Below are 55,312 nucleotides of genomic sequence, written 5' to 3' on the forward strand. Positions count from 1 at the left end.
AGGGACGGCCCGGTGCGTTCGCGCGGCGCCGGCTTGCGCGCGGCCACGGGCGGGGCGAGGACGGTGCTGGCGTGGATCACACCTGAGCACCCTGCAAGGGCTCGGCCGCCGATGCGAGCAGGTGACGGCCGAGCGGGGGGCGGTTTCACCTGTGTCGCGTACACCGGCGAGGTGCCCCCGAGGGCTGCGAACGGCGCGTCACATCGCCCGCAGCCGCTCCGCCGCCTCCCTCAGCACGTCCTCCCGCTTGCAGAACGCGAACCGTACGAACGGCGCCCCCGCCTCCCGGTCGTCGTAGAACACGGCGTTGGGGATCGCCACGACGCCGGCGCGTTCGGGCAGGGCGCGGCAGAAGGCGAAGCCGTCCTTCTCGCCGAGGGGGCGGATGTCGGTCGTGACGAAGTAGGTGCCGGCCGGCCGGAAGACCTCGAAGCCCGCCTCCGCCAGCCCCTGCGCGAGGATGTCCCGGCGGGTCTGCATGGACCGGCGGAACTCCTCGAAGTAGGTGTCGGGCAGGGCGAGTGCCTCCGCGACCGCGTACTGGAAGGGGCCCGAGGAGACGTAGGTCAGGAACTGCTTCACCGAGCGGACCGCGGTGACCAGCTCGGGCGCGGCCGTCACCCAGCCGACCTTCCAGCCGGTGAAGGAGAACGTCTTGCCGGCCGAGCCGATCGTCACCGTGCGCTCGCCCATTCCGGGAAACGTGGCGAGCGGCAGATGCCCGGCGTCGTCGAAGACCAGGTGCTCGTAGACCTCGTCGGTGACCACCAGCAGGTCCCGCTCGACCGCCAGCTCGGCGATCGCGGTCAGCTCCGCGCGGGTGAGGACCGTACCGGTCGGATTGTGCGGGGTGTTGATCAGCATCAGCCGGGTGCGGTCGGTGACGGCGGCGCGCAGCTCGTCCAGGTCCAGGCGGAAGCCGCCCTCGTGCGGCCTGAGGGTCACCGGCACCCGCCTGCCGCCCGCCATCGCGATGCTCGCCGCGTAGGAGTCGTAGTACGGCTCCAGGGCGACGACCTCGTCACCCGGCTCCACCAGCGCCAGCAGCGCGGCCGCGATCGCCTCCGTCGCGCCAGCGGTCACCAGCACCTCGGTGTCGGGGTCGTACGACAAGCCGTAGCGGCGCTGCTGGTGCGCGGCGATCGCGACGCGCAGCTCCGGGATGCCCGGCCCCGGCGGGTACTGGTTGCCGCGTCCCTCGCGCAGCGCCCGGACCGCCGCCTCCCGGACCTGCTCGGGTCCATCGGTGTCGGGGAAGCCCTGCCCGAGGTTGATCGACCCGGTCGACAGGGCGAGCGCGGACATCTCGGCGAAGATCGTCGTCCCGAACTCGGCGAGCCGGCGATTGAGGTGGGGGCGGCGTGCGCTGGAGGTCATGCCGGCCATCCTGCGCCCAAGCTCTGGAGTTCCTCAACTCTGCTTTGAGTCCGCGGGCGGCCGGGCATCCCCCGCTCACCGCGGTCCACGGGGGGCCGTCTCGGGGGAACGGAAGGACGGTGACGCCATGGTCGCCGGCATCATCTTCATCCTGATCGTGGCCGCGTTCGTGGCCCTCACGGCGCTGGCCGGGCGGACCAGGAACCGACAGCGCACGGTGTCGCTCGGCAAGGGTCGCCGCGGCTCGTACCGCTCGTCGTCCTCCTCGTCCTCGTCGTCCGACGGCGGCGGCAGCTGGTGGGCGGGCACCGCCGACTCGGGCTCGTCGGGCGGGCACCACGGTGGTCATCACGGCGGGCACTCCTGCGGCGGAGGTCATTCCTGCGGGGGCCACTCCTCCTGCGGCGGTTCCTCGTGCGGCGGGGGGTCGTCGTGCGGCGGCGGATGCGGGGGAAGCAACTGACAGGGGGCGTGGGAAGCACCACCTGAGCGCCCGCCGGGCCAAGGCGCCGGCGGGCGCTCGCCCGTTCCTCTCCCGCGCCCGGCGTGCGCCATGGTTGAACAATTGAACTGTGTAGCCCTCTGAGGGATGGAAACCCGACGAAGTTGGGTAAAAACGCTGTGGCGGCGCCACTGTTCATGATTCCCTCTAAATCGCCAACAGCCCCTCGGACGTCCCTGCGACTCCCCATCCGGCCGAGCCGGTTGGGCTGACATGGCCGATCTCCCTCCTCATCGCGTGTTAGCGGAGCCGATCCATGCTCACGACCCTGAACACCTCCTACACCGATACGCGCGCCGCCGACCTAGCCTGGGCCCTGGGACGCGAGCCGCTGCCCGCCCTGGCCACCCTCGATCTGGAACTCACCGGGGCCAAACTCCAGTTGAGACTGCTCGGCGCCTCCCACCAGGTGCTGCTGGAGGAGGAGCGCGGCGGCTGCTCGGAGACGGTCGCCTGCATCCCCGGTTCCAGCACCCCGTTGCCGCTGGGCGTCGCCAAGCGGGTCGGCGACTGGGAGTACGAGTTCGCCGCGCGCGTCGAGCTGCTCACGCCCGGCTCGTTCGCCGGCCGCGCCCAGGAGTTGCTGGCTCTCGTCTCCGACCATCCGCACGGCCTCGCGGGTGTCTTCCCCGGCAGCCCGCACGCCTTCACCGCGATGCTGGCCCAGCGCCACGAGGGCCAGGTGCACTGGCGCACCTGGCACGCCTACCCGCAGGACGGCCAGCTGGTGGCCACCCGCACCCGGGTCGGGGCACGGAGGCCGGTGGCACGGACGGACTGAGCACGCCCCGCCGGCATAAACCCGCCGGACGTCAACGGCCCGCACTTCCACACGTGTGGGTGACGAAGCGTACCGAGCATGTGACGTAACGTCGCAACGTGATCGAACCGCACGCACCCGCGCGCCCGGGCGCCCCGGCCTCCTGGGCGGGTCCCGCCCCGCTGCCCGTCCGGCCCGGTACCGGGCGGTTTCTGGTCCTCGTGTGCGGCTTCGTCTGCGCGGCCTGCGGACTGGTCTACGAGCTCGAACTCGTCGCCTTCGCCTCCTATCTGATCGGCGACTCGGTCACCCAGTCCTCCGTCGTGCTGTCCGTCATGGTGTTCGCGATGGGCATCGGTTCCCTCGGCGCGAAGCGGCTGCGCTGGCACGCGGCCGCCGGCTTCGGCGCGATCGAGACCGTCCTCGCGCTGGTCGGCGGCTGCAGCGCGATGGCGCTGTACGCCGTCTTCGCCTGGACCGGCGGCTGGGGCGGGCTGTGGGCCGAGGGCCCGCGCTGCCTCCTGGTCGCCTTCTCCCTCGCCATCGGCCTGCTCATCGGCGCCGAAGTCCCGCTGCTGATGGAGCTGATCCAGCGCATCCGCCACCAGGACGCGGGCGGCGCGGTGGCCGACCTGTTCGCGGCGGACTACGTGGGCGCGCTCGTCGGGGGCCTCGCCTTCCCGTTCCTTCTCCTTCCGTTTCTGGGCCAGTTGACCGGCGCGCTGCTCACCGGCACGGTCAACGTGGTGGCGGGCGGCGCCCTGGTCCTCGGCCTCTTCCGGCGCGACCTGACCCGCCGCGCCCGCTGGACCCTCCTTCTCGTCGGCCTCACCGTCCTCGGCGTCCTCGCCTCCGCCGCAGCGCTCGCCGACGACTTCGAACGCGCCGCCCGGCGCGCCGTCTACGGCAAGGACGTCCGGGTCGCCGAACAGACCGACGTCCAGGAGGTCGTGCTCGCCGGCGGCACCGACGGCAGGCCCCTCGACCTCTTCCTGGACGGCCGGCTCCGCGTCGGCGGCCGCGACGAACACCGCTACCACGAGGCCCTCGTCCACCCCGCCCTCTCCGGCGGCCCCCACGCGCGCGTCCTGATCCTCGGCGGCGGCGACGGTCTCGCCGCCCGCGAGGTGCTGCGCCGGCCCGGTGTGCGCCGCGTCGACATCGTCGAGCTCGACCCCACCCTGGTCCGCCTGGCCCGGCACGACCCCGGTCTGTCCGCGGCCAACCGCCACGCCTACGACGACGCCCGCGTCCACACCACCACGGCCGACGCCCTGGGCTGGCTGCGCGGGGCGCCCGCCGCCGCGTACGACGTCGTGATCGCCGACCTCCCCGACCCCGGCATCACCGCCAGCACCAAGCTGTACTCCCAGGAGTTCTACGGCCTGGCCCGCCGCGTCCTCGCCCCTGGCGGCCGGCTCGTCGTCCACGCCGGGTCCGTCACCGCCCGCCCCCGTGCCTTCTGGACGGTCGCCGCGACCCTGCGTGCCGCGGGTTTCGCCGACACCCCCTACCGCGTCCTCGGCCACGACTCCGGCTTACCGGCCGGCCCCGACCGCTCGGCGGAGGCGTCCGGGGCGCTCCACGACTGGGGATTCCTGCTGGCGGTGCGCGGCTGGACCCCGCCACCGCTGCGGCTGGGCGCCTGGCGCCCGCGCACCCTGACGCAGAGCGAGCTGACGGCGGACGCGAGGGCGGCGGCACGGACCCGGATCGGCGGCTTGCCGCCGTCCACGCTGGTGCATCCGCGGTACTGACGGCCGACGCGGGCGGGGGACTGCGGGCGGGGCCTGACGGGCCGGTCGGGTGAGGGTAGTTTCCGGTCACACCTGGGTAGGCTCACCGGACATGGAGCACCAGGTTTTCGTCCCGGTTCCACTCGAGCCGCTCAGAGCCGCCCTGGCCGACCCCGCGCGTGTCGCCCGCGCGATCCCCGGCCTGCACCAGGACGCCGGTGCCGAACCCGTCGCCGGGCGCCTGAAGCTGCGCGTCGGCGGACACTCCGTCACCTACCGCGGCACGGCCCGGGTGATCGCCCGGGAGGACGGCACCTATGCGGTCGAGGCCGACGCCATCGAGTCCCGCGGCACCGGTGCCGTGAAACTCGCCCTCACCCTGCGCCTCGCGGACGCCGAGGGTGGTACGACGGTCACGGTCGAGGGCACGACGGACGCGGACGGCCGCATCGCGGAGCTTCCGCCGGACGCGGTGGACGCGGCGATGACCCGCCTGCTGAACCGTTTCGCGGAAAACCTGGCAGCGCCCCCGCAGACACCTGCGGCGCAGGAGGAGCAGGAACCGGCCTCCGCAGAGAAGGAGCCGGACGCGGAGGTGCCGGAGGCGAAGGTGCCGGAGACGGACGTGCCGGACGCGGATGAGCAGGAGCCGGCGGACGAGGCACCGGAGGCCGCAACGCAGTTGCCGGGAGCCGGGCACCCCTCCGTCTTCGACACCGAGGTCCCCCCGCCCTCCCTGGCCCCCGCGGCCGACGCGGACGAGAGCGAGGGCGCCGGTGCACCGGATGCCGACCGCCTCGCGGAGGACTTCGCCGACACCGGCGAGCCCCCCGCCGAGGCCGCGCACGCCCGCCGCACGATGATCGGCCGCAGCGCCGAGGAGGTCGACCACGCACCGCCGCGCGGCCGCTACGCCCCCGTCCCGGCACCGCAGACGGTCTCGGCGGCGTCGGCTCTGCGCTGGGCCGCGCCGGCGGCGGCACTGGCCGTGGCCTCGGCGATCGTGGTGAGCCGGGCCCTGCGCAGGCGCCGCTGAGCCAAAGCGCCCCGAGGGGCGCGGGGAACCGCGCGAGCGCCCCTCCACGCAGCCACAGCCGCCCACGACCGGACCCGTCCCCCCAGTAGCCTCTTCCCGTGAGTAACGAAGACATCACGTTGACCGCAGGCGATGCGGAGGTACGTGTCAGCCCCGCCAACGGTGGCCGTATCGCCGGGCTCAAGATCGGCAGCCTCGAACTGCTGAGGCAAGGCCCACGCTACGGCTGCTTCCCGATGGTGCCCTGGTGCGGCCGGATCCGGGAGGGCCGCTTCCTGGACGGCGGCACCGTCCGCCGGATGCCGCTGAACTCCCCGCCCCACGCCATCCACGGCACCGCCCGCGACGGAGCCTGGCGCACCGCGCGCGTCGCGGAGAACGAGGCGGTGATCACGTACGAGCTGGCCGACCCCTGGCCGCACTCCGGGCGCGTCACCCAGAGCATCGCGCTCGCCGACGACGCCCTGACGCTGACGATGTCCGTGGAGACGTACGACGACTCCTTCCCGGCGCAGATCGGCTGGCACCCGTGGTTCAACCGGAACCTCGGCGGTGAGGACGTGACGGTCGGCTTCGAGCCCGCCTGGCAGGAGGAGCGCGGTGACGACCATCTGCCGACCGGCAACCGGATCGACCCCCGGCCCGGCCCCTGGGACGACTGCTTCGGCATGCCCGGCGGCGTCGACGTCACGCTCACCTGGCCCGGTCAGCTGGAGCTGAAGGTCGGCAGCCGGGAGGAGTGGGTGGTCGTCTACGACGAGCAGGCCGAGGCCGTCTGCGTGGAGCCTCAGACCGGCCCGCCCAACGGCCTGAACACCCTCCCGCGCCTGGTCACCCCGATCGAGCCGCTGGAGGCGACGACGACCTGGAGCTGGCGGCGCCCTTAAGCTGGTCGCCATGACGGACGTACGCGGCGCGCTGCTGCAGCAGATCAAGGACAAGGCCGTGGTGCACGGCAAGGTGACCTTGTCGTCGGGCAAGGAAGCCGACTACTACATCGACCTTCGCCGCATCACCCTGGACGGCGAGGCCGCGCCGATGGTCGGTCAGGTCATGCTCGACCTGACCGCCGAGCTGGACTACGAGGCAGTCGGCGGGCTCACCCTGGGCGCCGACCCGGTGGCCACCGCGATGCTGCACGCCTCGGCCGCGCGCGGGCAGGTCCTCGACGCGTTCGTCGTCCGCAAGCAGGGCAAGGCACACGGTCTGCAGCGCCGTATCGAGGGCACCGAGGTCAAGGGCCGCCGGGTGCTGGCCGTCGAGGACACCTCGACCACCGGCGGCTCCGTGCTGACGGCCGTGGAGGCGCTGCGCGAGGCCGGCGCGGAGGTCGTCGCCGTCGCCACGATCGTCGACCGGGCCACGGGCGCGGCCGAGGCGATCGCCGAGCAGGCGGGCGTGCCGTACGTCTTCGCCTTCTCGAAGGATGAACTGGGTCTGGACTGACGACGCGGATTGACCTGGACTTGACCGGCGCATGGACCAGCGGTCCATGTCTGGAAAGATGGGGCCGACGATGACGTCGCCCCCCAGGTCTAGGTCAGGGCCATAACGCACCAAGCCAACCCGCAACTCAAGGAGCGGACAGATGCCCATCGCAACCCCCGAGGTCTACAACGAGATGCTCGACCGGGCGAAGGCAGGCAAGTTCGCCTACCCGGCCATCAACGTCACCTCGAGCCAGACCCTGAACGCGGCGCTGCGCGGGTTCGCTGAGGCCGAGAGCGACGGCATCGTCCAGATCTCGACCGGTGGCGCCGAGTTCCTCGGCGGCCAGTACAGCAAGGACATGGTGACCGGCGCGGTCGCGCTCGCCGAGTACGCGCACATCCTCGCCGAGAAGTACCCGGTCAACATCGCGCTGCACACCGACCACTGCCCGAAGGACAAGCTCGACGGGTACGTACGTCCGCTGATCGCGGTCTCCGAGGAGCGCGTCAAGGCCGGCAAGAACCCGCTGTTCCAGTCCCACATGTGGGACGGCTCCGCGGAGACCCTCGCCGACAACCTCGCCATCGCCCAGGAGCTGCTGGAGCGCACCCGCGCCGCCCACATCATCCTCGAGGTGGAGATCACCCCCACCGGCGGCGAGGAGGACGGCGTCTCGCACGAGATCAACGACTCCCTGTACACGACGGTCGAGGACGCGATCCGCACCGCCGAGGCCCTGGGCCTGGGCGAGAAGGGCCGCTACCTGCTGGCCGCCTCCTTCGGCAACGTGCACGGCGTGTACAAGCCGGGCAACGTCGTGCTCCGCCCGGACCTGCTGAAGGAGCTGAACGACGGCGTCGCCGCCAAGTTCGGCAAGGCCTCCCCGTTCGACTTCGTCTTCCACGGCGGCTCCGGCTCCACCGAGCAGGAGATCCTGACCGCGCTGGAGAACGGCGTGGTGAAGATGAACCTCGACACGGACACCCAGTACGCGTTCACCCGTCCGGTCGCCGCCCACATGTTCCAGAACTACGACGGCGTCCTGAAGGTCGACGGCGAGGTCGGCAACAAGAAGGCCTACGACCCGCGCACCTGGGGCAAGCTGGCCGAGGCGTCCATGGCCGCGCGTGTCGTCGAGGCCACGAAGAACCTGCGCTCGGCGGGCAACAAGATCAAGTAGACGGTACGTCCGTTCTCTTCCGGTGGGCCCGGTGGCTGTCTGTGCCGCCGGGCCCGCTGTATACCTGGGTGCATGCCCGACGTCCGGCTGGCCTCGTCCCAGGGCAAGTGGATCCTGCTGACCACGGTCCTCGGCTCCAGCATGGCCCTGCTGGACTCGACCGTCGTCAACGTGGCACTGCCCACGATCGGCCGCGACCTCGACGCGAGCCTCGCCGCCCTGCAGTGGACGGTCAACGCCTACATGGTCACGCTGGCCGGCCTGATCCTCCTCGGCGGCTCCCTCGGCGACCGCTACGGCCGCCGGAGGATCTTCGTCCTCGGTGTGGTCTGGTTCGCGACCGCCTCCCTGCTGTGCGGTCTGTCCCCCAGCGCCGTGCTGCTCGTCGTGGCGCGAGCCCTGCAGGGCGTCGGCGGTGCGCTGCTCACCCCCGGCTCCCTGGCGCTGATCCAGGCCTCCTTCCACCGGGACGACCGCAGCCGGGCCGTAGGCCTCTGGTCCGGCTTCGGCGGGATCGGCGCGGCGGTCGGCCCGTTCCTCGGCGGCTGGCTGGTGTCCGGTCCCGGCTGGCGCTGGGTGTTCCTGCTGAACGTGCCGCTCGCCCTGCTCTGCGTGCCGGTGGCCCTGCGGCACGTGCCGGAATCGGCCGACGAGGGCGAACACGGCCGGTTCGACGTCCTCGGCGCGGTCCTCGGCGCCCTCGCCCTCGCGCTGCTCACCTACGCGCTGATCGAGGCCCGGGGCGGCACCGCGGTGGTGGTTCTGACCGGGGTGGCGGGCCTGGCGGCGGCCGTGGCCTTCGTCCACGTCGAAAGACACCGCCCGGACCCGATGCTCCCGCCCGACATCTTCGCCTCGCGCCAGTTCACGGCGGTCAACCTCGTCACCCTGTGCGTGTACGCGGCGTTCGGCGGCTACTTCTTCCTCACCGCCCTCCAGCTGCAGGTCGTGGCAGGCTACTCGCCCCTGGCCGCGGGTACGGCCCTGCTCCCCACCACGGCCCTGATGCTGCTGTTCTCCTCCCGCTCGGGCGCCCTCGCCGACCACACCGGGCCCCGGCTGCCGCTCACCGTCGGCCCGCTGCTGTGCGCGGCGGCGATGCTGCTGATGCTCCGGGTGGGGCCGGGCGCCGACTACGTCACGGACGTCCTGCCCGCCGTGCTGGTCATGGGCACCGGGCTGGTCACCCTCGTCGCCCCGCTGACCGCCACGGTCCTGGCCTCCGTGGACAGCGCCCGGGCGGGCCTGGCCAGCGGCATCAACAACGCGGCGGCCCGGGCGGCGGGGCTGGTGGCGGTCGCGACCCTGCCGCTGGTGGCGGGGATGGGGCCGAAGGCGTACCGGTCGTCCACGGCGTTCGACGCGGCGTTCGAACGGGCGATGCCGGTCTGTGCGGGGGTGCTGGTGGTCGGCTCGCTGCTGGCCTTCTGCCTGGTCCGCCGCCCGGCCCCGGACTGCCGCCGCCCGGAGTGCCGGACCCACGGCAGTGTGACCGCTCCGCCGCTGGAAGGGGAGCGGCGGGGGTAGCCGGGCACCCCGCACCCCGAGCCCGCATATGCCCGGGGTGCGAGAAACTGAACCCATGACGATTCACGAGAACCTCCTGGGCGGCCCGCCTCCGACCCATCTCCCCGACGACCCGGAGCCCCGCGAACTCCTCGCGGGCGGCACCGCCCCCGCGGACGTCGCCGCCAAGTACCCGACCTCCTCCCTCGCCTGGGCCCAGCTGGCCGACGACGCGTTCGAGCGCGGCGCGGTCGTGGAGTCGTACGCCTACGCCCGTACGGGCTACCACCGGGGCCTCGACGCCCTGCGCCGCAACGGCTGGAAGGGTCACGGCCCGGTTCCCTGGGAGCACGAGCCGAACCGCGGCTTCCTGCGCGCCCTGCACGCCCTCGCCCGCGCGGCACAGGCGATCGGCGAGCAGGAGGAGTACGAGCGCTGCTCGCAGTTCCTGAAGGACTCCTCCCCGACGGCGGCGCAGACCCTCGGCTGATCCGACCCGTCTCCGGTGTGGCCCGTCTGGCAACGGACGGGCCTTGCCGTACCCGGAGTGATTGCGGAGGATGCGGTGGGGACCGGGGCCCCCGTGCCGGATTCGGCAGGGGCGGACCGCTACCCGGAGCAACAACAGGAGACAGCGATGTCCCAAAAGGCTCGCCCCCTTTCCGAGGCCGCTGAGCCCGAGACCCCGCATCTCGACCCGAACCTCGACTTCGCGGGTACGACGCCGTACGAGGACTACGTCAAGGCGGATGTGCTCACCCACCTGCAGCACACCCTCTCCGACGACCCCGGAGAGATGGTGTTCCTGGTGACGACCCAGGTCATGGAGCTGTGGTTCACCGTCATCGTGCACGAGTGGGAGACCGCGGCGGCCGCCCTGCGCCGCGACGACGTACCGACCGCGCTCGCCGCGCTGAAGCGTTCGGTACGGGAGCTGGAGGCGCTGAACGCCTCCTGGACGCCCCTCGGCCAGTTGACCCCCGTGCAGTTCAACTCCTACCGCGGCGCCCTCGGCGAGGGCTCCGGCTTCCAGTCGGCGATGTACCGCCGCATGGAGTTCCTGCTCGGCGAGAAGTCCGCGTCCATGCTCGTACCGCACCGCGGCGCCCCCCGCGTCCACGCGGAGCTGGAGAAGGCGCTGCACGAGCCCAGCCTCTACGACGAGGTGCTGCGGCTGCTGGCCCGGCGCGGCCACGCGATACCCGGGGACGTCCTGCACCGGGACGTGTCCCGGCGCTACGAGCCCCACGACGGGGTCGAGCAGGCCTGGGCGGCCGTCTACTCCGGCGACCAGGACGCGGAACTCACCCGGCTGGGTGAGGCGTTGACCGACGTGGCCGAACTGGTCTGGCGCTGGCGCAACGACCACCTGGTCGCCACCCGCCGCGCGATGGGCGCCAAGGCTGGCACCGGCGGCTCGGCCGGCGTGGCCTGGCTGGAGAAGCGCGCCCGCAAGAACGTCTTCCCGGAGCTGTGGACGGCGAGGTCCCATGTCTGAACTGGCCCTGGAGGCAGAGAAGCTGGACGCGGCGGACGAGCTCGCGCCGCTCAGGGACCGCTTCGTCCTCGACGACGTGGTGTACCTGGACGGCAACTCGCTCGGCGCGCTCCCCGCGGGCGTCCCCGGCCGGGTCGCCGACGTGGTCCGGCGCCAGTGGGGCGAACTGCGCATCCGCTCCTGGGAGGAGAGCGGCTGGTGGACCGCGCCCGAGCGGATCGGCGACCGGATCGCGCCGCTGGTCGGCGCCGCGGCCGGGCAGATCGTCGTCGGTGACTCGACGAGCGTCAACGTCTTCAAGGCGCTGGTCGCGGCGGTCCGGATGGCGGGCGAGGACCGCACCGAGATCCTGGTGGACGCCACGACCTTCCCCACGGACGGCTACATCGCCGAGTCGGCGGCCCGCATGACCGGCCGCACCCTGCGCGCGGTGACCCCGGCCGAGGTGCCCGCCGCCCTCACCGACCGCACGGCCGCGGTGCTGCTCAACCACGTCGACTACCGCACCGGCCGGCTGCACGACCTGCCCTCCCTCACGTCGGCGATCCACGCCGGTGGCGCCCTCGCGGTCTGGGACCTGTGCCACAGCGCGGGCGCGCTGCCGGTGGGCCTGGACGAGCACGGGGCCGACCTCGCGGTCGGCTGCACCTACAAGTACCTGAACGGCGGCCCGGGTTCACCGGCGTACCTGTACGTCCGCAAGGAGCTCCAGCCCCGCTTCGACTCCCCGCTGCCCGGCTGGAACTCCCACGCCGAACCCTTCGGCATGAGTCCGGCCTACCGCCCGGCACCGGGCGCCCTGCGCGGTCGCGTGGGCACCCCGGACATCCTGTCGATGCTGGCCCTGGAGGCGGCCCTGGACGTCTGGGACGGCGTCGGCGTCGCCGCCGTGCGCGCCAAGTCCCTCGCCCTGACGGACTTCTTCCTGCGCTGCGTGCGGGCGTACACCGAGCCGGGCCGCGTCGAGTCCGTGACTCCGGAAAGGCACGGGGAACGCGGCAGCCAGGTCGCCCTGCGCTGCCCGGACGCCGGCGAGGTGATGCAGCGCCTGATCGCCCGGGGCGTCGTGGGCGACTTCCGCCACCCCGACGTCCTCCGCTTCGGCTTCACACCGCTGTACGTGGGCTTCGGCGAGACCGAGCGGGCGGCCAGGATCCTGGGGGAGGAACTGGCGTAGGGGGAGGGGCCCGGAGGCGCGAGTGCACCTCCGGGCCCCGTACAGAACCGTTTGGCCTCACCCTGCGTGACATCCCCATGTCCCCGCACGTCACCGGCCTGGTACCGTCCCCGCCAACAGCGAACGACAATTCCCCGTCCGGTGTCCGCCGGACGCCGGACCCGTTCCATCGCTGAGAGGTTGGAGCATGCCGGACGACGCCGCAGCAGCCCGGGCCACCGCCGAGGAGGAGTCGCTCTTCTCGCACCCCCCGGTCGAGCCCGACGTCTCCTGCGCGTACGGCAGCCATCCCGACCAGGTGATCGACTTCTACGCCCCCCGGACCGGCCGGGACTCGGTCGTCCCGCTCGTCGTGGTCCTGCACGGCGGTGCGTGGCGCGCCCGCTACGACCGCCGCCACATCACCCCCTTCGCGGACTACCTGGCACGCAGGGGCTTCGCGGTGGCCAACGTCGAGTACCGGCGCGGCGGCGATCCGCTGATCCCCGCGCAGAACGCGGGGGACGCCACCCCGCCGGCCGGCCGTTGGCCCGACACCTTCGACGACGTCGCGGCCGCCCTGGACGCGCTGCCCGCCCTCGTCCGCGAGGCGCTTTTGCAGGCCGACCCGGGCCGCACCGTCCTCACCGGCCACTCGGCCGGCGGCCACCTCGCCCTGTGGGCAGCCGCCCGTCACGTCCTGCCCGCGGACGCCCCCTGGCGCACCGGCCGGCCGGCTCCGCTGCGCGGTGTCGTCTCCCTCGCCCCGATCGCGGACTTCGAGGTGGCGGAGAAGCTGGACGTCTGCGAGCACGCCTCGCTGCAACTCCTCGGCGGCCACGACGTCTTCGCCGACCGCCGCCGCTGCGCGGACCCCGTGCTGCTGCTTCCGACGGGCATCGCGACGACGCTCGTCCAGGGGCGTACGGACCTGGTGGTGCCCGAGGCGGTGGCCGAGTCCTACGCGGACGCGGCGGCCAAGGCCGGGGAGGTGGTGGGCCTGACGCTGCTGGAGGACGTCGGTCACTTCCCGCTGATCGACCCGGCGGCGGACGCGTGCGCGGTGGTGGCGGAGGAGATCGCCCAACTGGCCTGGTGACAGGCCGGTCCGGTACGTGGTGAACGTCCGGGGCGCGACCCGTGCGGGCCGGTCCCGGTGATACCCGTAGTACCTGAGAGCTACCCCGCAGGACAGCTCCCTGGCGGGACGCCGACGACACGCCCCGATCCGTAACTTCCTTGCCGGACAAGCCCGATGGCCGGGCGATCCGGAAGGAAGCCCGACCATGGGGCACACCCACCACACGACCGACCCGCAACCACCGACGGCACTCTCGGCCCCCGGGGCCACGGATGTCCCCGGTGAGGTGCATCGGAGCCGGGGGGCCGGGGATCCGCAGGCGGGGAGGGTGAATCGGGTCCCCGAGGCCGCGGACCCGCAGTCGCGGACGGCGTCCGCGCCCCGGGAAAGCCTGCCGCATCCGGCGACCGAACCGTCTCGGGCGGTGGGGGCGGGAGACGGATCCCGGCGGAGGGCCGGGCCCTGGCGCCGCGCACTCCTCGCCGGCCTCCTCACCGCAGCCGTAGCCGCTCCCCTCTCCGGCGCCGCCCGCCCCCGGATCCCCGCCCCCGCCCCCGCCGCCCTCCCCCCGATCACGGCGACGACCCTCCGGACGGCCTACGCCGCCAACCGAGCCGACGCCGCCCGCGCCGCCGACATGGCCGCAGCGCACGGCGACCCCCACCGTGCCGCGGCGGACCGCGCGCTGGCCGCCCCGTCCCGCCGGCTCCTCGCCTTCGACGGCCGGGGCGCCGGCCAGGCCACGGAGGTCCTCGGCGACCTCGCCCGCGCCGACCGCACCGCCGTCCTCGTCCCCGGCTCGGACACCTCCCTGGACACCTACGCCCGCTTCCACGAGGCGGCCGCGGCCCTGTACACGGACCTCGCCCACCGCGCCCCGCGAGGCACCCGCACCGCGGTCGTCGCCTGGCTCGGCTACCGGACACCGGCCACCGTCAGCACCGCGGTGACCACGACCACCCGGGCCGAGCAAGCCGCTCCCCGCCTGCGCGCCTTCGTACGCCACCTGCGTGCCGCCACCCCGCCCCAGGCACACATCTCCCTGCTCTGCCACTCCTACGGCACGGTCGTCTGCGGCCGGGCCGCAGCCGCTCCCGGCCTGGACGCCGACGACATCGCCCTCGTCGGCAGCCCCGGCACCGGTGCGGACTGCGTCGCGGGCCTGCACACCCGCGCCCGGATCTGGGCGGCCCGCGGCAGCGACGACTGGATCGCACATGTGCCGCACGCCGCCGCCGATCTCTTCGGCACGACCATCGGCTTCGGCACCGACCCGGTCTCCCGCGCCTTCGGCGCCCGGGTCTTCGACGCGGCCGACGCCGGCCACAGCGGCTACTTCACCCCGGGTTCGGTCTCCCTCGCCAACCTGGCCCGGATCACCCTCGGCGAGACCCCGGAGGTGACCCGTGCCTGAACCGGCCGCAAGCGTTCACCGCACCGCCCCGCACGACACCCGGCCCGCCACGCCCGCCGCCACACCCCCTCCTCCTCGCCCCGGCGCCCGCCGCACCCGTACGTTCCTCAGCCCCGCCACCGCCCTCCTCGCCCTGCGCCACTGCGTCCACCGCGTCGACGACGCCACCCCCGCTTCCCGGGACCGAGCCGTCGACGCCCTTCGCGCGTGCGCGATCCTCGGCGTGGTCCTGGGGCACTGGCTGGTGACGGCACTGGTGGCCGGGGACGGCGGTCTGCACACCACGAGCCCGCTGCAGCACATGCCCCGGCTCGCGCCGATCTCCTGGCTGTTCCAGACCCTCGCCGTGTTCTTCCTGGTCGGCGGCCATGTGGCGACCCGGAGCCTGGCCGGCGCCCGCACCAGGGGCGAGACCTACGGCTGCTGGTTGCGCACCCGTCTGGCCCGCCTCCTGCGCCCGGTGGCCGCCCTGCTGTGCCTGTGGTCGGTGGCCGCGACGGCCCTCCTCCTCACCGGCGCCCCCCTGGCCACCGTGGAGGCCCTGCTCAAACTGGCCCTGTCGCCCCTGTGGTTCCTGCTGGTCCTCACCGGGCTGACGGCCGCCACCCCGCTCCTCACCCGCCTCAACCCGCTCTGGCCCCTGGCCGTCGTGCTGCACGTGGACCTCCTCCGCTTCGGCCTGCACATCGGCCCGTCCTGGCTCGGCTGGCTGAACGTGGCGGCGGGCTGGCTGGTCCCGTACACCCTGGGTGCGGCCTGGACCCGGGGCGAGCTGGACAGCAGCCGCGCGGCCCTCGTCCTGTTCCTCGGTGGCACGGCGGCCACGGCCGTCCTCGTCGGCTTCGCCGGCTACCCGGCATCCATGGTCGGCGTCCCGGGCACCACGATCTCCAACCTCGACCCCCCGACCCTGGCGGCCGTCACGTTCGGCCTGGCCCAGTGCGGGCTCGCCCTCCTCCTGTGCGACCGGCTGCGCCGCGCCATGGCCCGCCCGTTGCTCCGGGCGGCGGCGGCCCTGGTCAATCTGTCCGCGATGACCATCTATCTCTGGCACCAGACCGCCATGATGGCGACGACGGCCACAGGTCTCCTGGCCGGCCGGCTGCCCGGCCTGCACACCTCACCCGACTCCCTGGGCTGGGTGGCGTACCGTCTCGCCTGGCTCCCCGTCTTCGGCGTGGTCCTCGCCCTGTGCCGGACGGCCTTCCGGCACCACGAACAAGGCCCGCGACGCCCCCGAAACCGCCGGTCTCCCGTGGTCCGCCGACACCTGCCCCCAGCGAAGTCCACGCGCAATGCCTAGGGTTGACTCCGTGAAGCCCGCGGCAGCCGACGGTGAGAACACCCCCCAGGAGCCACCCGTATCCGACCACGCGCCCCCGGCCGCCGGTGCACCCGCTGCTCCCAGGACCGCCCGGCTGCGCCGCTGGTTCGGCGAGAACCCCTCGCCGAACTCGCCCCCCTTCCCCCGGCATCGCTGGATCCGCCTCCTCACCTACCTGATCACGTTCTACGCCGCCCTGGCCATCGCCCTCGGCGGCGGCGAGGAGCTGGGGAACGACTACGGATTCACCCAGGGCACCGGTTTTCTCCTCACCGTCGTCCAGGGCGTCGCCGTCGTCCTGGCCCTGTGGCGCCCGGCGCCGGCCTGGGCCGTGTCCCTGTCCGCCGCCGTCGCGACCGCGCTGCTCGCCCGCCCACAGCTGGACACGCTCTCCCTACGGCTGCCCAGCGGCCCCAACTGGCCCTGGGCCACCCCGGCGTTGCTGGCCCACATGGCCGTACTGCTGCTGCTCGCCCTGCGCGTCCGCATCCGTGGCACGGTCGCCGCGCTCGCCGTGACCGCCCTGGTGACCACCGTCCTCGAGGGCGGCATCGGAGCCACGCGCTACTCCCCGACCGGGCCCGTGGCCGTGGGCCTGTTCGCGGTCGCCGCCGTCATCGGCACCGCCCTGCGCGGCCGCAGCGAGGCCCGTAGCCAGCTGGTGCGGCAGACGACGATCACCGCCGAGGAACGGGCCCGCCGCACCCTCCTGGAGGAACGCAGCCGTATCGCCCGCGAGCTGCACGATGTGGTCGCGCACCACATGTCGGTGATCTCGATCCAGGCCCAGGTGGCCCCGCACCTGGTGGAGAACCCCTCCGAGGAGCTGAAGGAGAACCTCGCCGGCATCCGCAACAACGCTCTGGAGGCGCTGACCGAACTGCGCCGTGTCCTCGGCGTGCTGCGCTCGGAGAGCCCGGAGGAAACGGAACGCGCCGAGGGACTTTCCCACTTGGCCGCGCCCGGCACCGGCCCGGCCCCCGACGCCCCGCAGCCGAATCTGGCCCGTCTGGACTCCCTGCTCGAGAACACCAGGGCGGCCGGTGCCGACGTCGTGAAGGCGGAGGAGGGGGACGCCCGCGGGTACTCGCCCGGGGTGGAGCTGTCCGCGTACCGGATCGTCCAGGAGGCCCTGAGCAACGTCCTGCGGCACGCGCCGGGCGCGAAGGTGCGCGTGGAGATCGCCCACTTCCCCCACGGTATGTACCTGAGCATCGTCAACTCCCGCCCCGGCGGTCCGGTCCAGCCGTCGGCGGGCAGCGGTCACGGTCTGCTGGGTATGCGGGAGCGCGCGGCGATGCTGGGCGGCAGCGTCGAGGCGAAACCGACCCGGCATGGCGGTTTCCAGGTGACGGCGTTCCTTCCCCGGGGAGACGCCCCGGACGCGGCCGCCGTCGCCGCACCAGCCCCACCCGCCTCGTCGCCCTGACCCCGCCTCGTCTTCCCTGACCCCGCCCCGTCGCCCTGACCCCGCCTCGTCTTCCCTGACCCCGCCCCGTCGCCCTGACCCCGCCCCGCCCCCTTCGCAGTCCCCGACCCACGACAGCCCCGAGCCACCGACAGGAGAACAGGACCCATGACGAGCGGCGCCGGCTCCATCCGCGTACTCATCGCCGACGACCAGCAGATGGTCCGGCAGGGTTTCGGCGTGCTGCTCGGCGCCCAGCCCGGCATCGAGGTGGTCGGACAGGCCGTGGACGGTCTGGACGCGATCGCGCAGACCGCCGGGCTGACCCCGGACGTGGTGCTGATGGACATCCGGATGCCCGAACTCGGCGGCATCGAGGCGACCCGCCGGATCACCGCCGAGCACCCCGCCGTCAAGGTGCTGGTGCTGACCACGTTCGACCTGGACGAGTACGTGTACGAGGCACTGCGGGCCGGGGCCTCCGGCTTCCTGCTCAAGGACGCCTCCGCGGACAAGCTGGCCGAGGCGGTGCGGGTGGTGGCCGCGGGCGACGCGCTGCTCGCGCCCGGCATCACCCGCCGTCTCATCGCCGAGTTCTCCCGTCTGGACGGCAGCCGCCGCACCCCGCTCAAGCAGCGCGTCGGCGACCTCACCGAACGGGAGACGGAGGTGCTGGCGCTGATCGCCCAGGGCCTGTCGAACGCGGAGATCGCCGAGCGGCTGGTCGTGGCCGAGCAGACCGTGAAGACGCATGTGGGCCGCATCCTGGTCAAGCTGGGCCTGCGCGACCGCACCCAGGCGGCGGTGTTCGCCTACGAGTCCGGGCTGGTCCGCCCCGGCGGCCGCCGAGGCGCCGACCGGCCCGTGCGGGACGCCCCGTAGTACCTGAGAGGGACGCGGAAGAACCCCTCTCCGTGGTGACGACCGGGACCCGCCGTCGGCCTACCGTTTCGTACGTGACCCAGACGACGCACACGCAGCCGACACCTCCGGGCCCGGCCGGCCGGCCGGGCAGCCCCGAGTTCCGGCTGGCCGCGGACGCCCTGCGCGGGCTGCGGCAGGACCTGTTCCAGGACGCCTTCGCCTACCGCCCGCTGCCGCGCATGAGCGCCGACGGCCCGCTCACCCGCCGTCTGTCCGGCGCGAGCTGGACACGGCACGCGGTGGTGGCCGCCCTGGGCGTGATGGCGATGTCCGTCGCCGTGACCAGTTCCTTCGAGTCCGGACCGGTCACCTTGCTGTGCGCGCTGCTGGCGCTGGCACCGGTTCTGCTGACGCTGGTGCGACCGGTGGGGGCGTTCTGGGTCTCGCTGGGCGCGAGCACGGCCGCCGCCGTGATCGGGCGGAACGACTGGAGCGACTGGCCCTGGCTGCCGGGCAGCTTCCTGGCCCACCTGGTGGTGCTCACGGTCGTCGCGCTGCGTACCCGCCCGCGCACCGCGGCCTCGATGTGGGTGATGACCGCGGTCTACGGCTTCGTCACCGGAGGCCTCTTCGGGTGGCACCGCTACGACACCGACGTGGCCCCGATGCTGTTCGTGTCGGCCCTGATCCTGCTGGCCGTCACGGTCCGTCACGTCCGCCGCCAGGCCCAGCAGGAGGTCACCGCCCAGCAGACGGTCACCGAGCACGAGCGCTCCCGCCGCACCCTGCTGGAGGAGCGCACCACGATCGCCCGTGAGCTGCACGACGTGGTCGCCCACCACATGTCGGTGGTGGCCATCCAGGCGGAGGCCGCGCCCTACCGGGTGGAGAATCCCCCGGAGGAACTGGAGAAGGCGTTCGCCACCATCCGGGAGAACGCGGTGGCGGCCCTGACCGAGCTGCGCCGGGTCCTGGGCGTCGTGCGCGCTGAGGACTACGAGGCACCGGACGCCCCCCAGCCGACCCTGGCCGACCTGGACGGACTGCTCGCCAACGTGCGCGAGGCGGGGCTGACGGCGGAGAAGGCGGTGACCGGCGCGGTGCGGGAACTCCCGCAGGGAGTGGAGCTGTCGGCCTACCGGATCGTCCAGGAGGCCCTGAGCAACAGCCTGCGGCACGCGCCGGGTGCGAGCGCCCGCGTGGAGATCGGCTATGTCCTCGGCGGCCTGGGCCTGCGCATAGTCAACACCGCGCCGCCCGCCCCGCACCTCGTCAAGCCCTCGCCCGGTGCGGGCCACGGCATCACGGGCATGCGGGAGCGGGTCTCCATGCTCAGCGGCGAGATGACGACGGGCCCGACGGAGGACGGGGGCTACGAGGTGACGGTGTTCCTGCCGGTGCCGGCGGCCACCGCGGTCGAAGGGGACGCATGACCATCCGCGTACTGATCGCGGACGACCAGATGATGGTCCGCGAGGGCTTCTCGGTCCTGCTGAACGCGATGCCGGACATCGAGGTCGTCGGCGAGGCCGTCAACGGCAGGGAGGCGGTGGACCGGGTCCGCGAACTCGCCCCGGACGTCGTCCTGATGGACATCCGCATGCCCGAGCTGAACGGCATCGAGGCGACCCGGGAGATCGTGGCGGCGGACGCGGCGGCGAAGGTGCTGGTCCTGACCACCTTCGACCTGGACGAGTACGTGTACCAGGCCCTGCGCGCAGGGGCCTCCGGCTTCCTCCTGAAGGACGCCTCGGCACGCCAACTGGCCGACGGGGTGCGGGTGGTGGCGGCAGGGGAGGCGCTACTGGCCCCCTCGGTCACCAGACGCCTGATCACGGAGTTCTCCCGCCTCTCGGAGCCCCCGCGCCTGATCCCGTCGGCGGCGGCCCGGACGGCCTACGGCGAACTCACGGAACGTGAGACGGAGGTCCTGGTCCTGATCGCCCAGGGCCTGTCCAACGCGGAGATCGCCGGGCGACTGGTGGTGGCGGAGTCGACGATCAAGACCCACGTCAGCCGTGTCCTGGTCAAGCTCGGTCTCAGGGACCGCACCCAGGCGGCGGTGTTCGCGTACGAGGCCCGCCTGGTGACACCGGGCTGACGGGAAGGCACGCGGGGGAGCGGCGGAGCGGCGGGTGGAAGCCGAGATCCGCCGCAGGCCGGCGTACGGCCGTCGCGGCTTGGCCGGCACCCCTGGTCAGACGTCGGCCCGGCGCGTTAGCGTCCCGGCATGGCAGCCCCTACCGACCTCGGTTTCGACCCCTGGGACCCGGCGTTCGTCGCCGACCCCTACCCTGCCTACGCCGAGCTGCGCGCACGCGGCCGGGTGGTCCGGTACGAGCCGACCGACCAGTGGCTGGTCCCGCACCACGCGGACGTCTCGGCGCTGCTGCGGGACCGCCGGCTGGGGCGGACGTACCAGCACCGGTTCTCGCACGAGGAGTTCGGGCGGACCGCGCCGCCGCCGGAGCACGAGCCCTTCCACACCCTCAACGACCACGGCATGCTCGACCTGGAGCCGCCGGACCACACCCGCATCCGGCGGCTGGTGTCGAAGGCCTTCACGCCGCGCACGGTGGAGCGCCTGAAGCCGTACGTCGAGGGCCTGGCGAACGAGCTGGTGGCGTCGCTCGTCCACAACGGCGGCGGGGACCTGCTCACCGACGTGGCGGAGCCGCTGCCGGTGGCCGTGATCGCCGAGATGCTCGGCATCCCGGAGGGGGACCGGGCGCAGTTGCGCCCCTGGTCGGCGGCGATCTGCGGGATGTACGAGCTGAACCCGTCGCAGGAGACGGCCGCGAAGGCGGTCCGGGCGTCGGTGGAGTTCTCGGAGTGCCTGCGTGAGCTGATCGCCGCTCGCCGCAAGGAGCCGGGTGAGGATCTGATCTCCGGGCTGATCGCGGCGCACGACGAGGACGACGACCGGCTGACCGAGCAGGAGATGATCTCCACGGCGGTACTCCTGCTCAACGCCGGCCACGAAGCCACGGTCAACGCCACGGTGAACGGCTGGTGGGCGCTGTTCCGCAACCCCGGCCAGCTGGCCGCCCTGCGCGCCGACCGCTCGCTGGTACCGTCCGCGATCGAGGAGCTGATGCGCTTCGACACCCCGCTCCAGCTCTTCGAACGCTGGGTGCTGGACGACATCGAGATCGACGGCACGACGATCCCGAGGGGTTCGGAGATCGCCATGCTGTTCGGCTCCGCCAACCACGACCCGGCCGTTTTCACCGACCCCGGCCGCCTGGACCTCACCCGCGCCGACAACCCGCACATCTCCTTCAGCGCCGGCATCCACTACTGCATCGGCGCGCCGTTGGCCCGTATCGAGCTCGCCGCCTCGATGCGTGCCCTGCTGGAGCAGGCCCCGACCCTGAGCCTGGCGGCGGAGCCGCGGCGTAAGCCGAACTTCGTGATCCGGGGGCTGGAGGGACTGCGCGTCGAGGTCGGCTGATCAGCCGCGGCCGGAGCCGCAGGCGGTCGACCCGCAGACCGCCTGCGGCCGATGAGGGCCACGGCGCATCCGCTGACGGTTACCGTTCCACCGTCTCCTCCAGCACCGTCCGCCCCAGCAGCGCATACCGTTCGGGTGCCCGCCGCTTCAGGTACTGGGCGTAGCCCACGCCCGTCGCCGCGACCAGGCCCACCAGCCACGGGGTCGCCCTGAGCACCAGCGAGCCGGACTCCGCGCCGGCCGCGGCCCCCATGTTGGACACCAGCAGGACGACCACGCCGAGCATCGCGATGCCGCCGACGAGCGGGGCGGTGAACGTCCTGAACCAGTGGCGGCTCTCGGGGTGATGCGTGCGGAAGTAGACGAGGACCGCGAAGGAGCACACGGCCTGTACGACGAGGATCGCCATCGTGCCGAGGATGGCCAGCAGCACGTAGAGCGCGTTGTACGGGTCCTTGCCCGCGATCCAGAACGCGGCGATCAGCACGGCGCTCACCGCCGTCTGCACCAGGCCCGCGATGTGCGGGGAGCCGTGCCGGGCGTGGGTGCGGCCGATGGTGTTCTTCAGCGACGGCAGGACGCCTTCCCGGCCGAGGGCGTACAGATAGCGGGCGGCGCAGTTGTGGAAGGCCATGCCGCAGGCCAGCGAGCCGGTGATCATCAGCCACTGCATGACGTCGACCGCCCAGTGCCCGACGTAGCGCTCGGTGGGGGCGAAGAACATCGCGAGCGGGTTCGCGGAGGAGGCCGCCTTGACGGCCTCGGCCTCGCCGTTGCCGAGGATGGCCATCCAGGAGACGAAGACGTAGAAGACGCCGACACCCAGCACGCTGATCATCGTGGCCTTGGGGATGATCCGCTTCGGGTCGCGGGACTCCTCGCCGTACATCGCCGTCGACTCGAAGCCGACCCAGGACCAGAAGGCGAAGAAGAGCCCGAGCCCGGCGGACGTGCCCTTGAATGCGTTGACGGGGTCGACCGGCGCGAGGCTGAACCCGTGCGGTCCGCCCCCGTGGAGGGCCACGGACACCGCCATGGCCGCCAGGACGGTCACCTCGGTCGCCAGCAGCACCACCAGCAGTTTCTCGGCGACGCTGACCCCGAACCAGGTGCCGCTCGCGTTGATCGCGAGCATCAGGACCGCGAAGGCCCACCAGGGCACGTGCACGCCCGTCTGGTCCTTCAGGGTGGTGGTGGCGAAGGTCGAGAAGATCCCGATCAGCGCCGGCTCGAAGACGGCGTACGCGAAGGTCGCGAGCAGCCCGGAGGCGAGACCGGCGGTGCGGCCGAGGCCGTAGGAGATGAATCCGTAGAAGGCGCCCGTGGAGGTGATGTGCTTGGCCATCGACGTGAAACCCACGGAAAAGATTGCCAGGACGACCATTGCCACGAGATAGCTCGCGGGGGCCCCGACGCCGTTGCCGGACGACACCATGAAGGGCACGTTGCCGGTCATCGCGGTGATCGGCGCGGCGGTGGCGACGGCCATGAACACCACGCCGAGCAGCCCCACGGCGTTGGGTTTCAGTCGATGAACCGTTCCTTCGTCATCCGTCTTCGCCGCCGGGGCGACGCCCTCGTCCACTGCCATCGGGTGGCCCCCTCCGAGTCCGGTGTGTGGGTCCTGATGGAGCAGCATGGTCGACGAGACAGGGGCCCGGGAAGGGGGCGGGACGGTTAAATATTTGTCACCAGACCATTGGGCGGGTCATCTCCGCGGTCCTCATGCAGGAGCGTGTGCATGCGATTCCATGTCGCGCCTGGGCAAGTCTTCGAGACGGACAGCAGCCGCCTTGACGGCGGGGCTCTCTGCCTGGTCGCCGAGCTGACGTCTTCCTCCACCCCGGACGACGACCTGACGGACAAGGTCACCGTGACGGCAGCACCAGCCCCCAGGCTTCCTCCGCCACCCGCCACGTCCGTCTGCGCACCGGCCCCGACACCGCCGCGTCCGCGCGGTACCGGAAGTCCGCTCCCACCACCGTCACCGTGCGGCCGGACGCCCGTACCGGCGTCGCCTCCGCACCCACCGACAGCGGCCGTATCTCCACCTCCGCGAGCCCGCGGGTGCCCGGGGTCACCGCCACGGCCTCGACGGGCTGGCCCAGGTCCACCACCGTCTCGCCGTCGACCTCGACCCGGAACCGGGACGGGCCAGGCGCCGGCACGGCGGGGAGGCGGGGCGGACGGGGAGCGAGGGTGCGGACCAGGGAGCGGTACCAGGGCCGCCCCGAGGCCACGGCCACCGGCTCGGCCACGGCCACCCGCACCGGCTCCGGCGGGATGCCGAGGGCGCTCAGCACGACTCCGTCGCTGTCGTCCACCAGCAGGTCCAGGCGGCGCTCGGCGCCGTCCAGCACGGCCCGCGCAGCCGCCACCGCACTGCCCGGCACGCCCAGCGACTCCGCCAGGCCGGTGTCACCCACCGGGACCACCGACAGCGCACATCCGGCCAGCTCCCGTGCCCGGTGCAGCACGGTCACGGCGCGCGCCAGAGCGCGGCCGTCACCCACCACCACCGGCCGCCTCGCACCCCGGCGCCTCAGCGCGCGGGCGAATTCCTCCGGCCCGTCCGGCAGGCACACCTTGGCCGCCGCACCCGCGCTGAGCACGTCTTTCGCGATCCTTACGGACTCCCCGTCCGCCTGCCGGGCCGCCGGATCGATGATCACCAGCAGCTGTTCGGACGTCGCGAAAGTCGCCACCTCGGTCCTGCCTCGCTTCCTCGGGTAGCATCTTTGTGCAAGAGCCCCTTTGCGCTATTGCGCCAGGGGCTTCGTCTATTCCGGGGCATCCGGTCCGACGGTTGGCGACCAACGGCGGTCGCTGTGGTACGCGGCGGTGAACCTTACGCCCAGGCCCCCGACCTTGGACATGCCCCGCCCGGAAGGGGTGTACGCGCGTGCCCGCACTTGTGCTGCTCGGTGCTCAGTGGGGTGACGAAGGCAAGGGAAAGGCGACCGACCTGCTCGGTGGCTCGGTGGACTATGTAGTGCGGTACCAGGGCGGCAACAACGCCGGCCACACGGTCGTCGTCGGCGACCAGAAGTACGCCCTCCACCTGCTCCCTTCCGGAATCCTGTCTCCCGGTTGTACGCCGGTCATCGGTAACGGCGTCGTCGTCGACCCGTCGGTCCTGCTCTCCGAGCTGAGCGGTCTGAACGAGCGCGGCGTCGACACGTCCAAGCTCCTGATCAGCGGTAACGCGCACATCATCACGCCGTACAACGTGACGGTCGACAAGGTGACGGAACGCTTCCTCGGCAAGCGGAAGATCGGCACCACCGGTCGCGGCATCGGCCCGACCTACGCGGACAAGATCAACCGCGTCGGCATCCGGGTCCAGGACCTGTACGACGAGTCGATCCTGCACCAGAAGGTCGAGGCGGCCCTCGACGTCAAGAACCAGATCCTCACCAAGCTGTACAACCGGCGTGCCATCGCCGCCGACCAGGTGGTCGAGGAGCTGCTGGGCTACGCCGAGCAGATCAAGCCGTACGTCGCCGACACCGTGCTGCTCCTCAACCAGGCGCTGGAGGACGACAAGGTCGTCCTGTTCGAGGGCGGCCAGGGCACGCTGCTCGACATCGACCACGGCACGTACCCCTTCGTGACCTCCTCGAACCCGACCGCCGGCGGCGCCTGCACCGGCGCCGGTGTCGGCCCCACGAAGATCAGCCGCGTCATCGGCATCCTCAAGGCCTACACCACCCGCGTGGGCGCCGGCCCCTTCCCGACCGAGCTGTTCGACGAGGACGGCGAGGCGCTGCGCCGCATCGGCGGCGAGCGGGGCGTGACCACCGGCCGTGACCGCCGCTGCGGCTGGTTCGACGCGGTGATCGCCCGCTACGCGACCCGCGTGAACGGCCTGACCGACTTCTTCCTCACCAAGCTGGACGTGCTGACCGGCTGGGAGCAGATCCCGGTCTGCGTGGCGTACGAGATCGACGGCAAGCGCGTCGAGGAACTGCCGTACTCCCAGACGGACTTCCACCACGCCAAGCCGGTCTACGAGACCCTGCCCGGCTGGTCCGAGGACATCACCAAGGCGAAGTCCTTCTCCGACCTGCCGAAGAACGCCCAGAACTACGTCAAGGCGCTGGAGGAGATGTCCGGCGCCCCGATCTCCGCGATCGGCGTGGGCCCGGGCCGGGACGAGACGATCGAGATCAACTCGTTCCTCTAGGCACCCCGCGACAGCGCCCGCCGCTCCGCCCCCGGGCGTGACCGGCGGGCGCTGTCGTCGTCCCACGCGGTGCACAATCGGAATATGAGCGTCCACCGGGACCTGCGGTGCCGGGGGCCCTACGGCGGCGAAGGCGCCGATGCCGAGGGCACGGACTGCTCCGATCCCGCGGTCTTCGAGGTCGCCCGGTACCACTTGGCCCCGCTGCGTGTGTGCCCGGTCCATCTGGGGCCCTCGCTGCTGATGGCGAGCGGGGTGCTGTGGCCGCCGGAGATCAGGCTGATCGGCCGGCTCTGACACCGGCTGTTTCCCCGGCGTTCGCACAAGCCGCGCACTGACCCATCCTTGACCTGGCCATGATCTTCTCGTGGTTTCCGGCAATCGCGGGCGCGAGCAGCATCTACGCGGGTAGCCTCCGCACTGCACCGCCGCTGCTCGTTGCCAACTCCAGTCCAAACAGGAGCTTTGAATGCCCCTCAGTCCCATGAACCGCCGGGAATTCGTGAAGAAGTCGGCCGTCACCGGTGCGGCGGTGGCCGCCGCCGGGACCGTCGGCACCGGGACGGCGCAGGCCGCCGAGGACGGCCACCACCCCGGCAAGGCGCCGCGCACCTGGTCGTTCTCCATCCTCGGCACGACCGACCTGCACAGCCACGTCTTCGACTGGGACTACTACAAGGACGCCCCCTACGCCGACAAGGCGGGCAACTCCGTGGGCGTGGCCCGTGTGGCCACCCTCATCAAGCAGCAGCGCGAGGCCAAGGGCGAGCACCGGGTCCTGCTGGTCGACGCCGGCGACATCATCCAGGGCACCTCCCTGGCCTACTACTTCGCGCGCGTCGACCCGATCACCGGGACCGACGGCAAGAAGGGCCCCAGGCACCCGATGGCCGTGGCCATGAACCACATGCGCTACGACGCCGCCGCCCTCGGCAACCACGAGTTCAACTACGGCATCGACGTGCTGCGGAAGTTCGAGCGGCAGTGCCACTTCCCGCTGCTCGGCGCGAACGCGCTCGACGCCAAGACGCTCCGGCCGGCCTTCGCGCCGTACACCGTGAAGCGCATCTGTGTGCCGGGCGCCCCCGACATCAAGGTCGGCATCCTCGGCCTCACCAACCCCGGTATCGCGCTGTGGGACAAGGACAACGTCAGCGGGAAGATGGTGTTCCCGGGCCTGGTGGAGCAGGCGAAGAAGTACGTGCCGAGGCTGCGCGCGCTGGGCTGTGACGTGGTCTTCCTGACCGACCACTCGGGCCTCGACGGATCGTCGTCCTACGGCGACGAACTCCCGTACGTCGAGAACGCGTCGAACCTGGTCGCCGAGCAGGTGCCGGGCATCGACGCGATCCTGGTGGGCCACACGCACGTCGAGGTCCCGTCCTACACGGTGAAGAACGCGGAGACCGGCGAGGAGGTGCTCCTGTCGGAGCCGTACTGCTGGGGCTACCGCCTCAGCGTCTTCGACTTCGAGCTCGAACTCCACCACGGACAGTGGAAGGTGACGAGCAAGACGGCCCAGACCCTCAACCCCAACACCGTGGACGAGGACCCGGAGATCAAGAAGCTCCTGGAGGCCGACCACGAGCTGGTCGTGAAGTACGTGAACACGGCCGTCGGCACCTGTACGGCGGACCTGTCGGCGGCGGAGTCCTGCTGGAAGGACGTGCCGATCATGGACTTCATCCACAAGGTCCAGATGGAGAGCGTGAAGGCGGGCCTGTCGGCCTCGGACGCCGCCCTCCCGCTGATCTCGGTCGCGGCCCCCTTCTCCCGCACGGCCGACATCCCCCAGGGCAACGTCACCATCAAGGACATCGCCGGCCTCTACATCTACGACAACACCCTGTACGGCAAGAAGCTGACCGGCGCCGAGCTCAAGGACTACCTGGAGTACGGGGCGAAGTACTACCACCAGGTACCGGCCGGCACGAAGGTCGACACCGCGACCCTCACCAACGCCAACAACTTCTGGGACTACATGTACGACACGGCGGCGGGCGTCGACTACGAGATCGACATCGCCCAGCCGGAGGGCTCCCGGATCAAGAACCTCACCTACAACGGCGCGCCGGTCGCCGGCGACCAGGTCTTCGTCGTGGCGGTGAACAACTACCGCGCGAACGGCGGCTCCGGCTACCCGCACATCGCCGCGGCGCCGATCGCCTACAGCTCGACGAACGAGATCCGTCAGCTCATGATCGACTACGTGACTGCGAAGAAGACCCTCGACCCGGCCGACTTCGCCGTCACCAACTGGAAGCTGACGCAGGCCGGTACGCCGGTCTTCTGAAGAGATCCGCGCAATGAGCGACCGCCCCGGGCTGTTCGCGTAGCTCGGCCGGCCCCTGCCGCGGGCCGGCCGACGGCACGGGCCGCGACGTGAGCGAGGGCCGCCGGGTTCGTCCCGGCGGCCCTCGTCCGTGGTGTGTCAGCCGGTCGAGCGGGTGGCGCCGAAACCGCTCTCGTGCGTCCAGACATGGGTGCACGAGGGGCACTGCAGGTGCAGCAGGCTGCCGGTGTTGGACAGCAGGTAGCGCCAGTGCGCGGTGCAGGAGCGTCCCTGCCGGCAGGTCTCGCAGCCGCTGCGGTCGTCGCAGTTCGGGCACGCCACCCAGGCGCGCCGTCCTATGTCCGCCTGCGGATCAAGCGGCAGCATCGCCGGGTCCCGGCGGGAGCACACCGGCCGCCACCAGCTCGTCGTAGATGCGCTGCTGCTCCTCGTCCAGGTCGGAGTACAGCAGCGCACGCGCCTCCTGCTCGCCGCGGAGCGCCGCCGCGGGGTCCCAGTCGGGGCCGAGAGCGGCCATGACGTGGGTGCGGCGGAGCATCTCGTGCGAGCTCAGGTCGACGTCGAAGTCGAAGGTGGGACCGTGGGGGGACATGCCACCGAACGTAGGGAGGCATTTCCCCCACGGCAAGAAGAGGTGGGTGAAATCACACCAGCTCGACCCGTGGGGTCAGCTGAAGACGATCATCGAACCCTGCGCCAGGGAGCGGGTCACCGCCGCGTGCAGCCCCAGCCACACATGCCGTTCACGGGCGAACGGGCTGGGGTCGTACGGGGCGGGTACGGCCGGTTCCTCCAGCGCTGTCGGCGTCGTGGGCGGGGTCGGGGCCGCCGGCGGGTTGGCCGGGTCGATGCCGATCGACGCGGCGACGTACTCCAGCTCGCGCAGGAGGGTCTGCGAGGACCCCAGCGGGCCGCCCCCGGCCAGCAGTTCTTCGTTGGACAGGGGGTGCGGGAAGTCGACCGGGACGTACGCCCCCGCGTGGTCGTAGTGCCAGACCAGGTGCGACTGCTGGGCCGTCGTCTCGAACATCTCCAGCAACTGCTCGTAGTCCCCGCCGAGTTCGTCCACCGGCGTCACCGGCAGGCCGCACACCTGGAGCAGGTAGGCGCGGCGCAGGAAGTGGAGGGCGTCGTAGTCGAAGCCGGCCACCGGGGCGACCTCTCCCGACAGGCCCGGCATGTACTGGTACACGGGCACCGGCGGGAGGCCGGCCGCCGCCAGTGCGTTGTTGTACTGCGCGAGTTCGTCGGCGAACGGATTGTCCGGGGTGTGGCACAACACGTCCACGAGCGGTACCAGCCACAGGTCACAGGCCAAAGAGAGCTCCTCGCACGCCGTCGGGTCCGCAGAAGGCGGTCTGGGGGGCAGGGTACTGGTCATCTACCCGTTGGTCAGGTGTTCCAGCAGCGCCAGTGAGTGGGCGTTGGAGGCGGCGACGATCATGCGGGCGGTCTCGGCCTCGCGGCGGGCCAGCGCGTCCACCAGCTCCGTGTGCCCCGCCCACAGACGGCCGCGCAGGTCGGGGAGGCGGAGCAGGTGCTGGACCGCGCAGACCCAGGACTGCACGCGCAGGCGGTTGAGGAAGTCGCCGAGGTAGGGGTTGCCGAAGAGCGCGCTGAGCTCGCGCCAGAAGCGGAGGTCGTAGCCGACGAGGATCGTCAGGTCGCCGGCCGCCGCCGCCCGCTGGGCCTCCTCGCCGCGGCGGCGCACGGTGGCCAGGGCCGCGGTGGTACGCGGGTCCCCCGGCGGGGTGCGGAAGGCGGGGTGGCCCGTGCTGAGGGCCTGGAACATGCCGTCGGTGACCAGGCTGCGGGCCTCGATCATGTACCGGTAGTCGGTGACGGAGTACTCGGGCACGCGGAAACCGCGGTGCTGGTCGGCCTCCAGGATGCCCTGTGCGGACAGGTCGACCAGCGCCTCGCGGACGGGGGTGGCGGAGACGCCGTACTGCTCGGCGATCTCCTTGACCGTGAACGCCCGGCCCGGCCGCAGCCGCCCCGCCAGCACCTCGTCACGGAGCGCGTCCGCGATCTGCTGGCGCAGGGTGCTGCGTGTCACGGCGCCGTTGCCGGGCATGGTCGGGGCTCTCCTCACGCGTCGGGTGACGTACTCGTCCGTACTCGCGCGGCTGCGCGGGCACGCCATGTCTTACGAGCACGTCACCTTACGCGTTCGAATCTTCCCGGCGGCAGCCGCCGTACGGCTACGCCGTGTACTGGTCGGCCACGCTGAGCGCGGCGTCCAGGGCGGCGAGGCCCTCCTTCAGTTCGGCCTCCGTGACGTTGCACGGCGGGACCACATGGGTGCGGTTCATGTTCACGAACGGCCACAGGCCGTGCTGCTTGGCGGCGGCCGCGAACGCGGCCATGGGGGCGTTCGCCTCACCGGCCGCGTTGTACGGCACCAGGGGCTCGCGGGTCTCGCGGTTCTTCACCAGCTCCAGCGCCCAGAACATGCCGACACCGCGCACCTCGCCGACGCTCGGGTGCCGCTCGGCCAGCTCGGCGAGGGCCGGGCCGACGACGCTCTCGCCGAGCCGCTTGGCGTTCGCCACGACGCCCTCCTCCGCCATCACGTTGATCGTGGCGACGGCGGCGGCGCAGGCCAGCGGGTGCCCGGAGTAGGTCAGACCGCCGGGGTAGGGGCGCTTGCCGAAGGTCTCGGCGATCCTTTGCGAGATGGCGACGCCGCCGAGGGGGACGTAACCGGAGTTCACACCCTTGGCGAAGGTCATCAGGTCGGGCACGACCCCGAAGAGATCGGCGGCGAACCACTCGCCCGTGCGCCCGAAGCCGGCCATGACCTCGTCCAGGATGAAGACGATGCCGTGGCGGTCGCAGATCTCGCGGACTCCGGCCAGGTAGCCGGGCGGCGGGACCATGATTCCGGCCGTGCCGGGGATGGTCTCCAGGATGATCGCCGCGACGGTGCCCGGTCCCTCGAAGGCGATCGTCGTCTCCAGGTGCTCCAGGGCCCGTGCGGTCTCCTGCTCCTCGTTCTCGGCGTAGAACCGGGAACGGTAGAGGAACGGCGCCCAGAAGTGGACGACACCGCTCGTGCCGCTGTCGTTGGCCCAGCGGCGCGGGTCACCGGTGATGTTGACCGCCTGCTGGGTGCCGCCGTGGTACGAGCGGTAGGCCGAGAGCACCTTGGGGCGGCCCGTGTGCAGCCGGGCCATGCGCACCGCGTGCTCGACGGCGTCGGCGCCGCCGTTGGTGAAGAAGATCTTGTCCAGGTCGCCGGGGGTGCGCTCGGCGATCAGCCGGGCCGCCTCCGAGCGGGCCTCGATCGCGAAGGCGGGTGCGAAGGTCGTCATCGTCGCCGCCTGCTCCTGGATGGCCGCGACGACCTTCGGGTGCTGGTAGCCGATGTTCGTGTAGACCAGCCCGCTGGTGAAGTCCAGGTACCGCTTGCCGTCGTAGTCCCAGAAGTACGACCCCTCGGCGCCGGCGACGGCGAGCGGGTCGATGAGGTCCTGGGCGGACCAGGAGTGGAAGACGTGCGCGCGGTCCGCGGCCTTCACTGCGGCGCCGGCGTCGGGGTTGGGCTGAGGGGTCATGCCCGCGAGCGTAAATGTCCGCGATGCGGAAGGCCTATCGGCGTCTTGTTCTGTGGACGGGGCCAATCCGCGACAGGTTGTCGAACGCCGTGCCCGGCCTGCAGCCGGGCACAGGCGACGGGGCCGGTGGGCCCGCGGTGGCCGGCGGCCCCGTTACGGAACCGTAGACAGCGGTCCGCGCGGCTCCTGCGGGGGCCGGACTATTCTCGGTCCGTTGCGCACGTATGTGACGTGTGTCCAGGGGGAGGCGGGGCGGCCATGGACAAGCTGGGGGCGGGGGATCCGCTGCGTATCGGGGGTTACCGGCTGCTGGCGCGGCTGGGCGCGGGCGGCATGGGACAGGTGTATCTGGCCCGGTCTGACCGGGGCCGTACCGTCGCCGTGAAACTGGTCCGCGAGGAACTCGCCGCGCAGGAGGAGTTCCGGGCGCGGTTCCGGCAGGAGGTGCGGTCCGCGCGGCGCGTGGGCGGGTACTGGACCGCCCCCGTGCTGGACGCGGACACCGAGGCGGCCGTGCCGTGGGTGGCCACCGGGTATGTGGCCGGGCCGAGCCTTCAGCAGGTCGTGGGCCACGATCACGGGGCGCTTCCGGAGAGGTCCGTACGGATCCTCGCGGCGGGGCTCGCGCACGCGCTCAAGGACATCCACGCGGCGGGGATCGTGCACCGGGATCTGAAGCCGTCGAACGTGCTCGTCACCATCGACGGGCCGCGCGTCATCGACTTCGGCATCGCGCGGGCGCTGGAGACGACCTCCCCGGGCGGGGAGGGACTGACCCGGACCGGATCGCTGGTCGGGTCGCCGGGGTTCATGGCGCCGGAGCAGGTGCGGGGGGACCGGATCACGCCGGCGTGCGACGTGTTCTGCCTCGGATCCGTGCTGGCGTACGCGGCCACCGGGGCGCTGCCCTTCGGGGCCGCCACCAGTGGTGTGCACGCGCTGATGTTCCGGATCGCCCAGGAGGAGCCGGACCTGGAGGGGGTGCCGGAGGGCATCGCCGACCTGGTGCGGGACTGCCTGCGCAAGGACCCGGCGGCCCGGCCTTCGCTGGATGCGCTTCTGGAGCGGACGGGGGCGGAGGACACCGTCGCCGGCGGAAGGTCACGGGATCCCTGGCTGCCGGGGGCGCTCGTCGCGCAACTCGGGCGTCACGCCGTGCAGTTGCTGGAGGTCGAGGACCCGGAGGGGGACGGGGTGGCGTCTTCCGGCGCGTCGTCCGGCACCGGGGCGTCCTCCGGTGCCGTTGCGCCGGCGGGTGCCGGTGGTCCCGGTGGTCCCGGTGGGGCGGATTCGCCGTCGGCGGATGCGGGGGGTGCAGGCGCCGTTCCGGTACCGCCGGCACCCGTGTCACCGCGGAAAGCACCGGTACCGGGACCGGCCGACGGCCTGACCGCGCCACCGGAGCATGCCGCCGCTTCCGATGAAGGGAGCGGGCCGGGACCGGCGGGGGAGCCCGGTGCCGCGGGTGCCGTCAACCATCTGCCCACCGTCGTCTCGGGCAGTACTCCGCCCCCCGGCATGCCGGCCGCCCCTCCCGGGTTCGGGACGGCGCCCGGGGCGTACGGGTACGCGCAGCAGCACCCCCAGCCGTATCCGCAGTCCGTCCCCGCCTACGGATATCCCCAGCAGCCGTACGCCCCCCATGGCGGCGGGCTCGGGTCCACGCCGCCGTACGGACCACCGCCCGGGGGCGGGGCGCGGGAGCCGGAGCGGCGCAGCGGGCGGTCCACCGCGCTGCTGGTCGTGATCGCGCTGGTGGTGGCGCTGGGCGCGGGTGGCTCGGTGTATGCGCTGATGAGGAGCGGCAGCGGCGACGACAAGGGCGGCGGCGCCGTGAGCCCCGCGCCGGCCGTGAGCACCGGGACGTCCGGGCCGCCCGGCCCGACCGCGCCGGACCCGTCGGCCTCCGCCTCGGCCTCCGCCTCCTCGAACGGTGGGGTCCCGGACGCCTACCTCGGCACCTGGGAGGCGACCATCGACAACGCCAACGGGACCAACACCCGCCAACTGACCATCCGCCAGGGCCGGGTGGGCGACAGCGTGCTGACGCTCGTCGCGGACGGGCCCACGGACGGCGGCGGGTCGTACCACTGCGTCTTCGAGGCGAGCCTCGCCCAACAGCCGGGCACCGAGGGGCCCTTGGAGGTCGGGCCGTCCACCGTCACCAGCGGTGAGCCCGCCTCCTCCTGCTCGCCGGGCGACGCCACCGAGATCACCCTGCTGCCGGACGGCCGGCTGAGGCGGACGAAGGCGGGCGGCGGGGAGAGCCTGACGTACACCAAGCAGTGAGCCGCACGGGGGCCGTGCGCGGCGTCCCGTGCGCGGTGTCCCGGCCGGCACTTGCTAACGCGGCTCCGGGGGGCGCTGGCGGGGCATGTTGGGGCGGGAGCCGTTCGCCGGCGGGAGCGAGAAGCGGCCCCCGTGGTTCGCGCTCTCCTGCCGCGGTACAGCCGTGACCGCCGTCTGAATGCCCAGCGGCGCGGAACCCGTGCGGAACTCGACCATCCAGTCCGTCGTCTCCATGCGCACCAGCTCCATGACGTCCTCGGTGAAGCGCCGCAGGACCGCCAGGCACCGCTCCGCCGCCTCGCTCGCCGTGCCCTCCGCCGGGCCCAGCACCTCCCGGATGCTCTCGGACGCCCAGTCGAACTGCAGTGCGTGCAGGCGCCGCTGCACCGCCTGGGCGGTGGCCACGTCCCTCATCCAGCCGGACGTCACGCCGAAGAACCGGTCGACGACGACGCAGGCGGCCGCGAGCAGCAGCGCCAGACAGCCCCAGGGTGCCACCCCCTCGGTCGCTCCGGTCAGGTCCAGCAGCGGCAGCGTGGCACCGGCCACCGCCCCCGCCGCCGCGCCCGACCTCAACACCCGCGCGCCGCGCCGCTTCCACACCCGGTCCCGCAGGTACCAGGACGCCGTCTGCAGCGCCCCGCGCTCCACCCACCGGTACAGCTCGTCGAGCCGCTGGGCGGGCTCGCCCCAGTCACCGAGCGGAAACGCCCGCCCGGTCAGATCGCCCGGCCGCAGCCCGGCCGCACCCTCGCCCCGCCCGTCCTGAGGCGGACCCTCGGGCTGCATCTCCGGCTGAGCCACCCGGCACTCCCTACTGATCACGACTGGACTGATCACGACTGGTCACGTTGCGTGACATTCCATGACGACGTGCGGCCCCCTTCCTACCGCCCAATGGGTGGCGGAGAGGGCGCTTTCCCGACTTTTCCGCCCGGAAGAGGGCCTTGATCAGGTATACGCCTGCCGTGGTTCTCACTCGAAAGAGTGGCGGGGCGATGGAGGCATGGACCACGTAGGCTCGTGCACAAGGAGAAGTGGACCGGAGAACGACGCAGAACACAGAGGAGCTGATGTGATCCCCGGTGGTGGCCAGCCCAACATGCAGCAGTTGCTCCAGCAGGCCCAGAAGATGCAGCAGGATCTCCAGCGGGCCCAGGAGGAACTGGCGAACACGGAGGTCGACGGGCAGGCCGGTGGCGGCCTGGTGAGGGCCACCGTGACCGGCGCCGGCGAGCTGCGCGCGCTGAAGATCGACCCGAAGGCCGTGGACCCGGAGGACACCGAGACCCTCGCCGACCTGATCGTGGCGGCCGTGCAGGCGGCCAACGAGAACGCGCAGACGCTCCAGCAGCAGAAGCTCGGGCCGCTGGCCCAGGGCCTCGGCGGTGGCACCGGCATCCCCGGTCTGCCCTTCTGAGCCCGGGCCAACTACGGTACGTACCGAAAGGTCTCCAGGAAGGGCAGTCCGGTGTACGAAGGCGTGGTCCAGGACCTCATCGACGAGCTGGGGCGGCTGCCCGGCGTCGGTCCCAAGAGCGCGCAGCGCATCGCCTTCCACATCCTGCAGGCCGAGCCGACGGACGTGAAACGGCTCGCGCAGGCGCTCCTGGAGGTCAAGGCGAAGGTCCGCTTCTGCGCGGCCTGCGGCAACGTGGCACAGGAGGAGCTGTGCAACATCTGCCGTGACCCGCGTCGCGACCCGTCGGTCATCTGCGTGGTGGAGGAGCCGAAGGACGTCGTCGCCATCGAGCGCACCCGCGAGTTCCGCGGCCGCTACCACGTGCTCGGCGGCGCGATCAGTCCGATCGAGGGCGTGGGCCCCGACGACCTGCGTATACGAGAACTTCTCGCGCGGTTGGCCGACGGGACGGTCACGGAGCTGATCCTTGCGACGGACCCGAACCTGGAGGGCGAGGCGACGGCGACGTACCTGGCCCGCATGATCAAGCCCATGGGCCTGAAGGTCACCCGCCTGGCCAGCGGCCTCCCGGTGGGTGGCGACCTGGAATACGCGGACGAGGTCACCCTCGGCCGCGCCTTCGAGGGGAGACGACTCCTAGATGTCTGACGCCACAATGCACGATGCGACGCAGAACCCGGACGACTTCGTGGTCCAGATCGCGGACCAGGTCGAGAGCTTCCTGGTGGCCGTCACCGAGGTGGCGAAGGGCGACGAGCCCGGCTCGACCGTGCCCTTCCTCCTCCTGGAGGTCTCCCAGCTGCTGCTGGCCGGCGGCCGCCTCGGAGCCCACGAGGACATCGTCCCCGAGGAGCGCTACGAGCCCGACCTGGGCCCCGAGCCGGACGTGGACGGGCTCCGCGAGAACCTGGCCCGCCTTCTCGAGCCGGTCGACGTCTATTCCGAGGTCTTCGACCCGTACGAGCCCCGCAAGGCTCCGGTGCCGGCCCGTATCTCCGACGACATCGCCGACATCATCACCGATCTGCGTCACGGCATGGCCCACTACCGCTCGGGCCGCACCACCGAGGCCCTGTGGTGGTGGCAGTTCTCCTACTTCTCCAACTGGGGCCCCACCGCCTCCGCCGTCCTGCGCGCCCTGCAGTCGGTGCTCATCCACGTCCGCCTCGACCAGCCCCTGGAAGAGCTGGACGGCCTCGACACCGATCAGGCCACGATGGGCGACGAGACCCTGGAGTTCGAGGCGGGCCGCGTCATGGCGGAGGAGATCGGCGGACGACTGGGAGCGCGGCCGGGCAAGTGACCGCCAGCAGCGCCGCCGCATCGACGTACGGCGCGGTCGGCGTCGGTTCGCTGTACCAGCGCAGCGGCCACGTCTCACCCTCCAGCGCCGGGACGCCGATGTAGGAGACGGTACGGTCCGCCCGCCGGCCGAACGACTGCACGCCGAGCGGCCAGTCGTAACGGTGCACGACCCCGGGCGACAGCAGGAAGTACACCCACCGCCTCCCGCCGCCGCCCTCGCACACGATCGGCCCGGCGTCACCGTCCCCTCGCTCGACCAGCCAGTCGGCGACGGCCTCGCCCCATCTCCCCTGGATCCGCACGGCGTCGAAGTGCACGCCGGCCACGCGCAGCCGGTGCCCGCGGACGGGCACCCAGGCGGGCCGGTGAATCGGGTTCGTCATGGTCACAGAGTGAGGTCTGCACCGCTACCCTCGGTAGTGACCCCGGTGATACACGGCGGGGTGTACCGGTCGGAGGTGCGTGCGGTGTCCCAGTCGCCGCCCATGTGGCGTTTCAGCGGCAACCAGATGCAACGGTGGCGCACCAAGGCCAACATCAGCCGCGAGGAACTGGCCGCCGCGTCCAACTACTCCCCGGACACCATCAAGGCGATGGAGCAGGGGGTACGCATGCCGACGCCCCGAGTCCTCGACGTGGCCGACGAGTTGTGCCGGGCCGAGGGGTTGCTGAGCGCGGCGAAGGAGTACCTCAGCAGGGAGAAGTTCCCGCCGCGGGCGCAGGAGTTCATGGAGCGGGAGAGGGAGGCGATCAGCCTCTGGTGGTACGAAACCGCTTACATTCCCGGGCTGTTGCAGACAAGGGGCTACGCGAGGGCGCTCATCGAGAACCACGTTCCGCCATTGGACGAGGAGACGGCGGGGGAGCGGATCGCGGCCCGTATGGAACGGCAGGCGATCCTCACCGACAGGAAACCCCCGGTGGCCCTGAGCTTCGTCGTCTATGAGGCTGGGCTGCGCGGCCCCCATGTGGACACGGAACAACTCAGCCGCCTGCTGGAGGTGTCCCGTCTGTGGAACGTCGTGATCCAGCTGCTCCCGTTCGAGCGGGCCGTCGCAGTGGCGCTGATGGGCCCCATGGTGCTGTTGGAGACCCGTGATCACGAGCGGTTTGCCTATACGGAAGGCCCGTTGGGGAGCCAACTGTCGGCCGATCCAGGGGTTGTCAGCCGTGCGACCGAGCGGCTTAGCATGATCCGCGCGCAGGCTCTCAGTCCCGCTGAGTCGGCCCGTTTCCTCGAACGGATGGTGGATCGCCGTGAGTGACCAGCTGAACTGGTTCAAGTCGAGCTACAGCGACTCCGAGGGCGGCGCCTGCATCGAAGTCGCGTTCGCGCCCCGCATCCACATCCGCGACTCCAAGAACCCCACCGGCCCGGAGATCCACCTCCCCGCCCCCGCCTGGTCGGCGTTCGTCTCCGCGCTTCGGCCCGAGGCCTGAGCCTCGGGCCCTTCTGCGAGGCGCGAGCGTCAGAGATGCGATGCCAGAGCCCCGTAGACCTTCCGCCAGGCGTCCGCGCCGGCCTGCGGGTCGTAGTCGGCCGGACGGTCCGAGCAGGCGAAGCCGTGCCGGGCGCCCGGGTAGGTCACCAGCTCGTGCGGCACCTTCGCCTCGGTGAGCCGTTGCTCGGCCTGCTCCCACTCCTCGGCCGGGATGATGTGGTCCAGCTCGCCGCGGAAGCCCAGCAGGAACGCGCCGCCCGCGGCGATCCGGTCACTGGTCTCCAGCGGAGGCACGGGGCCGACCAGTGGGAAGCCGCTGTTCAGCAGCCACCCCGGGTAGAAGACGGCGGCCAGCTCGAAGCGCAGCTCGGTCGCCGCTCGCACCGCGATGTGCCCGCCCATGCTCAGTCCGAGGAAGGCCACGCCCCGCTCCCCGGCTTCGGCGCGCGCCGCCGCCAGCGCCGCGGAGGCGTCGGCCACCAGCTCGTCCCGGTCCAGTGCGCGCATCAGCCCCAGGCCGTCCTCGCGCTCCTCGGCGGAGTACCCGAGTGCTGTGCGGCGCGCGTTGCGCCAGTAGTAGTCGGGGGCCAGCGCGACGTACCCGGCTGCCGCCAGCTCCGCGCACGTGTCGCGGACGTAGGTGTTCACTCCGTACAGCTCCGAGCAGATCACCACCGCGCCGCGCACCTCACCCACCGGGCGGTGCACGTACGCCTCGATGCCCTCCGCTTCGCCGAGCGTCTCCCACTGACCGGCCATCAGTCCCCCCGTACCTCAGTCGTCGTGTCGGGTGAACTCTATTGCCTGAGCGCGGTGTTCAGCCTCGGCTCGGCCCCGGCGACAGCGGGACCGGGCGGGGGAGTCGGCGCGTCCTCCAGGTGTCCGCCGGTACCGTGCGGGCCGCCGCGACGCAGAGCGGGACCATCGCCGCCGCCCGGACGATGCCGCCGAGCAGCGCCTCCGTCATGGCATGCCCTCCTCATGCGAAAACTAGCGGCGCTCACTGTGAGCCGGGGCACTTTCCGCGTGGTCCCCCCAGGGGTGGGCAAGAGCCCTTCCGGAACACCGCGGCCGACGTCTCACCATGCGGGAGCAGGGTGGTGGAATTCGGGCGCTCGTTAGACTGAGCCGACACAAACGAACCGAGCGAGGAGCGCACGTGGGCCTTGTCGTGCAGAAGTACGGAGGCTCCTCCGTAGCCGATGCCGAGGGCATCAAGCGCGTCGCCAAGCGGATCGTGGAAGCGAAGAAGAACGGCAACCAGGTTGTCGTCGTCGTTTCCGCGATGGGCGACACGACGGACGAGCTGATCGATCTCGCCGAGCAGGTTTCTCCGATGCCTGCCGGGCGTGAATTCGACATGCTGCTGACCGCCGGAGAGCGGATCTCCATGGCGCTGCTGGCCATGGCGATCAAAAACCTGGGCCACGAGGCCCAGTCCTTCACCGGCAGCCAGGCCGGTGTCATCACCGACTCGGTCCACAACAAAGCCCGGATCATCGACGTCACGCCGGGCCGGATCCGCGATTCGCTGGACAAGGGCAACATCGCGATCGTCGCCGGTTTCCAGGGTGTCAGCGCCGACAAGAAGGACATCACCACGCTGGGGCGCGGCGGGTCCGACACCACCGCCGTGGCACTGGCCGCCGCGCTCGACGCCGAGGTCTGCGAGATCTACACGGACGTCGACGGCGTGTTCACCGCCGACCCGCGCGTGGTGAAGAAGGCGAAGAAGATCGACTGGATCTCCTTCGAGGACATGCTGGAGCTCGCGGCCTCCGGCTCCAAGGTGCTGCTCCACCGCTGTGTGGAGTACGCCCGCCGCTACAACATCCCGATCCACGTCCGCTCCAGCTTCAGCGGGCTGCAGGGCACGTGGGTCAGCAGTGAGCCGATTGGGGACAAGCAGGTGGAGCAGGCCATCATCTCCGGTGTCGCGCACGACACCTCCGAGGCCAAGATCACGGTCGTCGGCGTGCCGGACAAGCCGGGTGAGGCCGCCGCGATCTTCCGGGCCATCGCCGACGCCGAGATCAACATCGACATGGTCGTGCAGAACGTGTCCGCCGCCTCCACAGGCCTGACGGACATCTCCTTCACGTTGCCGAAGACCGAGGGCCGCAAGGCCATCGACGCGCTGGAGAAGAGCCGCTCCGGCATCGGCTTCGACTCGCTGCGTTACGACGACCAGATCGGCAAGATCTCCCTGGTCGGCGCGGGTATGAAGACCAACCCGGGCGTCACCGCCTCCTTCTTCGAGGCGCTGTCCGACGCGGGCGTGAACATCGAGCTGATCTCGACCTCCGAGATCCGCATCTCGGTCGTCACCCGCAACGACGACGTGCCGGAGGCCGTCCGCGCCGTGCACACCGCCTTCGGGCTGGACTCCGACACCGACGAGGCCGTCGTCTACGGCGGCACCGGCCGATGACCGTCTCCCCGACGTACGGAGGCGTACGACGATGACCGGCAAGCCGACGCTCGCGGTCGTGGGAGCGACCGGAGCCGTCGGCGCGGTCATGCTCCAGATCCTGTCCCAGCGCGCGGACGTCTGGGGCGAGATCCGCCTGCTCGCCTCCCCGCGCTCGGCCGGCCGCAAGCTGGCCGTGCGCGGCGAGGAGGTCGAGGTGGCGGCCCTGAGCGAGGAGGCCTTCGACGGGGTCGACATCGCCATGTTCGACGTCCCGGACGAGGTCGCCGCCGAGTGGGCGCCGATCGCCGCCGCCCGTGGTGCGGTCGTCGTCGACAACTCCGCCGCCTTCCGGCTGGACCCCGAGGTGCCGCTCGTGGTGCCCGAGGTCAACCCGCACGCCGTACGGACCCGCCCGCGCGGGATCGTCGCCAACCCCAACTGCACGACCCTGACGATGATCGTCGCCCTGGGCGCGCTGCACGCCGAGTTCGGGCTGCGCGAGCTGGTGGTGTCGTCGTACCAGGCGGTGAGCGGGGCCGGGCGGGCCGGCGTGGACACGCTGCGGGCCCAGCTGTCCCTGGTGGCCGGCACCGAGCTGGGCACCAAGCCCGGTGACGTGCGGCGGGCCGTCGGGGAGGACACCGGGCCGTTCCCGGACCCGGTGGCGCTGAACGTCGTCCCGTGGGCCGGGTCGCTCAGGGAGGACGGCTGGTCGTCGGAGGAGATGAAGGTCCGCGACGAGTCCCGCAAGATCCTCGGTCTGCCGCAGCTGCCGGTCGCCGTGACCTGTGTGCGCGTCCCGGTGATCACCACCCACTCGCTGACCGTGCACGCCCGCTTCCAGCGTGAGGTGACGGTCGACGGCGCCCGGGAGATCCTCGCGACCGCACCCGGTGTGGTGCTGTGCGACGACCCGGCCGCCGGAGAGTTCCCCACCCCCGCGGACGTCGTGGGCACCGACCCGACCTGGGTGGGCCGGCTGCGGCGGGCCCTGGACGACCCGACCGCGCTGGAACTCTTCGTCTGCGGCGACAACCTCCGCAAGGGGGCCGCGCTGAACACCGCGCAGATCGCGGAACTGGTCGCGGCGGAGTGGGCCGGCCGATGACGGTGCCGCCGCCAAGATCGGACGAGAAGTTTGTAGGATCAACGTAAGAGGCGTGGCCGGGAGCATGGTCCAATCCACTTGAATCATTGCTCAGGGCAACAGAGGATTTCTCTCCCCGCCCTCCGCAACCGTGCGGAGGGCGGGGAGCGTCTTTGCGGTCACTCTTCGGGCGTGGGGGCGCCGTGATCGGGTGGATGCAGGGGAACGCCCGTCCACATCGGACATAAGGGAAGAGCGGGACGCATGACGGCACTTGAGGCACGGCCGGTGGTTGTCGCACATGTGACGCCCGGCACGTACAACCCTGCCGGGGGGAAACGTGTCCAACTGGCGTGGCAGAGGTACTCGAACTCAGCGCGGCCCGCGGCACGGCGGCCCTGCGGCCGCCCCGTGGGGCGCTCCGGCCCCGCACGCGCGGCGGCATGCCGGTGATCGCGCCCATGCCCGCAGCGCGGCCCGCCCGCATACCCAGTCAGCGTGACGGCTCCGAGGACACCGCGGGCGCCGTGACGGCCGAGGCCGCCGGCACGACCGTCGACCACCTCACCGAGACGTACCGGGCGCACTACCGCTCACTGCTCGGCCTCGCCGCGCTGCTCCTCGACGACACCGCCTCCTGCGAGGACGTGGTCCAGGAGGCCTTCATCCGCGTGCACTCGGCCCGCAAGCGCGTCCGCGACCCCGAGAAGACCCTCGCCTACCTGCGGCAGACGGTCGTCAACCTCTCCCGGTCCACACTGCGCCGCCGCATACTCGGGCTCAAGCTCCTCTCCAAGCCGATGCCGGACATGGCCAGCGCGGAGGAGGGCGCCTACGACCAGCTGGAGCGCCGCGATCTCATCAAGGCGATGAAGGGCCTGCAGCGCCGCCAGCGCGAGGTCCTGGTCCTGCGCTACTTCGCGGACATGACCGAGGCCCAGGTCGCCGAGACCCTCGGGATCTCCCTCGGGTCGGTGAAGGCGTACGGCTCGCGGGGCATCGCCGCGCTGCGGGTGGCCATGGGGACGCCGGTATGAGCGCGCGCGCCCCAGGGGGCGGTCCCGACAGACGTCATGACCACGAACGTCCCGAGCCCTTCGCCCCGCACGAACGGGCGAACCGGGACGAGCAAGACCACACGCAATCGCACGCTGGGAACGGAACTGTGAACCACGGCCCCGACGAGAAGGCCCCCGAGGGCCTCGACCAGGGTCCCGACGGGCACGGCAAGGGTCCTGACGGTCAGGGCAAGGGGTACGAGGAGCCCGGCCTCATTCCTGAGGGGCGCGGCAATGGCCCCGAGGGGTATGGCGACGGGCAGCCGGACGGGTCCGGTGGTGATCCCGACGGGCTCGGGGGCGACGAGTCGGCCCTGCGCCGGATGCTGCACTCCGCGGTGGACGGCATCGAGCCGCGCACCGGCACGCTGGAGCATCTGCGCCGGGCCGTTCCCGCGCGGCGCGCCCGCAAGCGGCACGCCGCCGTCGGAATGGCAGCCGCGGCCCTGTTCATCGGCACCGCGATCCCCGCGCTCGTGCATGTCTCCGACGCCGGCGGCTCCGACCCCAACACCGCCATGGCCGGCCAGTCCTCACAGGCCCAGGGCGGCACCGGGGAGGGCAAGGACAAGGGCGACACGAGCGGCACGAAGGACACCGGCGGCACGAGCGTGAAGCCCGGCAAGGAACCCGGCGAGCCCGGTCAGAAGGGCAGGAACGGCGGCGGCAGCACCGGTTCCACCGGCGGCGCCACCCCGTCCTCCACGCTGTCCACGGGCGGCACCCCGCTGTGCACGGCGGCCCAGCTGGGCTCCGCCACCGGCACCGTCGACGCCCCCGACACCGCGGGCGTGGTCTACGGCACCTTCCGCGTCGTGAACATCTCCTCCACCGCCTGCACCGTCGCCGGCGCGGGCACCATCACCCCGACCGCGGTGGGCGCGGCCGACCCGGCCAAGATCGTCGCCGCCCGCCATACGGCCGGGGACGCGGCGACCGCGCTGCCCGACCCGTCGCAGGAGGTCTCCGGGCTGGTCCTGCAGCCGAGCGCGGCCTACCAGGAGAAGTTCGCGTTCGTACCCTCCGAGACCTGCCCCACCACCGGCGGCGACAGCACCACCGGCGGTTCGGGCACCGGCGGCGCCACGCCGGACCCGACGCCGACGCAGGACGCGAGTGCTACCGGCGGATCGGCCGACAGCGGGGGCTCGGCGGGCACCACCGCCCAGCTGACGACCGAGGACGGCACGGCGGACGGCAGTGTGCAGATCACCCACGTGGCGCAGGGGGGCTCGCCCTCGGCCACGGCGACCGTGCCCGGGGAGTGCGCGGGGACCGTGTACTACACCGGGGTGCTGGCGGGGGCCTGAGAGCGCGACACACCGCCGGCACGGGCACGAGCCGCCCGTCAGGTGCGGCCACCGGTCAGCCGGCGGCCACCGGTTCCGGGGTGTCCTCCTCCGGCACCAGGCCCAGCGCCGCGTCCCGCGCGGCTTCGGCCTCCCGCCGTACCAGCCGGAACCACATGAACACCACGAACCCGGCGAAGACGAACCACTCTCCGGTGTAGCCGAGGTTCTGGAACGCCTTCAGGTCCAGCCCCGTGCCGTCCGGCGCCGTCGCGGGCACGGCCTTCATCCCGGAGTCGGCCTTGTCGAGGGTGACCCAGGCGTCGTACAGCTTGTACGGCACCAGGTTCACCAGCGACGCCGAGCTGATCGCCGACGTCTGCCCGGCCGGCAGCCCGCCCTGGGCACTGACCCCGTTGTCGCCGGGCGTCTCCGAGGCCTGCAGCGCGCCGGTGACGGTGACCCCGCCGCTCGGCGGCGCGGGCGCCTTCGCAGCGTCCGCCGTGCCGGGCAGCCAGCCCCGCACCACGGGCAGCGCCTTGCCGGAGCCGGTGCGCAGCAGGGTGAGGACGTAGAAGCCGTTCCTGCCGTCCAGCCGGCGGCCGGGCACCAGCAGCTGCGTGCCGTAGTGCCCGCTCGCGGTGACCCGGCGCCCGGAGGTGGCCTTGTCGACCGGCAGCATCGAGTCGAGCGGGCGGGCGGTCTCGTGCTGGTCGGACGCGGCCTGCTGCGTCGCGGCGCGGCTGTCGTGCACCCGCCCCTCGAACCGGCTCAGCTGCCAGGACCCCATGAAGATGCAGAACGGGATGGCGAGCAGCACGAAGACGTTGATGCCCCACCAGCGGGGTGTCAGCAGAAACCGGTACACGCCTTCCACGGTACGGCGCCGCCGCCGGGGGCCCGCTCGCGGGGCGGTTCTCAGCTCTTCGTGGCCTTCAGGGAGTAGATCAGCGGGATGCGCGGTCGGCCGGCCGGGAAGCGGTGGTAGCCGTCACGCACCTCGAAGTTCTCGAAGCGCGGGAACAGCGACACGTCGTGCTCGTGCAGGAACTCGATCCGCAGCCCGGTCGCGGCGAGCGCGGAGACGACGTCGCCGAGGGTGTGCTGCCACTCCACGCTGCGGTTGTGGACGGTGGTGGCGTCCCGGTCGGCGTAGGTCCCGGGTGCGTCGTACACCTGGGCGGTCCGGTCGAAGTAGTCGCGCACGATCCGCGATCCGGTCGCGTCGTCCAGGGCCTCGGTGATCGGGTGGAACTCGGCGAGGTAGAGGAATCCGCCGGGGGCGACGAGCGAGGCGGCGGTGTGCGCCCAGCGGCGGATGTCGGGCAGCCAGCACAGCGCGCCGAGCCCGGTGTAGACGATGTCGTACGTCGCCTCGGGCACGGCGTCGGCCGCGTCGTACACGTCGCTGGTGACGAACGCGGCGCGCTCGGGGCCGTGACCGAGGTCGGCCGCGAGGGAGCGGGCGGCCTCGACGGCCGGGGCGGAGAAGTCCACGCCGACGACGCGGGCGGCGCCCCGGTGGGCCCAGGAGAGGGTGTCGGTGCCGATGTGGCACTGCAGGTGCAGGAGCGTCCTGCCGGTGACGTCGCCGACCTCCGCCGTCTCGAAGTCCCGCAGGACGTCCGGGTGGGCCCGGAAGGCGTCGAGATCGTAGTACTCACCGGCGACGTGCACGGGAACGCGCTCGTCCCACAGGGCCCGGTTGTCCTCGCGCCAGCCCTCGGGGACGGACGGATCGGTGATGGTTGTGCGCATGCTCGGGAAGTTATCCACAGGCTGCGTACAGCCGCCACCCAATTGTCGGCGCGGCCAGGCAATATGGGCGCATGACTGGGGCGATGAGTGAGAGCAGGGAGCCGGGCGTTGTGGACGCGACCGGCATGCCGGACTGGGAGAAGCGCTTCCGGGCGCCGCGGGTGTCGCTGCCCGACTGGGCGGAGGACGCACCGGACCGTTCCCTGTTCGTGTCGAACGCGACGGGCACGTACGAGCTGTACACCTGGGACCGGGCGACGGGCGAGCAGCGGCAGGCGACGCACCGGCCGAACGGCACGACGGACGGCGTGCTCTCCCCGGACGGCGCCTGGATCTGGTGGTTCGACGACAAGGACGGCGACGAGTTCGGCATCTGGCGCCGCCAGCCCTTCGGCGGAGGGCAGGCCGAGCCTGCCGTCCCCGGCCTGGACGCCTCCTACCCGGCCGGACTCGCCCTGGCCCGCGATGGCCGCACGGCCGTCGTCGGCCGCTCCACGGACGAGGACGGCACCACGATCCACCTGGCCCGCGAGGGCGCGGATCCGGTGGAGATCTACCGGCACCGCGAGTCGGCGGGCGTCGGCGACCTCTCGCACGACGGCTCCCTGATCGCGATCGAGCACACCGAGCACGGCGACGCCATGCACGCCGCGCTGCGTGTGCTCCGCCCCGACGGCACGCCGGTCGCCGAGCTGGACGACACCAGGGGCGGCACCGAGGAACTGGGCCTGGAGGTGCTCGGGTTCGCCCCGGTCGAGGGCGACACCCGCCTGCTCATCGGCCATCAGCGCCGGGGCCGCTGGGAGCCGCTGGTCTGGGACGTCGCCACGGGCGAGGAGACCGACCTCGCCCTGGACCTGCCGGGCGACGTCACCGCCGAGTGGTACCCGGACGGCTCGGCCCTGCTCATCGTCCACGGCTTCGAGGGCCGCAGCGAGCTGTTCCGCCATGACCTGGCCACCGGCGGGCTGACCCGCATCCCCACCCCGCCCGGCACGGTCTCCGGCGCCACCGCCCGCCCCGACGGCGGCGTGGAGTACCTGTGGTCGTCGGCGGCCGAGCCGCCCGCGGTCCGCTCGGCCTCCGGCGACGTCGTCCTGGACCCTCCGGGCATGGCCTGCCCGCCCTCGGTGCCGGTGGAGGACGCATGGGTGGAAGGCCCCGGCGGCCGCATCCACGCCCTGATCCAGAAGCCGGCGGGCGCGAGCGGCCCCCTGCCGACGGTCTTCGATCTGCACGGCGGCCCGACCTGGCACGACAGCGACTCCTTCGCCGCGGGCCCGGCCGCCTGGGTCGACCAGGGATACGCGGTGATCCGCATCAACTACCGCGGCTCCACCGGCTACGGCCGCGCCTGGACCGACGCCCTGAAGCACCGGGTCGGCCTGATCGAGCTGGAGGACGTCGCCGCGGTCCGTGACTGGGCGATCTCCTCCGGCCTCGCCGACCCCGACCGCCTGATCCTCACCGGCGCCTCCTGGGGCGGCTACCTCACCCTGCTCGGCCTCGGCACCCAGCCCGACGCATGGGCGGTGGGCATCGCGGTCGTGCCCGTCGCGGACTACGTCACCGCGTACCACGACGAGATGGAGGCCCTGAAGGCCATGGACCGCACCCTGCTGGGCGGCACCCCCGAAGAGGTCCCCGAGCGCTTCCGGGCCTCCTCCCCGCTGACCTACGTCGACCAGGTCAAGACCCCGGTGTACATCTCGGCCGGTGTCAACGACCCCCGCTGCCCCATCCGCCAGATCGACAACTACGTCAAGCGCCTGGAGGCGAGAGGCGCGACCCACGAGGTGTACCGCTACGACGCCGGGCACGGCTCCCTGGTGGTCGACGAGCGGATCAGGCAGGTGAGACTGGAGATGGACTTCGCGGCCCGCCACCTGGCCCTTTGAGGCCTCGGGGGCCCGGGAGGGTCAGCGCAGCTCCGCGAGCCCCCTGCGCGTGGCGGCGACCACCACCCGGTCCCCCTTCTCCAGCACATGGCCGGGCGCCGTGTCGGTCCGCCCCTCCAGCGCCAGCACCCTCCAGGACCCGGCCCGGAAGGCGTCCCGCACCGTCCGGCCCTCCAGCTGGGGATGCCCGTCGACATCGACCGCGGCGAAGAGCAGCACCCGCCGCTCCACCGCGATGGCGCCGAGCACCTGCCGCCCCAGCATGGCCCCGGCGAACGCGGGCGCGGCCAGATGCGTGACACTCCGGCTCCGGGTCAGCGCCTGCGGGTACGCGGCCCGCAGCGTCCGGTACACGGCGGTGGCGAAGTCGTCGTCGTACAGCCGCAGCACCACCCGCAGATCGGGCCGTACGGACCGCGCGTACAGCACGGCCTCCAGGTTCGTGGTGTCGGCGCTGGTCACCGCGAGCAGCGCGTACGCCCGGTGGATCTTGGCGGACTCCAGCACCCCTTCCTGGGTGACGTCCCCGAGCACCACCGGCACCCGCAGCCGCCGCGCGGTCGCCAGCCCCCGCGCCTCGGGGTCGGACTCGACGCACACCACGGGGATGTTCAGCTCGCGCAGCCGGGTCAGCACCCGGGTGCCGATCTTCCCGAGCCCGAGCAGCACCACGTGCCCGCCGAGACCCCGTGGCGGTTTGCGCAGGGCGGAGGCGGTGCGGAAGGTGCCCAGCGCCTCCAGCACGGCCGCCAGCAGCACCGGAAGCAGCAGCAACCCGACCAGCCCGGAGAGGAGTTGGAGGATCTGCCGGCCGAGCGGCGCCCCGATGGCCGGGTCGTCGATGGCGAACATGTCCAGCAGCGTCAGATAGAAGGCACGCAGCGGATGGATGCCGGTGACCACCCACAGCGCGACGGCGAGTGCGAGCACGCACGCCACCATGCCCGCCAGGGACCACCGCAGCCGCCGGGAGAACAGCGAGCCGAGCGACACCCCGCCGCGGCCGGGCGCGGCCGACTCCCCGCCGCCCGCCGAGGACACCTGCTCCAGCACGACGGCCGCCCGCCCGGCGGCCTGCACCACCTCGTCGTCGTCCGGGAGCAGCCGCGGCTCCTGCTCCCCGCCGCCCTCGGGCCCGTAGGCGGCGCCGGGGTCCGTGCCGGCCGGGGAGAGCAGGGCGAGCGTGCACAGTCCGGTGCCCGCCGCCGGCCGTTCGACGGCCCGCAGCAGCAGCCCCTCGGTCTGGACGACCTTGCTGGTGCCGGCGACTGCGGTGGCGGCCAGTGCGGGCGCGGCGGTGTCGGCGTCGGACAGCACGGTGGTGGACGCGTCGGTGCCGCCCTCGCCGTCACCGGCGGCCAACGCGGCCGCATGGTCCAGGAGTTCCTCGATGTGCTGGCCCAACCGCCGGTTGTAGAGCCGCAGGACGAGCCGCAGGCGCGGGTTGAGCCGGCGCGCGGTCAGCGCCGCCCGGATGTTGGTCTCGTCGTCGTCGAAGACGAGGGCGAGCGCGGCGGCCCGGTCCACTCCGGCCTCGGCGAGCACGGTCTCGGTGATCTCGGCGGCCTCCAGCACCCGTGCGGCGCTCCCGCCGTTGCCGCTGTTGCCACCGTTGCCGGTGCCGGTCGCCGTACCGGTCGACCCGGCCCCGGTCCCGGGCATGCTGCCCGCCCGCCCCACCGCGGCGCTCACCACACGGTCGAACAGCGCCGCTGACGCGGACCGGGACCGGCCGACCACCGGAGGCCTGGCGGTGCGCTCGTTCGGCGGCACCACCAGGGTGACCTGTTCGCCGTAGACGCCGCGCAACTCGGCGGCCAGCCGGTGCGCGAGCCCGTCGTCCCCGCACACCACCATGTGCGGGGCACTGGGCCCACCTTGATACGGAACGCTCCCCACGAGGGAAAAGAGTGCCCCAAGGAGGTGAGTGGTTCCGGCGGTGGTGTGAACACTCGCGGGACGATGCGCGTACTGACGGGGAGGGAGCGAGGAGACCCGGAGGTATCCACCCGTGGCCATCACCGAAGACGCCCCGCCCGGCGGGAGGGTCGGCCCCGCCGGCGCACCGTCCGGCCAGGACGGCGGCCGTCGGCTCAGCTCCCCGCTGGTGCTGACGCTCGTCCTGCTGCTCGCGGTCCTCGCCCAGTCCCCGATCCGCGGCCTCCTCGGCACCCCGCTGATGCAGAGCTGGATGACGGTGTTCGTCGCGGTGACCGTGCAGGCCCTGCCGTTCCTGGTGCTCGGCGTGCTGCTGTCGGCGGCGATCGCCGTCTTCGTGCCGCCGTCCTTCTTCGCCCGCGCCCTGCCGCGCCGCCCCGCCCTGGCCGTCCCGGTCGCCGGCATCGCGGGCGCGGTGCTGCCGGGCTGCGAGTGCGCGTCGGTCCCGGTGGCGGGTGCGCTGGTGCGCAGAGGAGTCACCCCGGCCGCCGCCCTCGCCTTCCTCCTCTCGGCCCCCGCGATCAACCCGATCGTGCTGACCGCCACCGCCGTCGCCTTCCCGCGGGATCCGGAGATGGTGCTGGGCAGGTTCCTGGCGAGCCTGCTGGTGGCGTGCACGATGGGCTGGCTGTGGCAGCGGCTGGGCCGCACCGACTGGCTGCGCCCGCCGGCCCACGGCGCGCACGAGGGCGCGACGAAGGGCGAGGCGTTCTGGCACTCGGTGCGGCACGACACCATGCATGCCGGCGGCTTCCTGGTGCTCGGCGCCATGGCCGCGGCCACGCTGAAGGCGGCGACCCCGGCGGACTGGCTGCGCACGGCGGCCGGGAACCCCGCGTTCTCCGTCCTCGCGCTGGCCGTCCTGGCCGTGCTGCTGTCCATCTGCTCGGAGGCGGACGCGTTCGTCGCTGCCTCCCTGACCCAGTTCTCCCTGACGGCGAAGCTGGTCTTCCTGGTGGTGGGCCCGATGATCGACCTCAAGCTGTTCGCGATGCAGGCCGGCACCTTCGGCCGCACCTTCGCCCTGCGCTTCGCCCCCGCCACCTTCGCGCTGGCGATCGCGGGCGCCGTGGTGACCGGGACGGTGCTGCTGTGAACCGCCAGGCCCAGTGCGCCGTCATGTTCCTGCTCGGCGCCGCTCTCCTCCACGCGGGCAGCACCGACCTCTATCTCCGGTACGTCAAGGCGGGCCTGCAGCCGCTGCTGCTGGCCTCCGGCGCGGTCCTGATCGTGGCGGCGCTGGCGACGGTCTGGTACGAGCGCCGGCGGGCCCGCCGGCAGGTCCCCGCCGAGGAACACGCCCACGACCACGCCGGCGCCCACGCCCACCCCGAACCCCGGATCTCCTGGCTGCTGGTGCTCCCCCTGCTCGCCCTCATCCTCGTCGCCCCGCCCGCCCTCGGCTCCTACAGCGCCCTGCGCTCCGGTACGGCCCTGCAGAAGCCGTACACCTACGGCGCGTTGCCCGCCGCCGACCCGGCCCCGCTGTCCGTCATCGACTACGCCTCCCGCGCGGTCTACGACCACGGCCGCTCCCTGCACGGCCGCCCGGTCCGCGTCACCGGCTTCCTCGCCCTGGACCACTCCGGCGCGCCGTACCTGGTCCGCATGGCCCTCAACTGCTGTGCCGCGGACGCCCAACCGGTGAAGATCGCCCTGACCGGCGAGCTGCCCCCGGTCCTGCGCCCGGACGCCTGGCTGGAGGTGACCGGTACCTACACCCCCCGCCTGACCCACGACCCGGTCAACAACGGCCCGATCCCCTACCTGAAGGTCACCGCGGCCGAGCCGGTCCCGGTGCCGCACGACCCGTACGACGAGACCTGGAACAACTGAGCGGGCCGGACGCCGGATCACGGCAGTCCGGGCCCGGCCACATTGCCGGATCCGGCACATGATGGCGGATCCGGGTGGCGCGAAGATGCCGGTCATGAACACCCGGGAAGGTACGGCGCGGAGCGGCTGGGCCAAGCCGCTCGCCCTCTGTCTGCTGTTGCTGCTGTGCGCGGGTGCCGTCGCCCGGTCCGTGGCCGGCACCACCGCGTACGAGCAGGCGTGGCACGCGGCCGGGCCCTGCGCGGCCGGGCAGCGCGGGGACGACTGTCTGAGCACCGTGCCCGCCGAGATCGAGCGGACGGATCCGCACCCGCCGAGGGGGCGCAGCCATCTGTACCTCACCGGTGGCGTGCCGCGGCCGAAACTGGAGGTGTCCTCGGGGGCCGCAGCGGCGTTCCGGGCCGGTGACCGGGTCGAGCTGACCCTCTGGCGGGGTCAGGTGATGAAGGTCTCCGGGGTGCACTACGTCTGGCACGAGCACGTCGTCACCGGCGGCAGCATGGCCGTCCTCGCCGCCGGGCTCGCGCTGTGCGCCGCATTCCCCGGGGCACGGCTGCTGGCGCGGGTGCGCGGGCGCCGCCGGCCGGCGGACGAGGTCCTGCCGTCGCCGCTGCCGTTCCTGGCCCCTGTCCTCGTGACCGCTGTGTGGCTGCTGCCGCTGTGCTACCGGTGTCCCACGTCCCTGTTCGGCTCCACGGGCGCGATGACCCGGTGGGCCGTCGGCGGGCTGGTCAGCCTCGGCGTGTTCGGCTGGGCCTGGCACGCGACGCGGATCCGGGTACCCGAGGAGACCGGCACGGCGGTGCGCGCCGCACCCGGACCCCCGCACGGCAAGGACATGTTCCTGTCCGCCCGGTTCCTGGAGGACACCGACTACAACCCGCACCACTTCGGCACCCATGTCGTCCTCGGTGCGGGCGGGCCCGCGGTGACACCGCACGCCGGTCCCGGGCGGTTCGCGGCGAAGGCGATACCGGTCCGGCGACTCACCCTCCGCCGCGTGCGGCGGGCCCGGCGGGAGGAGGCCGCACTCGTTCCGCACAGCTGGCATGTCGCCGAGCTCGACGACGCGGGGACCTCGGTGCGGCTGGCTGCCGCGCCGGACGACCTGGCGTTGCTGCTGACCGAGTTCGCCTGACGGCTCGGGGGCGCTTACGCCTCTGCCTCCTTCACGTTCACCCGCTCGAGGTCCCGCAGCCACGCATGCGCCGTTCCGTCCGACGGGGCTCGCCAGTCGCCGCGCGGGGACAGCGAGCCGCCCGCCGAGACCTTCGGGCCGTTCGGCATGGCGGAGCGCTTGAACTGGGAGAACGCGAAGAAGCGGCGGATGAAGACCTCCAGCCAGTGCCGGATCTGCGCGAGGTCGTACGCGCCCCGGTCCGCCTCCGGGAAGCCGGGCGGCCAGGCGCCGGCCTCCTCGTCGTGCCAGGCGTGCCAGGCCAGGAAGGCGATCTTGGAGGGCCGGAAGCCGTAGCGCAGCACGTGGAAGAGGGTGAAGTCGTGCAGCGCGTACGGGCCGATCTTCGACTCGGTGGACTGCATCTCCTCGCCCGGCACCAGCTCGGGGCTGATCTCGGTGTCCAGGATCGCGGCGAGGATCTTGCCGGTCTCCTCGTCGAACTGCCCGCTGCTGATGACCCAGCGGATGAGGTGCTGGATCAGCGTCTTGGGCACGCCGGAGTTCACGTTGTAGTGGCTCATCTGGTCGCCGACGCCGTACGTCGACCAGCCGAGCGCGAGCTCGGAGAGGTCACCGGTGCCGAGCACGATGCCGCCGCGCTGGTTGGCCAGCCGGAACAGGTAGTCGGTGCGCAGGCCCGCCTGGACGTTCTCGAAGGTGACGTCGTACACCGGCTCGCCCGAGGCGAAGGGGTGGCCGATCTCCTTCAGCATCAGCCGTGCGGTCGGCGTGATGTCGAGCTCGGCCGCGGTGACACCGAGGGCCCGCATCAGCCGGTGGGCGTTGTCCTTGGTGTGGTCGCTGGTGGCGAAGCCGGGCAGGGTGAAGGCCAGGATGTCGCTGCGCGGGCGGCCGGAGCGGTCCATCGCCCGGGCGGCGACGATCAGCGCGTGTGTGGAGTCGAGTCCGCCGGAGACACCGATGACGACCTTGGGGCCGCCGATGGACGCGAGGCGCTGCTGGAGGCCGGCGACCTGGATGTTGTAGGCCTCGTAGCAGTCCAGGGCGAGGCGCTCGGCGTCGGCGGGGACGAAGGGGAAGCGTTCGACGCGGCGGCGCAGGCCCAGGTCGGCGGTGGCCGGAGGGGCGAGTGCGAAGGACACCGTCCGGAAGTCGGCGGTGCGCGCGGCGTGGGTACGGCGGTTCTCGGCGAAGGTGCCCATCCGCTGCCGCTCCTGCCGCAGCAGGTCCAGGTCGACGTCGGCCACCGCGTACTGCTCGCCGAGCGGGAACCGCTCGGTCTCGGCCAGCAGCACCCCGTTCTCGTAGATCAGGGTCTGGCCGTCCCAGGACAGGTCGGTGGTCGACTCGCCCAGGCCGGCCGCCGCGTAGACGTACGCGGCGAGGCAGCGCGAGGACGCCGAGCGGCACAACAGCTTGCGGTCCTCGGCACGGCCGACCGTGATCGGGCTGCCCGAGAGGTTGACGAGGACGGTCGCCCCGGCCAGCGCCGCCTCCGCGCTCGGCGGCACCGGCACCCACATGTCCTCGCAGATCTCCGCGTGCAGCACCAGACCGGGCACGTCCGCGGCCGTGAAGAGCAGGTCCACACCGAACGGGACGTCCGCGCCGCCGAGCCGGATCGTGCCCCCGCGCTCTGAGTCGCCTCCGGCGATCTGCCGGCGCTCGTAGAACTCGCGGTAGTTCGGCGGGTACGACTTCGGTACGGCACCGAGGATCCGGCCGCGGTGCACGATCACCGCGCAGTTGTAGATCACGTCGCGGTGGCGCAGCGGGGCGCCGACGACCAGCACCGGCAGCAGGTCCGCCGACGCGGCCACGATCGTCGCGAGCGCCGCCTCCACGTCGTCGAGCATGGCGTCCTGCAGCAGCAGGTCGTCGATCGCGTACCCGGACAGGCACAGCTCCGGGAACACCGCGACGGCCACGCCCTCCTCGGCGCACCGGCGCGCATGGCGCAGGACCGCCTCGGCGTTGGCGGGCGGGTCGGCGATGACGGTGTGGCCCGTGCACGCGGCGACGCGCGCGAAGCCGTGCTGGTAGATCGACCAGAAGCTCAACGGGACCTCTTTCCGAAGCGACTTTCCTACAAGAGGAAGCCTAAAGGCCGGGCCGTCACCGGCGGCCCACCTGCGGGTTTCAGCGCGCTGCAGCCCGCCCGCCGCGCTGAAACCGGGTTGAAGCCGATCTGAACCCCCTCGGCCGCACGCTCTGCGGCATGACGACGACGGAACACGAACTCGCGATCGCGGCCTCCGGGTTGCGCAAGTCCTACGCGGACAAGACCGTCCTCGACGGCATCGACATCCGGGTGCCCGCCGGGACGATCTTCTCCCTGCTCGGCCCGAACGGCGCCGGCAAGACCACGGCGGTCAACATCATGTCCACGCTGATCTCCGCCGACGGCGGCCGGGCCCGGATCGCCGGGCACGACCTCGCCGCCGAGGCCCAGGCGGTCCGGGCGGCGATCGGGGTCACCGGCCAGTTCTCCGCCGTGGACGGTCTGATCACCGGCGAGGAGAACATGCTGCTGATGGCGGACCTGCACCACCTCTCCCGGCGTGAGGGGCGGCGGGTCGCCGCCGAGCTGCTGGAGCGCTTCGACCTCACCGAGGCCGCGAAGAAGCCCGCCTCCACCTACTCCGGCGGCATGAAGCGCCGCCTGGACA

General features: G+C 72.3%; 53 protein-coding genes and 1 pseudogene (1 of these 54 cut by a window edge). 37 read left to right on the plus strand and 17 right to left on the minus strand.

Annotated features, from left to right (window positions below):
- Both ABZ919_RS11335 and ABZ919_RS11340 read right to left on the minus strand, forming a co-directional pair.
- A protein-coding gene (locus tag ABZ919_RS11335) for a hypothetical protein (RefSeq protein WP_361245772.1) crosses the window boundary here: on the minus strand, window positions 1–2 show a 2-nt sliver of it. Its footprint begins 1,114 nt before the window's first position; a 2-nt sliver of its 1,116-nt coding sequence is all that appears in the window; its start codon straddles the left edge of the window (only 2 of its three bases are visible, at window positions 1–2); its stop codon lies beyond the left edge, outside the window.
- Window positions 3–198: 196 nt separating this feature from the next.
- Complete coding sequence (locus ABZ919_RS11340; protein ID WP_361245611.1) at window positions 199–1,386, minus strand: pyridoxal phosphate-dependent aminotransferase; 1,188 nt, start codon at window positions 1,384–1,386, stop codon at window positions 199–201.
- A gap of 118 nt (window positions 1,387–1,504) precedes the next feature.
- On the opposite strand from ABZ919_RS11340, the gene ABZ919_RS11345 reads away from it, so the two are divergent.
- The 19 genes from ABZ919_RS11345 to ABZ919_RS11435 all read left to right on the plus strand — a co-directional run bounded on the left by ABZ919_RS11345 (window position 1,505) and on the right by ABZ919_RS11435 (window position 21,727).
- Window positions 1,505–1,840 carry a hypothetical protein gene (locus tag ABZ919_RS11345; protein ID WP_361245614.1) on the plus strand — a complete coding sequence of 112 codons (336 nt, stop codon included), beginning with the start codon at window positions 1,505–1,507 and terminating at the stop codon, window positions 1,838–1,840.
- Between the two features lie 295 nt (window positions 1,841–2,135).
- Window positions 2,136–2,660 carry a DUF2617 family protein gene (locus tag ABZ919_RS11350; RefSeq protein WP_361245617.1) on the plus strand — a complete coding sequence of 175 codons (525 nt, stop codon included), beginning with the start codon at window positions 2,136–2,138 and terminating at the stop codon, window positions 2,658–2,660.
- A gap of 98 nt (window positions 2,661–2,758) precedes the next feature.
- On the plus strand, window positions 2,759–4,396 hold the full coding sequence (locus ABZ919_RS11355; RefSeq protein WP_361245620.1) for a polyamine aminopropyltransferase: 1,638 nt from the start codon (window positions 2,759–2,761) through the stop codon (window positions 4,394–4,396).
- A 91-nt stretch (window positions 4,397–4,487) separates the two neighbouring features.
- The gene (locus ABZ919_RS11360; protein ID WP_361245623.1) at window positions 4,488–5,411 is read left to right on the plus strand and encodes an SRPBCC family protein; all 924 of its coding nucleotides are present in this window, start codon (window positions 4,488–4,490) and stop codon (window positions 5,409–5,411) included.
- A 98-nt stretch (window positions 5,412–5,509) separates the two neighbouring features.
- A complete protein-coding gene (locus ABZ919_RS11365; RefSeq protein ID WP_361245626.1) occupies window positions 5,510–6,298 on the plus strand; it encodes an aldose 1-epimerase in 789 nt (262 codons plus the stop codon).
- Between the two features lie 10 nt (window positions 6,299–6,308).
- Window positions 6,309–6,857 (plus strand): orotate phosphoribosyltransferase, encoded by a 549-nt coding sequence (gene pyrE, locus ABZ919_RS11370; RefSeq protein WP_361245629.1) that lies wholly within the window; start codon window positions 6,309–6,311, stop codon window positions 6,855–6,857.
- 142 nt (window positions 6,858–6,999) lie between these two features.
- Entirely contained in the window at window positions 7,000–8,022 is a 1,023-nt protein-coding gene (fbaA, locus tag ABZ919_RS11375; protein WP_361245632.1) for a class II fructose-bisphosphate aldolase, read from the plus strand.
- Between the two features lie 72 nt (window positions 8,023–8,094).
- Complete coding sequence (locus tag ABZ919_RS11380; RefSeq protein ID WP_361245635.1) at window positions 8,095–9,549, plus strand: MFS transporter; 1,455 nt, start codon at window positions 8,095–8,097, stop codon at window positions 9,547–9,549.
- A gap of 55 nt (window positions 9,550–9,604) precedes the next feature.
- Window positions 9,605–10,018 carry a DUF3151 domain-containing protein gene (locus tag ABZ919_RS11385; RefSeq protein WP_361245638.1) on the plus strand — a complete coding sequence of 138 codons (414 nt, stop codon included), beginning with the start codon at window positions 9,605–9,607 and terminating at the stop codon, window positions 10,016–10,018.
- A gap of 147 nt (window positions 10,019–10,165) precedes the next feature.
- A complete protein-coding gene (locus tag ABZ919_RS11390) occupies window positions 10,166–11,026 on the plus strand; it encodes a tryptophan 2,3-dioxygenase family protein (protein WP_361245640.1) in 861 nt (286 codons plus the stop codon).
- Window positions 11,019–12,203, plus strand: a complete 1,185-nt coding sequence (gene kynU / locus ABZ919_RS11395) for a kynureninase (RefSeq protein WP_361245643.1) — start codon at window positions 11,019–11,021, stop codon at window positions 12,201–12,203. The genes ABZ919_RS11390 and kynU overlap by 8 nt, the downstream gene beginning before the upstream one ends.
- Window positions 12,204–12,390: 187 nt before the next feature.
- Window positions 12,391–13,281 (plus strand): alpha/beta hydrolase, encoded by an 891-nt coding sequence (locus tag ABZ919_RS11400; RefSeq protein WP_361245646.1) that lies wholly within the window; start codon window positions 12,391–12,393, stop codon window positions 13,279–13,281.
- A 406-nt stretch (window positions 13,282–13,687) separates the two neighbouring features.
- Window positions 13,688–14,677, plus strand: coding sequence for an alpha/beta hydrolase (locus tag ABZ919_RS11405; protein WP_361245649.1), 990 nt, complete (start codon window positions 13,688–13,690; stop codon window positions 14,675–14,677).
- A gap of 133 nt (window positions 14,678–14,810) precedes the next feature.
- A complete protein-coding gene (locus ABZ919_RS11410) occupies window positions 14,811–15,980 on the plus strand; it encodes an acyltransferase (RefSeq protein WP_361245775.1) in 1,170 nt (389 codons plus the stop codon).
- A 10-nt stretch (window positions 15,981–15,990) separates the two neighbouring features.
- Entirely contained in the window at window positions 15,991–17,430 is a 1,440-nt protein-coding gene (locus ABZ919_RS11415; protein WP_361245651.1) for a sensor histidine kinase, read from the plus strand.
- 147 nt (window positions 17,431–17,577) lie between these two features.
- Complete coding sequence (locus ABZ919_RS11420) at window positions 17,578–18,291, plus strand: response regulator transcription factor (protein ID WP_361245654.1); 714 nt, start codon at window positions 17,578–17,580, stop codon at window positions 18,289–18,291.
- Between the two features lie 74 nt (window positions 18,292–18,365).
- Window positions 18,366–19,706: a histidine kinase gene (locus ABZ919_RS11425; RefSeq protein ID WP_361245657.1), complete on the plus strand. Its 1,341-nt coding sequence runs from the start codon at window positions 18,366–18,368 to the stop codon at window positions 19,704–19,706.
- Window positions 19,703–20,374 carry a response regulator transcription factor gene (locus ABZ919_RS11430; RefSeq protein WP_361245659.1) on the plus strand — a complete coding sequence of 224 codons (672 nt, stop codon included), beginning with the start codon at window positions 19,703–19,705 and terminating at the stop codon, window positions 20,372–20,374. The genes ABZ919_RS11425 and ABZ919_RS11430 overlap by 4 nt, the downstream gene beginning before the upstream one ends.
- A gap of 129 nt (window positions 20,375–20,503) precedes the next feature.
- Window positions 20,504–21,727 (plus strand): cytochrome P450, encoded by a 1,224-nt coding sequence (locus ABZ919_RS11435; RefSeq protein ID WP_361245662.1) that lies wholly within the window; start codon window positions 20,504–20,506, stop codon window positions 21,725–21,727.
- A gap of 79 nt (window positions 21,728–21,806) precedes the next feature.
- On the opposite strand, the gene ABZ919_RS11440 is transcribed toward ABZ919_RS11435, so the two are convergent.
- On the minus strand, window positions 21,807–23,318 hold the full coding sequence (locus ABZ919_RS11440; protein ID WP_361245665.1) for an APC family permease: 1,512 nt from the start codon (window positions 23,316–23,318) through the stop codon (window positions 21,807–21,809).
- Between the two features lie 277 nt (window positions 23,319–23,595).
- Window positions 23,596–24,432 carry a diacylglycerol kinase gene (locus tag ABZ919_RS11445; protein ID WP_361245668.1) on the minus strand — a complete coding sequence of 279 codons (837 nt, stop codon included), beginning with the start codon at window positions 24,430–24,432 and terminating at the stop codon, window positions 23,596–23,598.
- 197 nt (window positions 24,433–24,629) lie between these two features.
- On the opposite strand from ABZ919_RS11445, the gene ABZ919_RS11450 reads away from it, so the two are divergent.
- The 3 genes from ABZ919_RS11450 (at window position 24,630) to ABZ919_RS11460 (ending at window position 28,206) form a co-directional block, all read left to right on the plus strand.
- A complete protein-coding gene (locus tag ABZ919_RS11450) occupies window positions 24,630–25,913 on the plus strand; it encodes an adenylosuccinate synthase (protein ID WP_361245671.1) in 1,284 nt (427 codons plus the stop codon).
- Window positions 25,914–25,997: 84 nt separating this feature from the next.
- Window positions 25,998–26,210 (plus strand): hypothetical protein, encoded by a 213-nt coding sequence (locus tag ABZ919_RS11455; RefSeq protein WP_361245674.1) that lies wholly within the window; start codon window positions 25,998–26,000, stop codon window positions 26,208–26,210.
- A gap of 172 nt (window positions 26,211–26,382) precedes the next feature.
- Complete coding sequence (locus ABZ919_RS11460) at window positions 26,383–28,206, plus strand: 5'-nucleotidase C-terminal domain-containing protein (RefSeq protein WP_361245677.1); 1,824 nt, start codon at window positions 26,383–26,385, stop codon at window positions 28,204–28,206.
- A gap of 138 nt (window positions 28,207–28,344) precedes the next feature.
- Here ABZ919_RS11460 and ABZ919_RS11465 read toward each other — a convergent pair whose 3' ends face one another.
- The 5 genes from ABZ919_RS11465 to ABZ919_RS11485 form a co-directional block, all read right to left on the minus strand.
- Window positions 28,345–28,572, minus strand: a complete 228-nt coding sequence (locus ABZ919_RS11465; protein ID WP_361245680.1) for a hypothetical protein — start codon at window positions 28,570–28,572, stop codon at window positions 28,345–28,347.
- Window positions 28,559–28,798: a DUF6400 family protein gene (locus tag ABZ919_RS11470; protein ID WP_361245683.1), complete on the minus strand. Its 240-nt coding sequence runs from the start codon at window positions 28,796–28,798 to the stop codon at window positions 28,559–28,561. The genes ABZ919_RS11465 and ABZ919_RS11470 overlap by 14 nt, the downstream gene beginning before the upstream one ends.
- Window positions 28,799–28,873: 75 nt before the next feature.
- Entirely contained in the window at window positions 28,874–29,524 is a 651-nt protein-coding gene (locus ABZ919_RS11475; protein ID WP_361245686.1) for a hypothetical protein, read from the minus strand.
- Window positions 29,525–29,587: 63 nt separating this feature from the next.
- Window positions 29,588–30,283, minus strand: a complete 696-nt coding sequence (locus tag ABZ919_RS11480) for a GntR family transcriptional regulator (RefSeq protein ID WP_361245689.1) — start codon at window positions 30,281–30,283, stop codon at window positions 29,588–29,590.
- A 127-nt stretch (window positions 30,284–30,410) separates the two neighbouring features.
- A complete protein-coding gene (locus tag ABZ919_RS11485; protein WP_361245692.1) occupies window positions 30,411–31,766 on the minus strand; it encodes an aspartate aminotransferase family protein in 1,356 nt (451 codons plus the stop codon).
- Window positions 31,767–32,024: 258 nt separating this feature from the next.
- Between ABZ919_RS11485 and ABZ919_RS11490 the strand changes: the two genes are divergently transcribed.
- A complete protein-coding gene (locus tag ABZ919_RS11490; RefSeq protein ID WP_361245695.1) occupies window positions 32,025–34,055 on the plus strand; it encodes a serine/threonine-protein kinase in 2,031 nt (676 codons plus the stop codon).
- A 54-nt stretch (window positions 34,056–34,109) separates the two neighbouring features.
- On the opposite strand, the gene ABZ919_RS11495 is transcribed toward ABZ919_RS11490, so the two are convergent.
- A complete protein-coding gene (locus ABZ919_RS11495; RefSeq protein ID WP_361245698.1) occupies window positions 34,110–34,859 on the minus strand; it encodes an SLATT domain-containing protein in 750 nt (249 codons plus the stop codon).
- Between the two features lie 271 nt (window positions 34,860–35,130).
- Between ABZ919_RS11495 and ABZ919_RS11500 the strand changes: the two genes are divergently transcribed.
- From ABZ919_RS11500 to ABZ919_RS11510, 3 genes are read left to right on the plus strand one after another with little or no spacing between them, the layout of a single operon-like run.
- Window positions 35,131–35,475 (plus strand): YbaB/EbfC family nucleoid-associated protein, encoded by a 345-nt coding sequence (locus ABZ919_RS11500; RefSeq protein WP_055705749.1) that lies wholly within the window; start codon window positions 35,131–35,133, stop codon window positions 35,473–35,475.
- Between the two features lie 51 nt (window positions 35,476–35,526).
- Window positions 35,527–36,126 carry a recombination mediator RecR gene (gene recR, locus ABZ919_RS11505; protein WP_361245701.1) on the plus strand — a complete coding sequence of 200 codons (600 nt, stop codon included), beginning with the start codon at window positions 35,527–35,529 and terminating at the stop codon, window positions 36,124–36,126.
- Window positions 36,119–36,781 (plus strand): DUF5063 domain-containing protein, encoded by a 663-nt coding sequence (locus ABZ919_RS11510; RefSeq protein WP_361245704.1) that lies wholly within the window; start codon window positions 36,119–36,121, stop codon window positions 36,779–36,781. Before recR ends, ABZ919_RS11510 begins: the two co-directional genes overlap by 8 nt.
- Here the strand turns inward: ABZ919_RS11510 and ABZ919_RS11515 are convergent.
- Complete coding sequence (locus ABZ919_RS11515; RefSeq protein WP_361245706.1) at window positions 36,732–37,166, minus strand: hypothetical protein; 435 nt, start codon at window positions 37,164–37,166, stop codon at window positions 36,732–36,734. The genes ABZ919_RS11510 and ABZ919_RS11515 overlap by 50 nt on opposite strands.
- A 102-nt stretch (window positions 37,167–37,268) precedes the next feature.
- Between ABZ919_RS11515 and ABZ919_RS11520 the strand changes: the two genes are divergently transcribed.
- Window positions 37,269–38,048 carry a helix-turn-helix transcriptional regulator gene (locus ABZ919_RS11520; protein WP_361245778.1) on the plus strand — a complete coding sequence of 260 codons (780 nt, stop codon included), beginning with the start codon at window positions 37,269–37,271 and terminating at the stop codon, window positions 38,046–38,048.
- A complete protein-coding gene (locus ABZ919_RS11525; RefSeq protein WP_361245709.1) occupies window positions 38,041–38,223 on the plus strand; it encodes a DUF397 domain-containing protein in 183 nt (60 codons plus the stop codon). Before ABZ919_RS11520 ends, ABZ919_RS11525 begins: the two co-directional genes overlap by 8 nt.
- Window positions 38,224–38,252: 29 nt before the next feature.
- Here ABZ919_RS11525 and ABZ919_RS11530 read toward each other — a convergent pair whose 3' ends face one another.
- Together ABZ919_RS11530 and ABZ919_RS11535 are read right to left on the minus strand one after the other, a co-directional pair.
- Window positions 38,253–38,984 (minus strand): dienelactone hydrolase family protein, encoded by a 732-nt coding sequence (locus ABZ919_RS11530; protein WP_361245712.1) that lies wholly within the window; start codon window positions 38,982–38,984, stop codon window positions 38,253–38,255.
- 82 nt (window positions 38,985–39,066) lie between these two features.
- A pseudogene (locus ABZ919_RS11535) lies at window positions 39,067–39,165 on the minus strand (sulfite exporter TauE/SafE family protein); the annotation flags it as partial.
- Window positions 39,166–39,384: 219 nt separating this feature from the next.
- On the opposite strand from ABZ919_RS11535, the gene ABZ919_RS11540 reads away from it, so the two are divergent.
- The 4 genes from ABZ919_RS11540 to ABZ919_RS11555 all read left to right on the plus strand — a co-directional run bounded on the left by ABZ919_RS11540 (window position 39,385) and on the right by ABZ919_RS11555 (window position 44,093).
- On the plus strand, window positions 39,385–40,656 hold the full coding sequence (locus tag ABZ919_RS11540) for an aspartate kinase (protein WP_361245714.1): 1,272 nt from the start codon (window positions 39,385–39,387) through the stop codon (window positions 40,654–40,656).
- A gap of 31 nt (window positions 40,657–40,687) precedes the next feature.
- A complete protein-coding gene (locus tag ABZ919_RS11545) occupies window positions 40,688–41,746 on the plus strand; it encodes an aspartate-semialdehyde dehydrogenase (RefSeq protein WP_361245716.1) in 1,059 nt (352 codons plus the stop codon).
- A gap of 332 nt (window positions 41,747–42,078) precedes the next feature.
- On the plus strand, window positions 42,079–42,762 hold the full coding sequence (locus ABZ919_RS11550) for a SigE family RNA polymerase sigma factor (protein ID WP_361245719.1): 684 nt from the start codon (window positions 42,079–42,081) through the stop codon (window positions 42,760–42,762).
- A gap of 128 nt (window positions 42,763–42,890) precedes the next feature.
- Complete coding sequence (locus tag ABZ919_RS11555; RefSeq protein ID WP_361245722.1) at window positions 42,891–44,093, plus strand: hypothetical protein; 1,203 nt, start codon at window positions 42,891–42,893, stop codon at window positions 44,091–44,093.
- Window positions 44,094–44,148: 55 nt separating this feature from the next.
- On the opposite strand, the gene ABZ919_RS11560 is transcribed toward ABZ919_RS11555, so the two are convergent.
- The gene (locus tag ABZ919_RS11560) at window positions 44,149–44,940 is read right to left on the minus strand and encodes an SURF1 family protein (protein WP_361245725.1); all 792 of its coding nucleotides are present in this window, start codon (window positions 44,938–44,940) and stop codon (window positions 44,149–44,151) included.
- 50 nt (window positions 44,941–44,990) lie between these two features.
- Entirely contained in the window at window positions 44,991–45,818 is an 828-nt protein-coding gene (locus tag ABZ919_RS11565) for a class I SAM-dependent methyltransferase (protein WP_361245781.1), read from the minus strand.
- A gap of 95 nt (window positions 45,819–45,913) precedes the next feature.
- Here ABZ919_RS11565 and ABZ919_RS11570 point away from each other — a divergent pair, with 95 nt between their 5' ends.
- Window positions 45,914–47,728 (plus strand): prolyl oligopeptidase family serine peptidase, encoded by a 1,815-nt coding sequence (locus ABZ919_RS11570; protein ID WP_361245728.1) that lies wholly within the window; start codon window positions 45,914–45,916, stop codon window positions 47,726–47,728.
- Between the two features lie 21 nt (window positions 47,729–47,749).
- On the opposite strand, the gene ABZ919_RS11575 is transcribed toward ABZ919_RS11570, so the two are convergent.
- Complete coding sequence (locus ABZ919_RS11575; protein WP_361245731.1) at window positions 47,750–49,585, minus strand: NAD-binding protein; 1,836 nt, start codon at window positions 49,583–49,585, stop codon at window positions 47,750–47,752.
- Between the two features lie 154 nt (window positions 49,586–49,739).
- On the opposite strand from ABZ919_RS11575, the gene ABZ919_RS11580 reads away from it, so the two are divergent.
- The 3 genes from ABZ919_RS11580 (at window position 49,740) to ABZ919_RS11590 (ending at window position 52,640) form a co-directional block, all read left to right on the plus strand.
- Window positions 49,740–50,762, plus strand: coding sequence for a permease (locus ABZ919_RS11580; protein ID WP_361245734.1), 1,023 nt, complete (start codon window positions 49,740–49,742; stop codon window positions 50,760–50,762).
- A complete protein-coding gene (locus tag ABZ919_RS11585) occupies window positions 50,759–51,502 on the plus strand; it encodes a TIGR03943 family protein (protein ID WP_361245736.1) in 744 nt (247 codons plus the stop codon). Before ABZ919_RS11580 ends, ABZ919_RS11585 begins: the two co-directional genes overlap by 4 nt.
- 94 nt (window positions 51,503–51,596) lie before the next feature.
- A complete protein-coding gene (locus tag ABZ919_RS11590; RefSeq protein WP_361245739.1) occupies window positions 51,597–52,640 on the plus strand; it encodes a hypothetical protein in 1,044 nt (347 codons plus the stop codon).
- A 14-nt stretch (window positions 52,641–52,654) separates the two neighbouring features.
- On the opposite strand, the gene ABZ919_RS11595 is transcribed toward ABZ919_RS11590, so the two are convergent.
- The gene (locus ABZ919_RS11595) at window positions 52,655–54,703 is read right to left on the minus strand and encodes an NAD(+) synthase (protein ID WP_361245742.1); all 2,049 of its coding nucleotides are present in this window, start codon (window positions 54,701–54,703) and stop codon (window positions 52,655–52,657) included.
- Window positions 54,704–54,861: 158 nt separating this feature from the next.
- Between ABZ919_RS11595 and ABZ919_RS11600 the strand changes: the two genes are divergently transcribed.
- Window positions 54,862–55,312 (plus strand): ATP-binding cassette domain-containing protein (locus ABZ919_RS11600; RefSeq protein WP_361245745.1); only part of this gene is annotated, 451 nt, incomplete at its 3' end.

The organism is Streptomyces sp. NPDC046759 (assembly GCF_040645475.1).
Lineage (GTDB): Bacteria > Actinomycetota > Actinomycetes > Streptomycetales > Streptomycetaceae > Streptomyces.

Bases quoted from the DNA above. Each gene is read 5' to 3' on its own strand.
- ABZ919_RS11430 (WP_361245659.1), top strand. From the start codon at position 19,703: ATGACCATCCGCGTACTGATCGCGGACGACCAGATGATGGTCCGCGAG.
- ABZ919_RS11390 (WP_361245640.1), top strand. From the start codon at position 10,166: ATGTCCCAAAAGGCTCGCCCCCTTTCCGAGGCCGCTGAGCCCGAGACC.
- ABZ919_RS11380 (WP_361245635.1), top strand. From the start codon at position 8,095: ATGCCCGACGTCCGGCTGGCCTCGTCCCAGGGCAAGTGGATCCTGCTG.
- kynU (WP_361245643.1), top strand. From the start codon at position 11,019: ATGTCTGAACTGGCCCTGGAGGCAGAGAAGCTGGACGCGGCGGACGAG.
- ABZ919_RS11510 (WP_361245704.1), top strand. From the start codon at position 36,119: ATGTCTGACGCCACAATGCACGATGCGACGCAGAACCCGGACGACTTC.
- ABZ919_RS11350 (WP_361245617.1), top strand. From the start codon at position 2,136: ATGCTCACGACCCTGAACACCTCCTACACCGATACGCGCGCCGCCGAC.
- ABZ919_RS11485 (WP_361245692.1), bottom strand. From the start codon at position 31,766: ATGACCCCTCAGCCCAACCCCGACGCCGGCGCCGCAGTGAAGGCCGCG.
- ABZ919_RS11530 (WP_361245712.1), bottom strand. From the start codon at position 38,984: ATGGCCGGTCAGTGGGAGACGCTCGGCGAAGCGGAGGGCATCGAGGCG.
- ABZ919_RS11345 (WP_361245614.1), top strand. From the start codon at position 1,505: ATGGTCGCCGGCATCATCTTCATCCTGATCGTGGCCGCGTTCGTGGCC.
- ABZ919_RS11385 (WP_361245638.1), top strand. From the start codon at position 9,605: ATGACGATTCACGAGAACCTCCTGGGCGGCCCGCCTCCGACCCATCTC.
- fbaA (WP_361245632.1), top strand. From the start codon at position 7,000: ATGCCCATCGCAACCCCCGAGGTCTACAACGAGATGCTCGACCGGGCG.
- ABZ919_RS11470 (WP_361245683.1), bottom strand. From the start codon at position 28,798: ATGTCCCCCCACGGTCCCACCTTCGACTTCGACGTCGACCTGAGCTCG.
- ABZ919_RS11570 (WP_361245728.1), top strand. From the start codon at position 45,914: ATGAGTGAGAGCAGGGAGCCGGGCGTTGTGGACGCGACCGGCATGCCG.
- ABZ919_RS11360 (WP_361245623.1), top strand. From the start codon at position 4,488: ATGGAGCACCAGGTTTTCGTCCCGGTTCCACTCGAGCCGCTCAGAGCC.
- ABZ919_RS11520 (WP_361245778.1), top strand. From the start codon at position 37,269: ATGTGGCGTTTCAGCGGCAACCAGATGCAACGGTGGCGCACCAAGGCC.
- ABZ919_RS11515 (WP_361245706.1), bottom strand. From the start codon at position 37,166: ATGACGAACCCGATTCACCGGCCCGCCTGGGTGCCCGTCCGCGGGCAC.
- ABZ919_RS11340 (WP_361245611.1), bottom strand. From the start codon at position 1,386: ATGGCCGGCATGACCTCCAGCGCACGCCGCCCCCACCTCAATCGCCGG.
- ABZ919_RS11400 (WP_361245646.1), top strand. From the start codon at position 12,391: ATGCCGGACGACGCCGCAGCAGCCCGGGCCACCGCCGAGGAGGAGTCG.
- ABZ919_RS11435 (WP_361245662.1), top strand. From the start codon at position 20,504: ATGGCAGCCCCTACCGACCTCGGTTTCGACCCCTGGGACCCGGCGTTC.
- ABZ919_RS11590 (WP_361245739.1), top strand. From the start codon at position 51,597: ATGAACACCCGGGAAGGTACGGCGCGGAGCGGCTGGGCCAAGCCGCTC.
- ABZ919_RS11480 (WP_361245689.1), bottom strand. From the start codon at position 30,283: ATGCCCGGCAACGGCGCCGTGACACGCAGCACCCTGCGCCAGCAGATC.
- ABZ919_RS11490 (WP_361245695.1), top strand. From the start codon at position 32,025: ATGGACAAGCTGGGGGCGGGGGATCCGCTGCGTATCGGGGGTTACCGG.
- pyrE (WP_361245629.1), top strand. From the start codon at position 6,309: ATGACGGACGTACGCGGCGCGCTGCTGCAGCAGATCAAGGACAAGGCC.
- ABZ919_RS11575 (WP_361245731.1), bottom strand. From the start codon at position 49,585: ATGGTGGTGTGCGGGGACGACGGGCTCGCGCACCGGCTGGCCGCCGAG.
- ABZ919_RS11465 (WP_361245680.1), bottom strand. From the start codon at position 28,572: ATGCTGCCGCTTGATCCGCAGGCGGACATAGGACGGCGCGCCTGGGTG.
- ABZ919_RS11460 (WP_361245677.1), top strand. From the start codon at position 26,383: ATGCCCCTCAGTCCCATGAACCGCCGGGAATTCGTGAAGAAGTCGGCC.
- ABZ919_RS11440 (WP_361245665.1), bottom strand. From the start codon at position 23,318: ATGGCAGTGGACGAGGGCGTCGCCCCGGCGGCGAAGACGGATGACGAA.
- ABZ919_RS11455 (WP_361245674.1), top strand. From the start codon at position 25,998: ATGAGCGTCCACCGGGACCTGCGGTGCCGGGGGCCCTACGGCGGCGAA.
- ABZ919_RS11545 (WP_361245716.1), top strand. From the start codon at position 40,688: ATGACCGGCAAGCCGACGCTCGCGGTCGTGGGAGCGACCGGAGCCGTC.
- ABZ919_RS11420 (WP_361245654.1), top strand. From the start codon at position 17,578: ATGACGAGCGGCGCCGGCTCCATCCGCGTACTCATCGCCGACGACCAG.